Here is a 57671-nt window from a genome sequence, read left to right as displayed (position 1 = left end):
AGTCCCGTGACCACGCCCAGCGGCATTTCCTGACTGCCGCCAACTACGCGCGCGATGATGTCCACCCAGATGAGGAACAGCCCGCCCATGAGCGCAGCCACAGGCAGAACAACGCGATGCGTGGCGCCCACCAGGATGCGAGTCAGGTGCGGAATCACCAGCCCGACGAACCCGATGCCTCCCGAGACCGCAACAAGCGTGCCGACAAGTACCGCCTGCAGCACAAAAACCTGCGTGCGTAGCCGAGAAACATCAATACCCACGGCTGCTGCGGTACTCTCGCCGGTCGCCAATGCGTCCAGGTGACGTGCCTTGACCAGGAAAAATAGCAGCACTGCGATGAGGACGATGAGTGGGAAGAGCGTCTTCGCCCAGGTCGCGCCGGCCACGGAACCCAGCATCCAGAACATCACGGACTGCGCGGCCCTCGGGTCGGGGCCGGCGAAGACCATAAAACTACTCAGCGCGGAAAACGCAGCGGAAAGCACCACGCCAGACAGCACCAAGCGCAGCGGAGTCAGCCCACCACCTGCAGTAGCGAAGGCACCGACCGCGAGGGTGGCCATCACCGCTCCGATGAGTGCGCCGAATGTCAGTGGCGCGATGGGGCTGCCGGAGAAAGCGCCAAAGATAATCACAGCAGTTGCGCCGGCGCCGGCACCAGCGGAGATACCCAGCAGATACGGGTCTGCCAGTGGGTTGCGAACCAGCGTCTGCATAGCCACGCCGGAGACAGCTAAGCCCGCCCCTACAATGGCCGCGAGAACTCCCCGAGGAGCGCGGAGATCCCAAATGATTGTGTCTGAGCTGGCAGGAACGGAATCATCTAGCTCAGTGCCAAAAATGTGGTGAGAAATTACCTGTGTTGTGGTGGACCAGGTGATATCCGCAGAGCCGAAGACTACAGCCGCAACCAGACTGACCGCGATGGCAAGGACGATGACCAGCCCGTAAATCCACGGCATAAAACGGGGTAGCTTTTTAACTCTTACTCTTGCCATGGTTGCGTTCCTGCGCATATATGAAACTTCCCTTAAAACGGCGACAACCGCCGCTCCCCCACTTATGTGAGAAAACGGCGGTCGCTGAAGAACCGACTAACGCTTCTTGAGCACTTTTATGCAATCGGGCCACGTACCTTTTCGTAGGCAGCACCGACCTTGTACAGACGGTCGTCACCGTGGCGCGGGGCCATGATCTGCAGGCCCACCGGCAGACCGGTGTCTTCAGCCAGACCCGACGGCACCGACATGCCGCACATACCGGCCAGGTTTAGCGGCAGGGTGCACAGGTCGAACATGTACATGCTCAGCGGATCGTCGACCTTCTCGCCCAACTTGAACGCAGTGGTCGGAGTGGTCGGCGAAATCAGGACATCGACCTGTTCGAAGGCACGCTCGAAGTCCTGCTGAATCAGGGTACGGACGCGCTGTGCCTGAATGTAATAAGCGTCGTAGTAACCGACCGATAGCGCGTAAGTACCGATGATGATGCGACGCTTGACCTCATCGCCAAAACCAGCGGCGCGGGTCATAGCCATAACTTCATCGGCCGAGTGCGTACCGTCATCACCGACACGCTGGCCGTAACGCATGCCGTCGAAACGCGCCAGGTTGGAGCTGACCTCGCACGGCAGAATTAGGTAGTACGCGCTCAGTGCGTGGTCGAAATTCGGGCAATCAACCTCGACAACCTCAGCGCCAGCTTCCTTCAGCTTGTCGACGGCCTCGTGGAAGCTGTCCAGCACACCTGCCTGGTAGCCCTCGGTGCGGTCGAACTGCTTGACGACGCCGACCTTAACCCCCGTGAGGTCACCGGTAGCACCTTCCTTGGCGGCAGCAACCACGTCGGCAATCGGCTGATTCGTAGAGGTCGAATCATTCTCGTCGTGGCCGGCAATAATCTCGTGCAGCAGTGCGGTGTCCAGAACGGTCCGGGCAGTCGGGCCACCCTGGTCCAACGAGGAGGCACAAGCGACCAGGCCGTAGCGGGAGACCGTACCATACGTTGGCTTCACACCGACCGTTGCGGTCAGAGCTGCTGGCTGGCGAATGGAGCCACCGGTGTCAGTACCGATAGCCAGCGGAGCCATACCGGAGGCCAGTGCGGCCGAGGAGCCACCGCCGGAGCCACCTGCGGTGCGCTCAACATCCCACGGGTTGTGAGTCGGGCCGTAGGCGGAGTTCTCAGTCGACGAGCCCATTGCGAACTCATCCATGTTGGTCTTACCCAGAATTGGGATGCCAGCTGCACGAAGCTTGGCGGTAACCGTCGCGTCGTAGGGACTCATGTAGCCCTCGAGCATCTTGGAAGCGCAAGTGGTCGGCGCGTCAGTGGTGGTAAAGACATCCTTCAGCGCAAGCGGAACACCGGCCAGTGCGGAGGCCGGCTCTTCGCCAGCGTCCAACGACTCGTCGACGTTGCGGGCTGCGGCCAGCGCCTCTTCGGCACCGATGTGCAGGAACGCGTGAATGTCCTCATCAATTGCCGCGATGCGGTCGAGGAACGCCTGGGTGACCTCCACCGAGGTCAGTTCACGAGCGTGAATCTTCTGTGCGAGCTCGAAAGCGCTCAGCCCCAGAATTGGGTCCTCGGCAACAGCGGCATGCAGGTTCGGGTTAGCTGCAGTCATTTCTTCTACGTACTCCTACTCGCCGAGAATCTGGGGAACTTCGAAGCGCTGGCGATCCTGCGACGGCGCCTGATCCAGCGCCTGCTTCGCAGTCAGCGTCGGCTTGACGACGTCCTCGCGCATCACACCGGACAGCGAAGAGGGGTGACTCATCGGTTCAACATCATCCGCAGCCACCTTTTGAACGGCCTGGACGTGGTTAATAATGCCGTCAATCTGACCGGCGAACTCGTCGAGTTCCTCGTCGGTCAGAGCCAGACGGGACAATCGCGCTAGGTGGGCGACCTCATCGCGTGAGATAGCTGGCACGCTAGTACCCCTTTCATTTCTTCGTACGAAGCTAGTGCACAGAAGTTTAGTTGAAACTGAATTTAAACCGCGCTAGCGGGCTGTACTTGCCAACAGTAGTCGTTCCCGTAAAGCAGTTGTCCGCAGGGTCTTACATTTCAAAGGTTTACCCTGTAGCCTAAATCACTACTTCTATAGTTACGTCGTAAGAATCACTATTGATTATTCGAAAGGTTGTGTACACAGCCATGAGTTATCTCCTTCGCATCCAGCTTCCCGACGAGCCAGGCTCGCTTGGCTACGTCGCGGCGGCCCTGGGCGAAGTAGAAGGTGATATTCGAAGTGTCGATGTCGTGCATCACGGCACCGATGGTGTCGTTGTCGACGACATTGTGGTGGATCTGCCCATGGGGTTGCTGCCAGACACACTGATTACAGCGGCTCAGTCCATTAGCGGAGTGGAAGTCGATTCGATTCGACCTTTTTCCGGTTCGGTCGACCGCCGTGGACAGATTGCGCTGTTGGCCAAGTTCTCACAGCACACAAAAAACTTGGATCGCGCCCTCGGAGATGTCGTCGATGGTCTGCCTCAGACGATGACCGCTGGCTGGGCCATTGTCCTCGGCGAACGAGGCGACGGGCAATGGGTTCGTCGTGCTTCCTCTGTCGCCGCACCAGAGGATAACGGCCGGACCTTGTCTGAGGCCCCGATTGACTCGCCGCGAAACCTGGATCCAGAAGAGGAAACGTGGTTGCCGGAGGACTGGACGGTCATGGACTCATCCATTGCCGCTACCCCTATGGGCAAGGGCCTCGTTCTCATCATCGGCCGCCCCGGCGGGCCGGACTTCCTGCTAAGTGAAGTGGAACATCTGGGCCGTATTGGCACGATTGTCGGGGCGATTATCGACTAACAGTGGCTAATGGCACCTAAGCGGTACCTAGTCTCGCCTGATTCCTTGACGAAGGCTCCTACCCTACGTAGCGCGGTAATCCGCGCTTGCCGGTAAAGTCTGGAAGCGATACCAGTCAATAAGGAGCTTCTTTGATGTCGAACTTGAGTGACCTCGTTGGGTCCCATATTCGCGCCGAGTCCGGCCGCGTTCCCCAGTCCTCCACCGAGATGGAATTCTGGTCCGGTCTGTCACGGGTTGTTGTCGATGACCTGGCTGACAATTGGCAGCGCACCACGGAGGCATACGCAGCTACCCGCCAGCAGCACTACTTCTCCGCCGAGTTCCTCATGGGTCGCGCCCTGCTGAATAACCTACTCAATGCGGGCTTGGTGGATGAGGCCTCTGCCGCAGTGGAAAAGTACGGCAAGAACCTGTCCGATGTACTCGAAGCTGAGCACGATGCCGCTCTCGGCAACGGTGGCCTGGGGCGCCTGGCAGCCTGTTTCTTGGACTCCTGTGCCACGCAGAATCTGCCGGTAACCGGCTACGGCATCCTCTACCGCTACGGCCTGTTCAAGCAGACCTTCGAAAACGGTTTCCAGGATGAGCACCCGGATCCGTGGATGGAAGAGGGCTACCCCTTCGTCATTCGCCGCGAAGAACTGTCCAAGATTGTCGCTTTTGATGATCTGGTCGTTCGCGCAGTTCCGTATGACATGCCAATTACCGGCTACGGCACCGATAACGTCGGCACGCTGCGCCTGTGGCACTCGGAGCCGATGCGCGAATTCGACTATGACGCCTTCAACTCCCAGCGTTTCACCGATGCCATCGTCGAGCGTGAGCGCGTCCACGACCTGTGCCGTGTGCTTTACCCGAATGACTCGACCTATGACGGCAAGGTCCTGCGCGTGCGCCAGCAGTACTTCTTCGTCTCCGCTTCGCTGCAGACGATGATTGATTCTTACATCGAGAATCACGGCGAGGACCTGCGTGACTTCCACAAGTACAACTCCATTCAGCTCAATGACACCCACCCGGTGCTCGCTATCCCAGAGCTGATGCGCTTGCTCCTGGATGAGCACGACATGAGCTGGGATGACGCCTGGAACGTCGTGTCCAATACCTTCGCGTACACCAACCACACCGTGCTGGCAGAGGCTCTGGAGACTTGGGAGTACTCCATCTTCGATCGCCTCTTTGGTCGTGTCCTGGAAATCACCCGCGAGATCGACCGCCGCTTCCGCGAAGACCTGGCAGAGCGCGGCTTCGACCAGGGCAAGATCGACTACATGGCGCCGATTTCCAACGGCCGCATCCACATGGCATGGATTGCTTGCTACGCCGCTTACTCCATCAACGGTGTTGCTGCTCTGCACACGGAGATTATTAAGCGCGAAACGTTGAAGGACTGGCACGAGATTTGGCCAGAGCGTTTCAACAACAAGACCAATGGCGTCACCCCGCGCCGCTGGCTCAATCAGTGCAACCCGCGTCTGTCCGCACTGCTGACTCGGCTGTCGGGTTCGGACGCTTGGGTCACCGACCTGGACAAGCTCACTGAGCTCGAAAAGTTCGCGGACGACGAGGCCGTGCTGCGTGAGATTCTCGACATCAAGCACGAGAACAAGAAGGACTTCGCCACCTGGCTGGAGCACCGCCAGGGCATTTCGGTGAACCCGGACGCAATCTTCGATACCCAAATCAAGCGTCTGCACGAGTACAAGCGCCAGCTTCTCAACGCGCTCTACATCCTCGATCTCTACTACCGCATCAAGGAAAACCCCGCGCTGGACGTGCCACCGCGCGTGTTTATCTTCGGCGCCAAGGCCGCTCCGGGCTACGTTCGTGCGAAGGCGATTATTAAGTTCATCAACGCTATCGCGGACAAGGTCAACAACGATCCGGATATGGACGGCCGCCTGCAGGTCGCCTTCGTTGAGAACTACAACGTCACCCCGGCAGAGCACATCATCCCGGCCACCGACATCTCCGAGCAGATCTCCACTGCTGGTAAGGAGGCTTCCGGTACCTCGAACATGAAGTTCATGATGAACGGTGCGCTGACGCTGGGCACCATGGACGGCGCAAACGTCGAGATTGTCGACGCCGCTGGCGAAGAGAATGCCTATATCTTCGGCGCGCTGGAAGAGGAACTGCCGGAGCTGCGCCACGCATACAGCCCACGTGGCACCTACGAAACGGTGCCGGGTCTCAAGCGCGCTGTCGATTCGCTTGTCGACGGCACTTTTGATGACGGTGGCAGCGGAATGTTCCACGACCTGCACTTCTCGCTGCTGGAGTCCAACGGTTACGAGCCGGCCGACGTTTACTACGTCCTCGGCGACTTCGCCGACTACCGCGAAACCCGCGACCGCATGGCCGAGGACTACCGCGACGAGTTGGCATGGGCCAAGAAGTGCTTCCTGAACATCATCCGTTCGGGCCGCTTCTCCTCCGACCGCACCATCCGCGACTACGCCAACGAGGTCTGGAAGCTGGAAGAGACCAAGATTTAGGCCCCGGCTGGGTTAAGCCCCAGCTAAGCCTGACCAGTTTCCAGCAACCGCTTGAACCCATCCTCATCGAGGATGGGCAAGCCCAGTTCCTCGGCCTTCGTGGCCTTAGAACCGGCGTTTTCGCCAACCACCACATAGTCGGTCTTCTTCGACACCGACCCCGCAGCCTTACCGCCTCGGGAAATAATGGCCTCCTTCGCGCTATCGCGAGTGAAGTCTTCCAACGAGCCCGTGACCACTACGGTGAGCCCCTCTAGCACCTGCTCCGGTCGGTCGGTGACTTCATCAGCCATACGCACACCCGCGGCTTCCCAGCGCTCGACAACCTCGCGGTGCCAGTCCACCTCGAACCAATCGGCTACGGAATCGCCAATAATCTCACCGATGCCGTCAATGGCCGAAATCTCCTCGCGGCTCGCAGCCCGCAGCGCCTCCATCGAACCAAACTTCTGCGCCAAAGTCCGCGCCACCGTCGGGCCCACATGACGAATGGACAGGCTGACCAACACACGCCACAGCTCTTTATCCTTGGCTGCCTCAATATTGGCCAGCAGCTTCTTACCATTGGCATTTAGCGACTTGCGCGAAGCCGTGGTGTAGACCTCAGTGCCGAGCAAATCATCCTCGGTGAGGTCGAAGAGCCGGGACTCGTCGTCAAGCACGCCGCGATGAATCAAGTCGGCAGCACCCCTCTCCCCCAGGTTTTCAATATCAAACCCGGAGCGAGAGGCGAGGAATTCAATACGACGACGCAGCTGACCTGGGCAGTAACGGGTATTGGGGCAACGCCAATCGGCATCGCTGTCCTTTGCCGGCGCTAGACGAGTGCCGCACTCGGGGCACAGAGTCGGATAGATGTACTTGCGTTCGCTCCCGTCGCGGAGATCGGCCACGGGACCGAGCACCTCGGGAATCACGTCGCCGGCCTTGCGGATAGTCACGCGGTCCCCAATGAGCACGCCCTTTCGATGCACCTCTGACGGGTTATGCAGCGTCGCCATCTCCACCGTCGAGCCCGCCACAAAGACTGGCTTCATGACGGCATACGGCGTCGCACGACCGGTTCGACCGATGGAAACTCGAATATCCAGCAGATCAGTCGTGACCTCTTCCGGCGGATACTTATACGCAATTGCCCACCGCGGCGCACGCGAGGTCGCGCCCAGCGCGCGCTGCTCGGAAAGGGAATCCACCTTGACCACAAGACCGTCCATCTCGTGGAGAGCGTCGTGACGGTGCTCGCCCCAATACTGCATCTGCTTGACGACGTCATCTGCGGAATGAACCTGCTTTGTATACGGCGACACATGGAAGCCCCACTCGTCCAACGCACGGTAAGCCTCGTGTTGGGACTGCGGACGCCATCCCTCAATATGGCCAATTCCATGGCAAATCATGGACAAACGGCGCTTTGCCACTTCTGCAACGTCCTTTTGCCGCAGTGAACCCGCAGCTGCGTTACGCGGGTTTGCGAACGGCTTCTGGCCTGCGTCGACGCGGTCGGCATTGATGCGTTCGAACTCTTCCAGCGAGATAAAGACTTCTCCACGCACTTCGAGCACGTCCGGGATATTCTCGCCACTGATTTCGCGCGGAATATCTTCGATGGTGCGGGCATTGGCGGTAACGTTTTCCCCCACGCGACCATCTCCACGGGTGGCGGCTCGAACAAGGCGGCCCTTCTCGTAGACCAGGTCGATTGACAGGCCATCGATCTTCAGCTCAGTCAGGTATGTGCTGGCCGGAGTGCGGGCCAACCAGTCGCGCAGTTCCTGCTCATCAAAAACATTGTCCAAGCTGTAGAGGCGTTCGAGATGCTCAACGGGCTCGAACACTTCGCCGTCGGCAGGCGTGTCGACCTGCGCACCGACCTGCTGCGTGGGGCTGTCCGGCACCACCAGATCGGGCCACCGCTCCTCTAACCGCTGCAGTTGACGGAACATCTCGTCGTACTCAGCATCAGAGATAACCGGCTGCGCGGTGTAGTACAACGCGGCGTTTTCACGGATGCGAGTTGCTAAATCTTGCCACTTCTCGCGGACGTCCGCCGGCGCCGGTTGCGAGGCAGGGGCGCTGGAAAACGAAGACAAACCGGAGGTTGACAGGTCGGAGTTCTCATCGGTCGAGGAAGTCACGTCGCTCATTCTATGTCATTGCCCGGACGCGTCGGCCGAACTGAAACACTCTTGTCCCGTCAGCGAATCCGCGCTCTCCGCTACAGTTGAGACATGCATAATTTCGATCCGCGACGGATGCTCACGTTTGATCTGGAGACTACCGGCACGGACCCTCGTACCTGCAAAATTGTCACTTCCGCGCTGGTCCGGCTGACTGAGCAAGGAAAAGATTCCACCATCATGCTCGCCGATCCCGGTGTCGAAATTCCGCAAGCTGCGTCTGATGTGCACGGCATCACCACTGAAAAAGCTCGCGCGGAGGGGCGTCCGCATGATGAAGTTTTGGCGGATACCATTGCGGGTCTTCGAGCTGCCTGGCGCGATGGGCTGACTGTCGTGGCCTACAACGCGGCCTATGATTTGACCGTACTTCGCTCGCAAGACCCCAGTTTTACTGTTGACGGGCTCGTGGTCGATCCTTTTGTGCTGGACAATTACTTCGATCCTGATCGCCGTGAAAAACGCACTCTAACTGATGTCTCCCGCCACTATCAGGTGCGGCTAGACGGGGCACATGATGCCACCGAGGATGCTCTCGCCGCCGCGCGCATCGCTTGGGTAATGGCGCGTCACTACCGTGAATTGACCGAAAAATCGGGAGACGAACTCATGGAGCTGCAGGCCGTCGCGTACTACCAGTACAAGAAGAACCTGCAGCGTTGGCTGGCGGACAAAGGCCGCGACGTATCTAACTTCACTTTCGGGTGGCCGACCGACGTTACTGACGCTTAAGGTCGGCTCACCGTACTTGCACAAGGACGGGCTTGTTAGCCACTGCCCACTAGTGTTCGGCTGACACTATTTCTGCCTGCGGCTGTTCCTTTGATTCGGCGAGCAACTTGCTCGGCTTTGTCGGCCACAGTGCATTGTCACCAATCAGTCGGACGATTGCCGGAACAATGAAGGGGCGGACCACGAAGGTATCCAGCAAAATACCAAGGGCCAGGCCCAGACCGAACTGGTAGAGCTCACGGATTGGCTGAGTCATCAGCACTGCGAAGGTAGCTGCCAGAATCAGACCTGCCGATGAAACCACGCCACCAGTTCGGGCAACGGCAATCTTCATTGCGTCACGTACATCGTGGTGCTTCAGCTCCTGCCGCAGTCTACTCATCACAAAGATGGTGTAGTCCACCCCCAGCGCAATCAAGAACACCAGAATGTAGGCAGTCACGCGGTTACCAATGCCCTCATCTCCCTGAATATTCAGTGCAATTAGGACGGTTAGCCCCATCGTGGCGGCGAACGACAGTAGCAGTGTCGCTGCCAAGTACAGCGGCGCCAGTAGGGATTTGAGTAGCACTGCCAACACAATTGCCACGATGACAATCATCACTGGCACCAGCATCTTGATATCGCGATCGAGGTCAGCGCGGACGTCGCTAAGCTCAGCGGTTTCGCCCGTGGCAGTCACTGTCGTGTCTGCGGAAGCACCAGCCGTCTTCAGTGCATCGCGCACATCATTGCTGATGGGGTCCAGAGCTTCCATGGATTCTGTGATGTATGGATCCTGATTGAACACAACAGTCATGCGTGCCGTCTCACCGTCATCGGTGACATCACGGGCAGTGACACTAATTCGGGCGATATCCGCAGAATCCTTCTTTGCCACCTCTTCAGCGGCCTGCTGCAGCTGCGGCAAGTCGAGATTCTTCCCTTCGATAAGCAAGGTAGTAGGGGCAATTTCGCCCGCACCAATATCGCGGGCGGCAATCTCCTGCCCAGCCGCCGAGTCGGTATCCACGCGGAAGCCAGTGAGGAAGTTGAAAGACTCCTTGTAATTCAAGGTCCCCAGCGACATCACAATCAGCAGCGCCAGGCCTGCGGCCAGAACAGCCTTTGGCTTCTTGTCGACGGTATTGGCGACCTTCGTCCACATCTTCGAGTCGACCCGCTTGAGTGCCTTGTCATAGCCGCCTGGCCAGAATGCGGCCTTCCCCACCGCAATGAACAATGCAGGCAGGAACACAGCAGCAACGATTGCCATTGAAGCGACACCGATAGCGAGATACGGGCCGAAGCCTTGCAACGCGGGCGACTTGGTGAATAGCAGCGCCATCATTGCCAGGATGATGGTGCCTGCGGAGCTAGCGAGGACCTCGCCAGTACGCCCCATTGCATCCACCATTGCAGCATTACGGTCCAGCTCTTGCCCCATTTCTCGCTGAGCAGCCAGTGCTTCTCGGTAGCGAGCATTGATAATCAGCGCATAGTCAGTACCGACGCCGAATAGCAGCACTGTCATAATCGACGCAGTCTGCGAGCTAATCTCAATGGCACCGGCATCCGCCAGGAGCGCGCCGACGCTCTGTGCCAGCTGCATTGCCACACCAACGGCTAACAACGGCAGGATTGCAAGTACAGGCGAGCGATAGACCAGCAGCAAAATAACAAGAACCAAGAGGATGGTTCCAAGCATGAGCACCCGGTCACCAGAGGAAAAGACCTTCACGGTATCGGTGACGATGCCCGCTGGGCCGGTGAGGTGAGTTTCCACATTGCCGGATTTGTCAGCCTTATCTGCAATGGCGGAGATATCCTCGCGCAGTGCATCAATGTCATCGCGGTAGGACTTCTCAGTAGCATCGCCCACCGTGGGGACAACGATGGTTACGGTCTTTCCATCCTCGCTGCGGGTTCCTTCCGGTGAACCCGGGATACACTTGCCTTCACGAAGCACCTGGCTTCCCAAGCTGGTACACACGGGGCTAATCGGCGCCCGAGTAAAACCACCGTCCCGCTCAGCTAAATCAGCGAGAACGTCGTGTGCGGCTTTCTCAGTGGTCTTTGCCGAGTCTGAGGTCAACACTACGACGGCAGGCAGAAGATTTGGCTCGGTGGGAAATGCCTCATGGAGACGCTTCTTCGCTTCCATTGACTGCGCAGTTTCCGACGGGCCTTCGCCAGAATTCGTCTTTACGTCCTCCACAGAGGGCGCTACTGCTGACAGAAGCCCCACTACCAGCAACGACACGACGATGGTGAGCCACATGCGTCGTTTAGTGCCAAATAAAGCGGCGTTGAATCGCCGATACATGACGCGGGTGTCCTTTCTAGGTGATTATCTGCATTTTCTTGTGGATTGTCTCCAGTTCCTGAGATTATGAGAACACCGTGACTTATAAAATCAGGGGAACGAACGCTCCATTTCTTCTCAGAATCCGAGGATTTCGCCATGCCTAGAATTTCTGCGGCCACCGTTGTCGAACACCGTCGACAAGTCAATGAAAAGCTGATGGATGCCGCTAGCAGCCTGCTGGCAAAACAAACACTTAGCGACATCGAGGCACCCCTTAAGGTGGGTGAGATTGCAAAGGAGGCCGGAATTGCTCGGTCCAGTTTTTATCGCTACTACAACACTGTCGATGATCTGGTCGCAGCGTTGGTCCTACGCGACTTCCCCGAATGGAAAGCCACCGTCGCCACTTCCGTGAAAGAGGCAAAGGACCCTATTTCCGCAGCTCGCGCATTCGTCCGCGCCAACATCAGTATGGCCAGCGACTCAAAGCACGCGTGGCGCACCGCTGTCTTTTCCTACCACTTTCACCAAGATGCACAGCGCGAAATCGGTGCGATTCACTCGGAACTGCATGACATTCTCGTCGTGGCAATCACTAAGCTCGACAGCCTCGCCGAATCTCAGGGCTATCTCGTAGCACGCACAATCCAAAACATTGTCAACTCAGCCGTCACCGCCGTAGAGTCACTTTCGCTTAACGACGAGCAGTTGGATACCTACATTGCGTGGCATGAAGAGGCCGTGGAAGCGATTTTGGTCTCCGCTACCGCGCGGGCTACAAATCCCCCGCAGCGCGACGCATCAACTCAGCTGTCTCCCAACCCGCACGAAGCTGAGCAATAGTTTCATCAACGTCGCTGTGCGCAAACCCTGACACTGGGGCAATAGAAAGCTTGCTTGCGCGGTTCCGGTGGGAATACCCCAATTCCTCCCACAACCGTGCAGCCTGCTCAGCTACTCCACGCGGAGAGCTACCGATGGCTGCTCCGGTAAATTCATCGCGCTCCGCTACATGCACAGGAACGATGCCAAGCTGCAGCTCTATTCCCTTATCGACCGCCGCAGCAACAAAGTCCAGGTTTGCATTCGTCGAGAGTTCAGTATGCGGAATCCACAGGCCGGTGGCACCTGAGTCTGCGATTGCGCTGAGCTCCACACCGTCAATTTTCTCTACGGCGATTGCGGTCTCGATTCCGTCGTCATGCAGTTCGGTTGTAAGACGTCGATACTCTTCGGCGATCTCGCGCGATCCGACAGCTGGAAGGTAACCGTTAACGCCAAGCATCATTGAAGGGGCGCGTACTGTCCCGCTGGCCACTGCACTGAGCATCGGCTCAACGAGAAGGACTTCCACGGTGCAATCAAAGCGACGTCGCACATCGGCAGCCTGGTCGATGAGGCCAGCAGCCAGAGATTCGGCGAAGTAGGAAACTGCGCCAGGGTCTGTTGCCACTAACCTGCCACCGGCAGTTTCCACGGAAGCTGCCATAGTCCAGGGGCCAGCTGCTACCAGGCGAACCAACTGAGGCGTTGTTGCCCACAGTTCTTCGCAGGAATCAATGTCTCGAGCGAGAAAATCACGGGCCCAGGATTGAAGTCGGCCGACTCTGTCAGCTATCTTCCAGCTGCGCGCTCCCCTATCCACGTTCAGGTCGGCCATGAGTACAGCCGTGCGGCCAATCAAATCAGCACCGAGGCCGCGCGCAGGAAGTAGTGGCAGCGCTACATGCCCATCCAAGCATTCACCAATAATGATCTCTGCTGCTGCACGGGGATCGGTACCCGGCATGGGGCCTAAGCCGACAAAAGATGTCACGGAAAACGCGCTCTCCTGAATGAGAAATTAACAAGTAGCAATAATCGTGCCAGAACCGAGCACGTAGTCTCCGGCAGAATCGCTGCGGTAAAGTACTGCCGCTTGGCCAGGAGCGATTCCGCGCAGTGGCTCAGCGAGCTTTAGCTCAAAAGCACCACCTCGGCCGGTGAGTGCATCCTCTGGACCAGCCTTAACGTCGATAGTGCAGTCCACAGGCTGACCGTGGGCACGTACCTGCACCTGTAGTTTTCCTGCATCTGCCGCTGCCACGACCTCAGAAGGTTCTACCAACCAGATGGCACGGTCGGCCTGCAGTACATTGACGTTCAGGTCATCGGCGGTGCCAATAGTCACCGTTGCGGTATCCGCATCAATTCCCGTCACATAGCGAGGCTTTCCGTCGGCCATGGGGCCGGGCAAGCCGATGCCCTTACGCTGACCGATAGTGAACCCATAGACGCCGTCGTGCTCGGCAACGGTGTCGCCAGTCTCCTTATCGACGATAAGGCCAGGGCGACGCCCAATCTTAGCACCCAGAAAAGCCTGGGTATTCCCGTCCGGAATGAAACAAATATCGTAAGAATCTGGCTTATTTGCCGTGCCCAGCCCCATATCCCGAGCTTCTTCTCGGATCTCGGGCTTCTCGGTATCTCCGACCGGAAAAAGGGAGTGCTTAAGCTGCTCGCGGTCGAGCACCCCAAGGACGTACGATTGGTCCTTTTTCCTATCGCGGCCACGGCGCAACAGGCCATCGTCGCCAAGCAAAGCGTAGTGACCAGTTACCACCGCGTCGAAGCCGAGCGCCAGACCGCGTTCCAGCAGAGCTGCAAACTTAATCCTTTCGTTGCAGCGCAGGCAGGGATTGGGGGTTTCACCACGTTCGTACGAGTCGTAGAAGTCGTCCATGACCTCTTCTTTGAATCGCTCGGAGAAGTCCCATACATAGAATGGAATCCCCAATTCGTCGCATACCCGTCGCGCGTCGCCGGAGTCTTCCAGAGAACAGCAACCCCGGGAGCCAGCGCGGACGGACTGCGGATCCTTCGACAGGGCTAAGTGCACACCCACAACCTCGTGTCCTGCTGCCAATGCGCGAGCAGCTGCGACCGAAGAATCGACGCCACCGCTCATAGCCGCCAAAACACGCATAGTGAATCCTTCCTGTGATTTGTACACCTAGTTTTGCCACTGTTGGAAAGCTCGTGTCACCGTACCATCGTTGAGCGGACCTGTAGTGATCCGCCGTAGTGGCCCGCGCCCGTGAGACCAAACAACTACTACGCCATGCCGGCCTTGCGTGCTCGCATCACTGTTTCGGGCAGTGCTGCGATAACGGCATCGACATCGTCCTGCGTCGATGTCCACCCCAGTGTAAAGCGGATGGCAGAACGCGCCTCGGGCTCACTCACGCCCATGGCTGAGAGCACATGAGAAGGACGATTAACGCCTGCACTACATGCCGAACCGGTCGAGCAATCGATACCGGCAGCGTCGAAAAGCATAATGAGACTATCCGCTTCTGCACCGGGAAAACTGGCATATACGTGACCAGCTAATGTCGGCTGAGTTGTGTGCACAATTGCGCCGTCAATGCCGGTAATCGCATGAGTCAGCTGTTCAGTGAGATTCTTAACCCGGTCATGTTCGGCTTGCATGTCAGAGACCGCCGCGAGCAAACCGGCCGCCATCCCCGCTGCCGATGCAACATCCTGGGTACCGGAACGCAATCCGCGCTCCTGGCCACCACCGTTGTTGTGGGGACATAGCGTTACATCCCGACGCACTAATAACGCTCCGATGCCGCGGGGTCCGCCAAACTTATGGGCTGAGATTGCCATGGTCGCGGCACCCGAGGAATGAAAATCGATAGGCACATGACCAGCGGCCTGCACAGCGTCAATGTGGAAAGGAACCCGCGCTTTTCTAGCGAGCGCTGAAATCTCACTGATCGGTTGTACAGCCCCTGTTTCGTTATTGGCCCACATACAAGTCACCAGTGCAGTGGAGTTTCTGTCCAGCGTGGGAAAGGCCTCTAAATCCACTCTGCCAGAGGCATCCACCGGGGCTGGGACAATTCGCGCCCAGTGTTCCTTCTCCAAATGACGACAGGTCTTCAACACTGCGTCATGTTCAATTGGGGGAACCACGATGTCAGAACCGGCCGCCTTAAAGTACAGGCCAGAAACTGCTAGGTTGTCCGCCTCCGTGCCTCCAGAGGTAAAAACTACCTCAATAGGGTCGGCACCAAGCAGCTCCGCAATCTCTTCGCGGGACTCCTCCAGAACTTTCTTAGCAACGCGGGCGGTAGCGTACTGTCCCGATGGGTTGGCCAAACCCAAGTTATCGACCATTGCCGTGCGTGCTTCTGGGCGCAGTGGTGTGGTGGCGGCATGATCCACAAAGTGGCGCGTCTTCGCAGAAGAATTCACGTCACTCTTTTTACGCGGAGAGGCAACATTGCGGTCATTAAGCATGCAGGCAGTATAACGCCGGATAAACCCAAAACTCACTATCCGCCAGCGCTGAAGTTCACTATCCGTGCGGACAAAGAAATCAGTGGCGAATAACTAGAGTTCCAATAAATAAAAATACTCGGGGTGGAAACAGACATGATGTCTCTTCCCACCCCGAGCAGGTAGTTGCTAACCGAGTTGACTCCCGGCTAGCAGCCTTACGGCCTTGCAACAGGTGCGTATTACTTCAGGTTCTCGATAGCCTGTGGAACAACGTCGAACAGGTCACCGACGACACCGAAGTCAGCAATTTCGAACAGCGGAGCCTCTTCGTCCTTGTTGACCACAACGATGGTCTTGGAGGTCTGCATACCAGCCTTGTGCTGAATTGCACCGGAGATACCGAGAGCAACGTAGAGGTCCGGGGAAACGGTCTTACCGGTCTGGCCGACCTGGAACTGGCCCGGGTAGTAGCCAGCGTCAACAGCGGCACGGGAAGCACCAACAGCAGCGCCGAGAACGTCTGCCAGCGGCTCCACAACGTTCTTGAAGCCATCCTCGGATGCGACACCGCGGCCACCGGAAACAACCAGCTTAGCCTCGGTCAGCTCCGGACGGTCGCCGCCCTCAGCCGGTGCGAAGGAAACAATCTCGACAGCGTTGTTGCCGATCTCCGGGAATGCAATCTCAGTGACGTCAGCGGAACCGGACTTCTCCTCCGGGTCAACGGAACCCGGGCGCAGAGCGTAGACCGGGGATGCGCCGTAGCCGACACCGTCGACGATGTACTCGCCACCGAAGATGGAGTACTTAACGGAAGCGTCGTCGTTGATGGCAACAACGTCGGACAGCAGACCGGAACCGGTCAGTGCTGCAACGCGGCCAGCGATTTCCTTGCCGGTTGCGGAAGCGGAAACCAGCACCGGAACCTCACGCTCGGAGGCCAGGCCGACGAGAACGTCAACCTCAGGGGTGATCAGGTACTTAGCGGCATCGTCCGACTCAGCAGCGAGAATCTCGCCAGCGCCGTAGGAAGCCAGGGTCTCTGCAAAGCCAGCAGCGGTGCCCGGGGTGCCCACGACAACTGCAGCCGGGGTGCCGAATGCGGAAGCAGCAGTCAGCAGTTCAGCGGTGGTGTTCTTCAGCTCGCCATTTGCGTGCTCGACGAGAACGAGGACGTCGGTCATAGTGATCTTTCTCCTACTTGTATCTCTATTAGTCTTCTATTCGCGTCAAGCGCCTTAGATGAACTTCTGGGCCTTGAGGTACTCGGCCAGCTTGGCGCCGCCGTCACCCTCATCGTTAATGCGCTCACCAGCGGTCTTAGCCGGCTTCGGAGTGGAGCCAGTGACGCCGGTAGCAGCGTTCTCGAGACCAACCTGCTCCGCCTCAGCAGCAACATCGTCCAGGGTCAGCTCGGTGACCGGCTTCTTCTTAGCGGCCATGATGCCCTTGAAGGATGCGAAGCGCGGGCTGTTTGCCTTCTCAGTGACGGAGACGACTGCCGGCAGGGATGCCTTGAGCTGGTAGATGCCGTCTTCAACCTCGCGCTCACCGGTGATGGAGTCACCCTCGATAGCCACAGAGCGCAGGTGAGTCAGAACCGGGAGGTCGCGGTAGACACCGAGGACAGCCGGGACGGAACCGGTGCCGCCGTCAGTGGAGGCGTTACCGGTGATGATGAGGTCAACATCCTCGAGGGTGTCAATGATGTTGGACAGAGCCCATGCAGTCTGGACTGCGTCGGAGCCCTCAAGTGCGTCGTCCGAGAGAATGACGGCGTCGTCAGCACCCATGGACAGAGCCTTGCGCAGTGCCTCGATAGCACGATCCGGACCAACAGTTGCGACGGTAACGTTACCGCCGTGCTCTTCCTTCAGCTGCAGGGCAGCCTCAACTGCGTTCTCATTAATTTCGTCGAGAACTGCGTCTGCAGACTCACGATCGAGGACAAACTTGTCGTCGGTGAGCTTACGCTCGGACCAGGTGTCCGGAACCTGCTTGACCAGAACCACAATGTTCGGCATTTTTCTGTCGTCCTTACTGGTTGATTACTGGTGAACGTTTATCTGACCTTACTTCGCAAACCACTCCACAAGAAAGTGAACCAGGCCACGCTTTAGGTCGTCTGTGTTGAAGATAACAGAACCTGTCGCCAATGCGAAGGTGATCCAGATAACAATGTCGTTATTTTTTTAAATTTTTTCTCACGCCACGAGCCCACCCCACCCGCTAACATGCCATTTCCGCATGTCAGCGGTTAATAATACGCAACCGATCGCAGTTGTCTCCGCGGTATTCGCCAACAGCAAACACCGATCCCCAACAGGCTACCCCCACCAATTTTCCGTCGTAAAGCGGTCCTTAACCGACCTCTCGAGACTCACAGATAAACGCCGTCGCGCTCCGCCCAATACGCGTGATCACCACCGCCAATGCCCTGGCACCTTTCAGCTTCCACTGCTTGCGCAACACGTCAGGGTTCACGTCCACACCGCGCACGAGAATCTCCGCCGACCCGCAATCCAACGCCGCCAGCGCCTTGCGAACCTGCTTCAAACCCACTTGCTCAATAACTTCAAACCCGGCAATCCCCTGTGGCAACACATCACCGCTAAGATGCGCAATCCGTTCATCGAGCTGCCACAGCCCATGTGCCGCCGCAAAATGCCGCACCAGCCCGGCGCGCACGATTGCTCCGTCCGGGTCAATGATGTACCGACCGGCCGCCCGTACGTCGATGTCGTCAGGCATGGTGTCGTCGTATGTCTGCACGTGCGTTGCCGACAGTTCCAACGGCCTGTGCTTATCGACGGTCTGGATGACCATCGCCGACCGCGTTACTGGCCGCCCATCGATAACTCCGCCCAGCCCCGGCGTATATAGACATGCCTCTTTGACTGCACCATCTACCGAAGTGATTGTCACTTCCCCGCTCCACTCGCTGAAGTCGAGCCCCGGCGCGCATTTGATAGCTAATTCTTTGTCGGGCCAAGCGGCTATGAGCGCCGACAGTGGCGGAAGCAGGTCCTCCGGGTTGGTGATTCGGCGCCCACCGGAGCGGCGTGCTGGGTCAGCGACGATGACGGGCGCGTCAAAGGCCGGTTGCAAGGCATCTGCCTGAGCGAAGACGTCCTTGCCAACGTTATGCCGCGCCATAGCCACTCGTGTCGAATCGAGATCGGAGCCGACAACGGTCACACCCTCGCGGTCGATTGCTGCCACCTCGGTGCCGATGGAGCAGGTCACATCCGCTACTGCTTCCACACGCAATTGAGCGAGCCTACGGGCGCGAGCCGTCGCGACGACAAAGGGCGTGGCCTGTTGAGCTGCCTCGGAGGAGAAAATCCAGTCCCCGGGCAGTTTCGTAGCCGCTGAACGCCGGGCAGTAGCGACTTCAAGAACCGCGCGGCCAAACTCGCCACAGTGCTCGCGCAGGTGTGCGGAGTCTGCAATCAGAGACTTTTTGGTCAGCGCGAGTTGGTCGGCCTCATGTAGCCACTCTGGGTGTGCAGCAATGGCAGCCACCTCTACAGCGGACAGAGACACTCGTTATTTCCTTCCAGTTATGGGTTAGCCGGTAACGGCTCTGGCGGTAAGTGGTCTACCCCGTTAGCGATTCATGCCTTTTCGCAGGTGTCCCATGTGGGTGGCAACGGCGAAGTACTCGTCCATAAAAGGTTCCCCGAGGAAGTCACTGCTGGTACGTCGTACCGGCGTGGCTTTGGCCACGTCGAGGGCCGCAGCCACAGTGCTGACACCGTCCAGCCGACTGAGCTGTGCCCAGGTCGGAGGCATAAGGCCAAGCAGCCCCCGGCGCCATCCGTCCAAAATCGTGGCCGGCCGAAACCAGCCTGAAGATGATGCCTCGGAGGTGTCACCGTCGGCCCTTTGACCGTCGGGAAGCGCTGCGAGATAGAAATAGGTGTCGTAGCGAATCGGGTTGGACTCAGGCGTAACCCAGTTAGCCCAGGGGCTAACCAGTCCAGCGTCGAGCGTCAAATTTTCGCTGATGAGGAAATCCGTCAACGATAACTCGTGGGCTTCCAACTGTCGTCGCTGGCGGTGGAAACGGTGGCCATCCGCGACAATCTCACCGCTAGCATCGCGAGCCAACAGAGTTCCCGTTTCCTCAAAGGTCTCACGCACGGCCGCACAGGTGAGCGCATGTGCCCGAGCGCGGTCGACATTAAATAACTGTGCAATTCGCGCCTCGGGGTCAGCGTCCGGCTTCTCGCCCGCGGTCACGACTTCATTCGCGCCAGCGGGGAAATCACGCCGGTCTACGCCACCGCCGGGAAACACGGTCATGTTCGCCGCAAACCGCATGGAGGACACGCGTTCTTGGACATAGACCTCGAGTCCGCAGGGGGTGTCGCGAAGCAGTAGCACCGTCGCGGCCAGCTTCGGCGGCGCGGGCGTGTCAGGTGTCTCGGGTGTCGGAACCGCCATGAGCGCCTACTTCATCCGATGCTTCCCAGCAGGCCGCGCCCGGCGCGCAAAGTAGCGACCATCGATACGGTCGACGGCGATTTGCTGGTGGAAGGCCTTAGTCAGGTTCTCTCCGGTCAGGACGTCATCGATAAGCCCCTGTGCGATGACCTTTCCCTCGTCGAGGAGCATCGCATGGGTGAAGCCGTACGGAATCTCCTCTGGGTGGTGCGTAATCATGACCATCGCCGGTGCATCCGGGTCGAGCGCGAGTTCTCCTAAGTAACCGACCAGGTCCTCGCGACCACCCAGGTCGAGCCCGGCTCCCGGCTCGTCGAGAAGCAGCAACTCGGGGTTGACCATCATGGCCCGTGCGATGAGCACGCGCTTGCGCTCGCCCTCACTGAGAGTTCCCCAGGTGCGGTCTGCAAGATGCTCAGCGCCCATGCGCTCGAGGATCACGGAGAGCTGTTCGAAATCCATCTCTTCATAGGTCTCACGCCAGCGGCCCAAGACGGAGTAACTGGCGGAGATTACAAGGTCCGCGACCTTTTCATCGTTGGGGATGCGGTGAGCAATCGACGATGACGTCAAACCAATCATGGTGCGCAAATCACGCATGTCGGTACGACCGATCTGCTCGCCCATCACATAGGCCACCCCTGAAGACGGGAATTCCTCCGCTGCAGCAATGCGCATCAGAGAAGTCTTGCCTGCTCCATTCGGCCCCATGATGACCCAGCGTTCATCGAGTTCTACTTGCCAATCCACCGGCCCGACCAGCGTACGGCCACCACGAACGAGGTTTACGTCACGAAAGTCGAGCAGCAAATCTTCGTTAAAGTCATCTTCCAATTCAGCCACACCTCCATGGTGCCTTAACTTTGCCCGAATGTGCGCTTGGGCATTCTCAACTATCCTCGGTAGAGAGCAAATCGAGTTCACTCGAGATGGCTTTTACTTCGATTTTTCACCCAGCTCGCCGAGAATTAGGAGAACGTCTTTTATGACTGGTCGAATCGGTATTGACGACATCCGTCCTCAAATCAACGGTGGTGCAACACCATCGAAGGCCGTAGTGGGTGAAGTCGTCCCAACCTTCGCCGTCATTTGGCGCGAGGGCCATGACGCGATGAACGCCACGCTCAACGTCAAGGGTCCGAAGGAATCAACTTTTGCTTCCCGCTCGCAGCGCATTCCAATGCACTTTTCTGACCATGATCCTAATCAGGTCAATGCCACCTTCGTCCCAGACGTTCCCGGGTTGTGGACCATCCGCATTGATGCCTGGTCGGACCCAATGGCAACGTGGCGCAACGCCATCACCAAGAAATTCGAAGCCGGTCAGAGCGAGGCTGAACTCTCTAATGACCTAGAAATTGGCGCCACTCTCTTCGACCGCGCCGCCGCTGGTGCCGCTGCTGTCCACCGCAACCACCTGCGTTCCATCGCCGCAGGCCTGCGCGGCGACGGCGATCTTCGCGCCCGCATTGCAGCCGCGCTTTCCGACGAGACCCGCGCCATCCTGCAGGCGCACCCGGTGCGCGACCTTTTGACCCGCGGCAAGACCCGCAAGATTAAGGTTGACCGCCGAGAAGCCCTCTACTCCTCTTGGTACGAGTTCTTCCCACGTTCTAACGGCGGTTTCGGCGAAAACGGCGAGCTGCTGCACGGCACGTTCAAGACCGCGGTTGCACAGCTGGATCGCGCACAGCGCATGGGCTTCGACACGGTCTATCTGCCACCGATTCACCCAATCGGTGAGATTAACCGAAAGGGTCGCAATAATACCCTGACCCCGGAGCCTGGCGATGTCGGATCTCCATGGGCTATCGGCTCCGCCGAAGGTGGCCACGACGCTATCAACCCGAGCCTCGGTGATGAGAAGGACTTCAAGGAGTTCATCAAGGCCGCTAAAAAGCGTGACCTGGAGGTCGCTATCGACCTAGCACTGCAGTGCGCACCCGATCACCCATGGGCAAAGGCTCACCCGGAGTGGTTCACCGTGCTGCCAGACGGCACCATTGCCTACGCCGAGAATCCGCCGAAGAAGTACCAGGACATCTACCCGTTGAACTTCGACAACGATGCCAAGGGCCTGTATGCAGAGGTTCTGCGTGTGGTGAAGTTTTGGATCAAGCGCGGTGTCAAGGTCTTCCGCGTGGATAACCCCCACACCAAGCCGGGCAACTTCTGGGAATGGCTCATTGAGACCGTCCACGAGACCAACCCGGAAGTCATCTTCCTCGCCGAAGCTTTCACCGCACCGGCACGCCTCTACGGCCTGGCCAAGGCTGGCTTCACTCAGTCCTACATCTACTTCCCGTGGAAGATTACGAAGGAAGAGCTGACCGAGTTCGGCGAGGAAATTACCCGCCACGCGGACATCGCTCGCCCATCCTTGTGGGTTAACACCCCAGATATTCTGCATGAGTTCCTGGTCAAGGGTGGCCGTGGCGCATTCGCCATCCGCGCCGCGTTGGCCTCGACTCTGTCTCCACTGTGGGGCATGTACTCCGGCTACGAGCTGTTTGAGAATATTCCGGTCAAGGAAGGCTCCGAGGAGTACCTGGACAGCGAGAAGTACCAGCTCCGCAGCCGCGATTACGATCAGGCACTGGCCACCGGCAACTCGCTCGAGCCGTTTATTGCCACGCTGAATAAAATTCGCCGGGAGCACCCGGCTCTGCAGCAGCTGCGCAACCTGCACTTCCACGACATCGACAATGACAACCTGATGGCTTACTCGAAGCTCGATCCGGTCACCGGCGATGCCATCCTGGTCGTTCTCAACCTAGATCCGTGGAATGCCCAGGAAGCCACCCTGCACCTGGACATGGATCACATTGGTCGCCGCAACCACGACCGCATGGATGTCACTGACCTGGTTACTGGTAACCAGTTCAACTGGGGCAAGGACAACTACGTACGTCTGGCACCGTGGGAAAACGTCGCGCACATCATCAAGCTGCCGGAGATTGATGTCGAGCTCCGTCACAAGTTAGCTTGGCGCAATGTCCCTGATTACGAGGGCTAGGACGCCTGTTGGGAACTTTCGGGGTTAGTGAGCCGCTGCCTTGACCACGGTCACAACGATTCGTCGTTAGGCTGGCGGTTGAGTTAGCAGCCCACTGTCCCCTACCTCCCTCTATTTCTTTAGAACTGAACTCAACAACCTCATATTCACTTACCTAGAAACGCTTCGGAAGGACCTTCCATGGGAGCCCACACAGATCCCCGCCTCGCAATTGATTCCGGTGATATGGATCGCCTGCGCTACTGCACCCATCACGATCCGCACAGCATCTACGGCGCACACGTCGTAGATGGTGACACGGTTATTCGCACGAGGGTCTTCGGTGCTCAGGCAGTTACTGTCGTCAGCACTCGCGGCGAGTTTGAAGCGGAGAACCTGGGCGACGGTTTCTTTACCGCCCTCGTCCCGGGCGGCGATGACTTCGACTACCGTCTGCGCATTACGTGGGACTCCGGGGAGACCGTAGAGCGTGCCGACGGCTACCGTTTCCTTCCCACCATTGGCGCTGGTGACCTGCACCTAATCGGTGAAGGACGCCATGAGGAACTGTGGAAGGTCCTCGGTGCGCACCTGCGTAGTTACGACACCGAACTGGGTACGGTCGAGGGAACCTCGTTTACTGTCTGGGCTCCGAATGCACGTGGCGTTGCCGTGGTCGGTGACTTCTGCATGTGGAACGGTGCGCAGTACCCGATGCGCTCTATGGGTGGCGCAGGTATCTGGGAACTGTTCATCCCGGGTGTTGGTGAGGGCGATGTCTACAAATTCGCCATCACGACGCCGGAGGGACAGCGCCGCGATAAGGCCGACCCGATGGCTCGTGCGGCTGAGCTGCCACCGGCGACCGGCTCGATTGTTACGACCTCCGACTACACCTGGGGCGACCAGGCGTGGATGGAAAGGCGCGCTAACACTGACTGGACCGAAGAGCCTATCTCTATTTACGAGGTCCACTTGGGTTCGTGGAAGCAGGGCCTGAGCTACGAGGTCATGGCGGAGAAGCTGGTGCGCTACGTGGTCGACATGGGCTACACCCACGTGGAGTTCATGCCAGTATGTGAGCACCCGTTCTCCGGCTCCTGGGGCTACCAGGTTTCCGGTTACTACGCTCCGACCAGCCGTTTCGGCAGCCCAGATCAGTTCCGTGGTCTGGTGGATGCCTTCCACGCTGTCGGCATCGGTGTCATCATGGACTGGGTTCCGGGTCACTTCCCGAAGGACGAGTTCGCACTTGCTCGCTTCGATGGCACGGCCTGCTACGAACACCCGGACTGGCGCCGCGGCGAGCAGCGCGACTGGGGAACTTACGTCTTCGACTTCGGCCGCAACGAGGTGCGCAACTTCCTCTATGCCAACGCGCTGTACTGGGCGGAAGAGTTCCACATCGACGGTCTGCGCGTCGACGCAGTGGCTTCCATGCTGTACCTGGACTACTCCCGCAATGAGGGCGAGTGGCTGCCGAACCAGTACGGTGGTCGAGAGAACCTCGATGCTGTTCAGTTCCTGCAGGAATTCAATGCCACTGTGCACAAGTACCACCCGGGCTTCCTCACCGTGGCCGAAGAATCCACCTCTTGGCCGGGCGTGACCGCACCGACCGAACACGGTGGTCTGGGCTTCTCCATGAAGTGGAACATGGGCTGGATGAACGACACGCTGGAGTACTTCAGCAAGGAACCAATTTACCGCTCCTACCACCACCATGAGCTGACCTTCGCTATGGTCTACGCCTACTCAGAGGAGTTCATTCTGCCGATTAGCCACGACGAGGTTGTGCACGGCAAGGGCTCTCTGTGGGAGCGCATGCCGGGCGGCGATTGGGATAAGGCTGCAGGTCTGCGCACCTTCCTGACCTTCATGTGGGCGCACCCAGGCAAGCAGCTGCTCTTCCAGGGTCAGGATCTGGGCCAGAACCACGAGTGGAACCACGATGAGTCCGTGGCCTGGGACAACCTCGAAGGTTGGGGTGGCGAATTCCACCGCGGAATTCAGCTGCTGGTCAAGGACATCAACGCCATTTATAAGGACAACCCGGCGTTCTACTCCCAGGATGATCGCCCAGAGGGCTTCCAGTGGATCAATGCGGATGACTCCGGAAACAATGTGGTGTCCTTCGTCCGCTACGGCACCGACGGTTCGGTAATCGCTTGCGTATATAACCTGTCGGGAAGCACACAGGAGGTCTACAAGATTGGCGTGCCGCGCGGTGGCCTGTGGACCGAAATCCTGAATACTAACGCATCGCGTTACGAGGGCTCTGGCTACGGCGAAAACGGCACTGTCACTGCGGTCGAGGAGGGCTGGAATGGCCAGGCTCACTCGGTGGACCTGGTACTACCAGCCAACACCGCCGTGTGGCTGAAGTGGCAAGGCTAGTCCCGAATACAGCCAAGTAATAGACAATTAAATAGAAATCGCCCGTGTTGCACGGTTTTTCAGTGGCCTGGGGCTAGGCCAGAAAAATCCTGCTACACGGGCGATTTCGATTTTAGGGAGCTTATCCAGGTCCTATCCTCGGAACGGATTAAACCAGTCAGGTTCCAAAGACTCGTTGTAATTCGAAGGATCTGAATCATCGGTATAACCGGAGCCATCTGTGCTGTCAGCTCCGATGCGATCCGGGATGCCGTCGCCATCCTCATCAGCGCTCCACGTCGCAGCCTGCTTCGCAGTCAGTGGCTTGCCGTCCTTACCAAGGCGGTTGTAATCCGGTAGAAGCGGGGTGATTTGGGAGCCCAGCTGGCCAAGCAGGCCGTCGGTAAGCTCATTGAGCGGCACTTCGAAGCGCGTCGTAATTGCGTAGGCGATGGGGCCGGCGGCGGTATACAAAATACCGTGGTCGTTAACTCCTTCGGCGGTGTCGCCGGTCTTCTGTACCGCGGAACCGACGTACATCACAAACTTCTGCGAACCGCCGTAAGTGAGGTACGTCAGTGCAGTTTGTGCCGTGTCCTTGGTGACGAAGTTCTGTGTTGAGGTGCCATCGGCCACTTCCTGGAGACGTGCCATGAACAACGCAGCCTGCGAAGGTGTAAACCACGAGCGATCACCGCTGGGATTAGGGATGTTGAACTTATTGCCCATGTGGTACCGCTTATTATCAACACCTGCTTCCTTGATGGTTTTATTGACCTCGTCGAAACCACCGACGGCGTCAATCAACCCATTGGCTGCGGTATTGTCCGAATACCGCATCACGTACTGCAACAGCCCGTCCAGCGTGTATTGGCCAGGACCAATCACACTTCCGCCAACACCGTTGTCCCAATCGACCGTCACGGTCTTGTCAAGATTGTCGCCGAATTTCTTCAGCACGGTAACCACCAACGCAGCCTTGATGGTCGAGGCGGAGTACTCCTTCTTATCCTCCCCGACTGACGCAGTGAGCCCCTTGTACGGACCGTCAATTACCCGCAAATAGACTCCCAAATCAATGCCATAGTTGTCGGAGAAATTCTTAGCCGCAGTATCGAGGATCTCCTGGGCATCAGACCACGCGACTTCCTCGGAGGCATCCCAACCATTATCGGGGGCCTTTGGCTTTGCGGTAGCAGTGGTGGCCTTGGAACCGGTGAAGTTTGGGCCGTCGATAGTGCACCCCGTCAACAGAGTCGAGGCCGAAAGCACAGCAATGACCGAGGCTGAAGTAGCGCGAAGGACATTGGGGCGAAGTCGCATGCAAAGCTCCTGGCTGCAAAATACTGAAGGCAAAAGGCACCTCACGCAGGATGAACTGCCTGAGGTGAACGGAGATGAAAGATAGTGGTAACTGCTGTAAACCACTATAAACTGTTGGAAGATTACCACCTTTCGGAAAACTTCGTTGCACCGAGTCGCAACTTTTGTGCGACAATGGATTAGATATCGACATAACCAAAAGCGTCAATGTCGAATGGTGCACTAAGGCAGTCGAGCTGCACATTTGATGCTTAGAGCTTCAGCGAGGTCTCGCTTGAGACCGCTGCAGGCAGTACTGCCCTGCACCTAAAACCGGAGGAAGTGAATCGCGATGGAGGAAAAGGTACATCGCTTGATGGACCGCATGCAGATTCGCCATGCCCATATGCGCAACACCTGGTATGGACCGGTGCTCTCCCCAGTTCTTCTCGTCGCAGGCTTCGCACTGCTCATAGTTGGCATTATTATTCTGCCGACTCCTGCCCCTGGATGGCTCTGTATCTTTGCGGCACTGGGAGTTCTCTCGTTGGTTCACCCTCCGACGCGTCGCCTGAACATCTGGCTGGCATCGAAATTAGATGCCTTTTACGCCTGGTATGCGGAGCGCCATGTGGCGATGAAAGCAACGCTTTTCTTGTTGCTGATGGCGTTCATGGCCACTGTCATGGGCAGCGTCTACTACTTCATGGCTCCAGATGACTGGCCGTACACTGACGCTTCTGGCTAGGAGCCTGTGTGCTTTCCACGGCCTCTAGTACAGCCCCCCCCCTAGTACAGCGCGCTAGTACAGTGCGCTAGCCATTCTCCGGCGCGCATCCAACGCCACGGGGTCCGCGGTATCGAATAGCGCAAGCAACTCTAAAAGACGCGTCTTAATGGCCTCACGTTTCTCGCCAAACACCTGCGGGAGCAAAGTCAACAAACGGTCCAGTGCCTTCGCGGGATCGTCGACAAGCATCGTGACATCCGCAGCATCGAGGGCGAGCGCGACATCCTTCGGCGCTGCGTCGGCCTTTGCAATTGGATCCGTGCTGCGATCAATCTTGGCAGCGCGGGCAAAGAAGGACACATTGGCGTGCGCGCGCTTTAGCCCCTGGTTCGCTGGTTCGGACCGCAGCATAGCGTCATATAGCTCCAGTGCCCCGTCGAAATCCCCCTCGGCGAGCAAATCTTCGGCCTGCTCCAAACGGGGGTCATCGGTGGGCACGGGATTGCCAAAGAAGTCAGTCGGCTCCGGCGCCTCCGGCGCGCTGTCATCTCCGGCCATACGAGTTCCCGCCGGCAGCCCCTTGAGTCGCCCCCGGGTGGCCTCCATAACCTGCGCCAGCCACTGCTCTAGCCAGTCCCGGGTCTTCTCTCCCACAAACATGCCAATAGGGCTGCCCATTGCCACAGCGGTGACCGTCGGCACCGCTTGCACACCGAATGCCTGCGCGAGCTGAGGGTGCTCCTCCGCATCTACCCACGCCAGAATCCAGTTCAAATTGGCCTCGCGAGCCATGCCTTCCAGCTCAGCGCGAAGACGCAGCGAATCAGCTGCTCCAGGCATACCGATTAAGACAATAACCGGCACCTGCTCCGAGCGCAGGACGACTTCTGCCTCAAGGTTCTGCGGGGTAATCCCAACTACAGGAGGAAGCCCCTCCCCCTGATCACTGGTTGCCCGCTCAATCTCATCCCGGCGCTTACGCTCAGCTTCAGCGCGCCGGTGGAGCTGCTCCAAATCGACTGTGCCGGGCGGTGGCGGCGGAGTCGAGCACTCGCGGTGCCCGTCTGCGCCATGGGAGTGACCGTGAGAATGGCCATGCGAGTGACCATGTCCAGCTGGCATCGTAAAGGGGTTCCTCTCCAGTGTCGTCGTCAAGCCTATGTAAAGACCTATGTAGAGCCTACGTACAGCCTACGTTTCCGAGCTGCGCGAACTATTAATCGGTGGCTTTGAGGGCATCCTCCACCGCATCGACCTTGGCGCGCAGCTGTCCCGTGTATCCATTACGAATGTCCGCCTTAATCACCAACGACGTCCGTGGGCTGACACGGCTGACTGCCTCCGTGGCTCGCTTAACGACGTCCATCACCTCATCCCACTCGCCTTCGACTAGCGTGAACATGGCATTGGTTTCGTTGGGCAAGCCAGATTCGCGCACAACACGCACAGCTTCAGCAACGGCCTCAGCCATTCCCTGCTCGGGGTCGGAGAAAGTGGGGGCGACAGAAAACGCGACAATCATGGCGACGATAATAGCGAGTATTCTGGGAACTATGAGTGAGACACAGATTCCCGTTCCCCATAAGTACGTAGTCGCTGTTGATCACGTCGGCGTCGCAGTTCCGGATTTCGACTCCGCAGTTGAGTGGTACCGCGCAAACCTTGGTTTCATCAACTACCACGATGAGGTCAATGAAGAGCAGGGTGTCCACGAGGCCATGCTCGGCCCGGCGGACAAAGTTGAGGGTGGCACTCTGGTTCAGATCCTCGCGCCACTGAATGACCAGTCCACAATTGCAAAGTACCTGGACAAGAAGGGGCCAGGAATCCAACAGTACGCAGTTCGCGTTACTGATCTGGAGGCCCTGATGGCACACCTGAAGGAGCAGGGCACCCGCGTACTCTACCCGGAGCCAAAGATTGGCACCGCAGGTTCGCGCATCAACTTCATCCACCCGAAGGATGCCGGTGGCGTTCTACTGGAGCTAGTTGAGCCGGCCAAGTAGGTCTATCCCCAGCGGCGCGTGATGGTGCGGTGAGCTCTGTTGCGCCAGCAGTTGGTGTGCCAATGGCGCCGATCATCGGCGCCTGCACCATAATCCTGTGGCCATGCCACAATGTGAGAGGTTCCCGGCGTAATTTCCTGATCACAGCCCGGGCAGCGATAAACCTTGTGGGACTGGCCAGCACTGATATTGCGCACCGCAAAGTCCACATCTTGCCAACCTGCCGGTCCGGACTCGGTGCGGGTGTTCTGGAAAGAACTGCCAAATGCCGGTAGGCTCCCACGGTTCTGGCCCCGGTTGTTACGACTGCCGCGTTGGCCGCCACGTTGATTGCCGCGCCGCTTGTGGTTTCTCCTCGGCATGGTTAGAACAACCGCAATTCATTGGATTCCAGGCCGCGCAGGGCATCGTAATCCACCGTCACACAGCGTATGCCACGATCTTCCGCGAGCGTCTTTGCCTGTGGCTTAATCTCCTGGGCAGCAAAAATACCCTCCACTGGAGCCAGCAACTCGTCGCGATTCAGCATCTCCAAGTAGCGGGTTAGCTGCTCAACACCGTCGATACCGCCCCGGCGCTTTACTTCTACTGCAACGGTGGCGCCGTTTTCGTCGCGGCCAAGCAAATCCACTGGCCCAATTGGGGTCGGGTATTCTCGCCTAATCAAGGTGTAGCCCTCGCCAAACGTTGTGAACTGATCTGCAAGTAGCTTCTGCAGGTGCGCTTCCACGCCATCCTTCTCCAGGCCGGGATCCTCTCCCAGCTCATACGTGCTATCCGCCAGCACCTTGGCGATAGTAATACGAAGCTGTTCGCCCTTCCTATTCTCAACGACCCAGAGCTTTTCACCAGTATCTTCGCCCGACTCGTCCAGAATATCCTTCTCCGTCAGCGTGCACGGCGGCGTCATCCAGTTCAAAGGCTTGTATGCACGGTCGTCGGCATGCACTGAAACGGACCCATCAGCTTTCACCAACAGCAAACGCGGGGCATGTGGCAGATGGGCATTCAGGCGACCGACGTAGTCGACGGTGCATTCAGCAATCACAAGGCGCATTCCCCTACCCTAACGTGACTGCCGCGCAGGAGGAAAAATACCCGTTGCAGCTCCGCAAAAATCCGTCATCTGGGTCTAGTGCTGGTTTCCGCGACCACGGTTGTAGGCCGAACGGAAACGACGCTCAATGTCTGTAGGAAACTCACGGGTCTGGCGTGACGACGGCTTCGACTCCACCCACGCCACCAGCGCGGTATCCGAGGATGAGTCCATGGCAAACTCCCATTCGACGTTCTCTGCGGATTTTATCCGTACTACCCGGAGCCCAGGCGCGAAAAAACCCGCCTCGATGTCAGTCGGATCTCGACGATCCACAATAGTGACATCATGACGGGCAAACTCGACATCACAGCCAGGACGCAGCGAACGTAGCTTGTACATCTTCAACGTCGACTCTGAATAAACCATGACCCCATGGCGCCAGTGACTGCCATCGCCTGCCGGAAGACGACGAGCGATAACAGGGGTACCTTTTGCATGCAGGCTGGCGAAACGCCACAGGGCAAGGGCCCCGCCGACGATCAACATCGCACCGATAATCATGAACATGATTGACATCATGGTTACGCTCGAAAACACTGTCTGCCAGCCTCGCATCCGGGTGATTAAACGACGAACCTTGGTTCAAAAGCGCATTAGAGGCTTTTTACAAACCTTACCCGATTGTTGCACGGACATGAAAAATAACTAAGAAAAACGGGGCGGGGAGCTGGCAAGATATCTCTTGCTAGCTCCCCGCCCCATCTAAAGAAGCAGGAAGAATACGGTCGTGCGACCGGATGTTCAGACGAACAGACTAGTTGTTGGAAGCGCGACGAGCCGCGCGAACCTCTGACTCAGCCTGTGCCTTTACTGCAGGGTCATCCGAAGTCAGGTTGGACTCGGCCTGGGAGATGTTAACCTCGTCAGCCCAGATTGCCTTATCCGCGAGGATCGAAACCTTCGAGGTAGACACGGAAATAAACCCACCCTGTACCGACGCGACAAGAACCTTGCCGTCTGCGGTCTTGATGGTCACCGTACCGTTGTTGACCAGCTGGCCAAGCAACGGCTGGTGTCCGGGCAGCACGCCGATCTCACCCTCAGTGGTCTGGGCAGAGACCAAAGTGGCCTTGCCCTTCCAGAGCGGTCGCTCGACAGCAACCAGTTCAGCGGTGATTTCAGCCATGAGGATGCCCCTTACTTCTTCTGCATTTCAGCGTACTTCTTCTCGACATCGTCGAGGCCGCCCAGGCCGTCGAAGGCCATCTCCGGGTAGTTGTCGAAGTCGCCCTTGCAGATGCGGTCGAAGGCAACGATGGTGTCCTTCAGCGGGACGTACGAACCAGGCAGACCCGTGAACTTCTCAGCAACGAAGAAGTTCTGACCCAAGAATCGCTGGATACGACGTGCACGCTGCACGGTCACCTTGTCCTCCTCAGACAGTTCGTCCATACCGAGGATGGCGATGATGTCCTGGAGTTCCTTGTTCTTCTGCAGGATGTTAATAACCTGCTGAGCAACGCGGTAGTGCTCCTCACCGACAATCGACGGCTCGAGAATACGAGAGGTCGAGGTCAGCGGGTTCACTGCCGGATAAATACCCTTGGACGCAATCGAGCGGTCGAGCTCGGTGGTTGCATCGAGGTGGGCGAAGGTCGTTGCCGGAGCCGGGTCGGTGTAGTCGTCGGCAGGCACGTAAACGGCCTGCAGAGAGGTAATCGAACGGCCCTTGGTGGACGTAATGCGCTCCTGCAGAACACCCATCTCGTCAGCCAGGGTCGGCTGGTAACCCACGGCGGAAGGCATACGACCCAGCAGGGTCGAAACCTCAGAACCGGCCTGGGTGAAACGGAAGATGTTGTCGATGAAGAGCAGCACGTCTTGGTGCTGAACGTCGCGGAAGTACTCCGCCATGGTCAGGCCCGACAGCGCGACGCGCATACGGACTCCCGGCGGCTCGTCCATCTGACCGAAGACGAGGGCGGTGTCCTGGAGAACGCCCATCTCTTCCATTTCCAGGAAGAGGTCGGTGCCCTCACGGGTACGCTCACCAACACCGGCGAAGACCGAAGTACCGGAGAACTCGCGTGCAATACGAGTAATCATCTCCTGAATCAGAACGGTCTTACCGACACCGGCACCACCGAACAGACCAATCTTGCCGCCCTTAACATACGGGGTCAGCAGGTCGATGACCTTAATACCGGTTTCCAGAATCTCGGTCTTACCCTCGAGCTGGTCGAAGGCCGGCGGCTCACGGTGGATGCCCCACTGCTCACCATCGCGACCCAGGCCCGGCTCATCCAGGCAGTCGCCCATTGCGTTAAAGACGTGACCCTTGACGATGTCACCAACCGGAACCGAAATCGGCTTACCGGTGTCCTTGACCTCTGCACCGCGGACCAGGCCGTCGGTCGGGGCCATAGCAATGGTACGAACCATGTTGTCACCGAGGTGCTGTGCAGTCTCGAGGACAATGGTCTTGGCGACCGAAGGAAGGGAAACTTCCACGGTCAGCGCGTTGTAAAGTGCCGGCAGTTCGTTACGCGGGAACTCCACGTCGACGACGGCACCGATGACACGCACAACACGGCCCACAGCCGTGGTGGTGTTCTGCTCACTTAGAGCTGTGCTCATATCTAGTCACTTTCTCCGCTGTCGTCGAGCGCACCGGCGCCACCGACGATTTCTGTGATTTCCTGGGTAATCTGTGCCTGACGTGCCTGGTTAGCAACGCGCGAGAGGTCCTTGACCAGCTCGGTAGCGTTGTCCGTCGCAGACTTCATAGCGTTACGACGGGCAGCTGACTCGGAGGCAGCGGCCTCGAGCATCACTGCAAACAGAGTGCGGGACACGTACTGAGGCAGCAGCTCTGCCAACAGGGTGTCTGCATCAGGCTCGAATTCGTAGTCCGGCTTGAGGTCATCAGACCCATCGGTCAACATGTCCTCACCCTGAGCGATCTCGACGTCCTCGTACACTGGCTCGATTGGGAGCATCTTGTGTGCACGCGGAATCTGAGAAAGCATGGACACGAATTCCGTGTAGACAACGTGGACCTGGTCAAAGCCCTTAACAGGCTCGCCGTTGGTGCCACGCAGGCCTTCGCGGTACTTGGCAGTGCCCTCGGCCGTAGCGTTGAAACCATCAATGAGGTGACGACGCACGTCGTGGGTTGCAGCGTAGTCCGGGTCCTGGGAAAAGCCCTCCCACGTACCGGCGAGCTCGACACCACGGAAGTCGTAGTAGTCGGTGCCCTTACGGCCAGTCACGTAGAGGACGACCTCATGCCCCTGCTCTTCCAGAGCGGTACGCAGCTCTGCAGCCTTCTTCAGGACGTTGTGGTTGTAGCCGCCACACATGCCACGGTCACTGGTGACAACCAGGACTGCAACACGCTGGTTACCCTCACGCTCTACGAGCATCGGGTGATCCAACGACGAAGCCGATGCGAGACGTCCGATGACCTTCTCGATTTCGTCGGCGTACGGCTGGGAGTCTGCCACGCGACGCTGCGCCTTGGTAATGCGCGAGGTTGCGATAAGCTCCTGGGCCTTGGTGATCTTCTTGGTCGAGTTTACCGACTTGATTCGGGCTCGAAGTTCACGAAGATTCGCCATGTCCTATTCCCTCCCTTCAATTGCGAAAACGGTCATTGAGTAGCTCAACCTGCCTAGTTCTGGGCAGACTTGCGCGAGACCGTAATCTGCTGCTTCTTGAGCTCGCCCTCGTCAAGTGCCTCGACCGGAGCCTCGGAAGCCAGCGGTGCGCCCTCGGAAGTCTGGAAGGACTTCTTGAAGTTAGCGGTAGCGGACTTCAGAGCAGCCTTGGACTCGTCAGAGAAGGCAACACCGCCGTCAATCTGCTCGAAGACTGCAGGCTGAGTATCCTGCAGGTGCTCCAGCAGCTCGGCCTCGAAGCGACGGACATCCTCAACCGGAACGTCATCGAATTCGCCCTCACCAGCGAGGTAGATGGAAGTCATCTGGTACTCGACCGGCTGCGGGTGGTTTTCCTTCTGCTTCAGCAGCTCAACGAGACGCTGACCGCGCTCCAGCTGACGCTTGGAGGCGTCGTCCAGGTCGGAAGCGAACATTGCGAATGCTTCCAGGTCGCGGTAGGACGCGAGGTCCAGACGCAGGTTACCGGAAACCTTCTTCATGCCCTTGGTCTGTGCAGCACCACCAACACGGGAAACCGACACACCGACGTTAATAGCCGGACGGACACCCTGGTTGAACAGGTCGGACTCGAGGAAGACCTGGCCGTCAGTAATGGAAATGACGTTGGTCGGAATGAAGGCCGACACGTCGTTTGCCTTGGTCTCGATGATCGGCAGTGCGGTCAGCGAGCCTGCACCCATATCGTCGGAGAGCTTTGCAGCACGCTCCAGCAGACGGGAGTGGAGGTAGAAGACGTCACCCGGGTAAGCTTCGCGTCCCGGCGGGCGACGCAGCAGCAGCGAGATGGCACGGTATGCCTCTGCCTGCTTAGTCAGATCATCGTAGATGACCAGAACGTGCTTGCCCTGATACATCCAGTGCTGACCCAGTGCGGCGCCTGCGAATGGTGCAAGCCACTTGAAGCCTGCGGCATCCGACGCCGGGGCAGCAACGATGGTGGTGTACTCGAGCGCGCCCTGCTCCTCGAGAGTCTGGCGCACACCAGCAATAGTAGAGCCCTTCTGACCGATAGCAACGTAGATGCATCGCACCTGCTTGCTCGGGTCTCCGGACTCCCAGTTAGCCTTCTGGTTCAAGATGGTGTCCAGGCAGACCGCGGTCTTACCGGTCTTACGGTCACCAATGATCAGCTGGCGCTGACCACGACCAATTGGGGTCATTGCGTCGATGGCCTTAATACCGGTAGCCATCGGCTCTTCAACCGGCTGACGCTGCAGCACGGTAGGTGCCTGCAGCTCGAGGACGCGGTCCTCTTCAGCCTCAATGTCGCCCAGGCCGTCAATCGGCTGGCCCAGGGGATTAATTACGCGACCGAGGAACTTATCCCCGACCGGAATCGAAAGGACGTCACCCGTCCGCTTTACCTCGTCACCCTCTTTAAGCGACACGAAGTTACCCAGCACCACGACGCCGACCTTGTCGGTGTCAAGGTTCTGAGCGACGCCAATAACGCCGCCTGGGAACTCCAGAAGCTCATTCGTCATGACCGACGGCATTCCCGAAACCTGGGCGATACCATCAGCTGCACTGATAACAACGCCAACCTCCTCGCGGGAGGCCTCCGGGGAGTAGCTCGAGGTGTAGTTCGCAATCGCGCTACGGATCTCGTCGGAGGAGATCGTCAGCTCCGCCATGTTCTTCCTGCTCTCGGTAATATTCTTCCAGTGATTAATCGTCTAAACCATCCGTCAGCCGAGGCCGACGCGCAGCTTCTCAAGTTTTGTTGAAAGGCTACCGTCGATGACCTCGTCGCCAACCCGGATGACCAGTCCACCGAGAATCGACTTATCGATCACGGTGTGGATGGACATCGCCTTGCCGTAGACTCGGCCGAGCTTGTCCGCCAGTGCTCGCTCTTGCTCGTCAGAGACGGCCGTGGCACTGGTCACGCGAGCGACGACGTGGTTCCGCAGGCCGGCGGCTAGCCGGGACAGGGAGTCAATGTCGTCCGCGGGGCGCTTGGATGGGCGGCCAACGGCCTGCAGTGCCAGGGTCTCAGTCACGGAGGTGACCTTGCCGTACAGCACAGAGGCGAGGAGCCCACGCTTGGCTTCGGGGGTTGCGGCCTTGTCGGCCAGCAGCTGTTCAAGCTGCGACTGCTCAGCCAGGATGTGTCCCAGTTGGAACAGCTCTGACTCAACGGTCTCAAGCTGTCCCTGGCCTTCGGCAGAGCGAAGAAGGGCGCGACGGCCCAGCTCTACCAAACCCTCACGCATTTCACGCGGGGTGGACCATACCTGCGCGGCAGCATCCACGACGAGGTTAAGAGTCGTCTCAGATACCTTGCCCGCGAACAGGCTCCGGACAAGGCCGGAACGCTGTTCCGCAGTCGCCGAGGTGTCGGCGACAGCGACACGCAGGCCGCGGTCGGAGTCCAGGACCTCGACGATGTCGAAAAGCTCGGAACCAGTCTGAGCAGCTTGAGCGACAGCGATATTGTCGCCGCCGATAGCGGCATCCAGTCGCTGGCTAAGCGCTGCCAGGGATTCGCGGCTTGCTGCGTGCATGTCGCCTACTTTCCGGCCGGGGCCACGGTGTCAAGGTTGGACAAGAAGCTATCAATCGTCGACGAGTTACGAACGTCGTCGGAAAGCTGCTCGCCCAGAAGGCGCTCAGCCAGATTGATGGAGTTCTGGCCCATTTCCTTGCGCAGCTCTGCGACTACCTGCTCACGCTGGGCGGCGAGCTGCTTTTCACCGGACTCGATGATTCGTGCGCTCTCGTCATTGGCCTTGGTCGTAGCGTCTGCAATGATGCGCTGCCCCTGTGCACGGGCTTCGTCGCGAATCTTTGCTGCTTCAGTACGGGCCTCTGCGAGCTGACTGTTGTACTTTTCCAGAGCGGCCTTCGCCTCGGCCTGTGCAGCCTCAGCGCGTTCAATGCCGCCCTCAATCCGGTCCTCCCGCTCGGTCAGGACCTCCTGGAACTTCGGAAGAATGAGCTTCCAGAAGAGAACCAGGATAACTACCAGCGGGACAACGGACCAGACGATGTCATAGGTCTTTGGCAGCAGCGGGTTGATGGACTCTCCCATCGGGAGGTCACCCGCAGCTAGCAAAAAGGTGAAATCTGTCATGGTTTACGTGTTCTCCGCTTGAAGGTCCGGACTTAGAAAACGAAGCCTGCGACCAGGCCGATCAGGGCGAGGGCCTCAGTGAAGGCGATACCCAGGAACATGGTGGTACGCAGCTGGCCGGCCATCTCTGGCTGGCGTGCCATACCCTCAACGGTCTTGCCGGCGACGATACCGATACCGAGGCCCGGGCCCAGGGTGGACAGACCGTAACCGATGGTCTTCAGGCCAGCGTTGGTGTCTACAGCCTGAGCGGAGTCCGCTGCGGAGAGGATGACGTCGTTCATTATGAACCGTTCCCTTTCTTAAAGGATGGCCCCGGAAAAACATTGCTTCTAGGTAGGACCGGGGCTTTGTGGGTCAAGTGGGTCTTGCTATTAAATTTGCGAGGCCTTGTTGCCGAATGTGCGGCCTCATTTGTTATGGGTTAGTGCTCGTCTGCGTGCAGCGACAGTTCGATGTAGACGGCGCTCAGCAGGGCAAAAATGTATGCCTGCAGGAAAATCACCAGCATCTCGAACAGCGTGAATGCTACCGCAGCGACAAGGGTCAACCCGGACAGGGCGGTCCAACCATTCAGCTGCCAGAAGAAGAAGTTCGTGGCACCGAACAGCAGGACTAGAACCATGTGGCCCGCCAGCATGTTGGCCATCAGACGGATGGTCAGCGTAACTGGGCGGAGAACGAAGTTGGAGAAAATCTCGATCGGCACCACGATGAGGTGGAGTACCGGTGGCAAGTTCGGAATAACGACTGCCGACTTCACAAACTTGAAGAAGCCCATCTTCTTCGAGCCCGCGTAAATGAAGGCAACGTATGCGAACAGGGCCAGAACCAGTGGCATACCGATTCGGGCGTTCGGCGAAATATTGAGGCCAGGAATAATAGCCGCAATATTCATCGAGATAACAAGGAAGAAGATGGTGGCCAGAACCGGAAGGAAACGACGCCCCTCCTTCTTACCCAGAATCTCCTCCGCGATGTGGATGCGGACGAAGTCCAGCATCAACTCCGCAACGTTCTGCAGACCAGTCGGCACGAGCTTCGGACGACGCATTGCGACGACGAAGAACACGGCGACGATCACGGCCATCAAAAGACGAACAACCATCAGGCGATCCATGGCGTACCAGTCGCCACTGCCACCTAAAATGAAGTCGCCAAGTTCACCCGGGAAATACTCCTCCTGCAAGTTGGGTGAGTGAAACTCACCCCGCATCTCGGCAAGTGTTGTAACGCTCAGCGTTCTCTCCCGTGATTGGGCCGCTAGAACTATTGTCAAGCGGTGCGAAGGACGTCATTTAACGTGTCGCGCCGCGGATTCCATTCGCTCATCAGCACGGCGCTCACGGGGACCGTACCTGTGGAAATGATAGTTATTCCGCAACAGGCCGTCTTACCCAAAGCTCAGGATAACAGTTCCGACTCATTTTCCCCACCCGATGCACCCCCGTGTTTCTGACCCCGAAACCAACAAAGAGGCCGACGCCCCCTGTGGGTTTCGGCCTCTATTCGTGGCGTTGCCTGCTACGACTTTTTAAAACGCCTTTAACCTGCAGTTTTATATATCGACTGCGCTCTCTGAGCAGGTCAACAGCTTATTACGAGCTATTCATCTTTCAGTGGCTGGACATAAGTGAGGTTAGATTGCGACATTCCCCACACTTCTGCACCAAGCGTCACCATCAGCGTAAGTACAACAGTGACGAAGAAGGTCATGTTGTCATAAAACTCAAGATTTCTAATAACAACCAAGACGCCGATCAGTACGACAATCTTCAACAACCAGCCGCCTAGTACAACGGCAAGCGTTATGGAAGGGGAAGTTCGGGCAGTAAAGAGGATGCCTAAAACAGTAAGCAGTACGAAGCTTCCACTGATAGCCGCGCCAAGGAGGACACCCCACACGCCGGGCATACCGTTTTTTCCACCCCAGACCAGCAGCGAAAGCACGGTAATCACAGCGAGCGCGATAGCACCCGAGCGAGCGGCAGCCAGCAGCGGTCGCCGCGAATCATCGTATTTGGACTCGGGCTCCGGAGTTGTTTTTTCAGTCACGGTCGAAGATTGTACCTTCTGCCTCCACGACGCCGTCTTCTAACCTGCCGACTACCACTTCCACTTCTAGGACGCGCGCCCCTAGAGCCCTCGTCGGCAAGCTCATTTCGGCGGCGGAGGGTGAAGATAACCGCGATGATGAGTAGGACCCCGAAGGTCAGAGCAACGAATTCGAAGGGGAAAACGGTGGTGGCAACGGCGGCGTACGCGACGACCGACACCCATAGGTAGAGCACCAGTACCACGCGGCGATGACTGTGTCCCATCGACAGTAGGCGGTGGTGAATATGCATTTTGTCCGGTGAGAAGGGTGACTTGCCCTGGCTAACGCGGCGAACAACAGCCAGGAGCAAGTCGAGCATTGGCACACTAATTGCGGCGATGACGACCACAATCGGCGAAATCAGAGCGATGACGTCGGCAGTGCCGTACATGGAGGGTGCGATGCGTCCTGATGCCGACACCGATGCCGCTGCGAGCAGCAGTCCAATCATCATGGCGCCGGAATCGCCCATAAAGATACGTGCGGGCTCGAAGTTGTGAGGTAGAAAGCCCAAGCAGGCTCCGAGCAGGCAGGCTGAAATCATCGCGGGCGGATAGGCGGAGACGGTGCCGCCCTGGTCGTGAAGCATGACCATCGAATAGACAAGGATCGCCGCCGCAGCAATCATGCCGAGCCCCGCCGCAAGTCCATCGATGCCGTCAACAAAGTTGAAGGCATTAATCAGCGCCACAGTAAAGAGAACAGTCAAGACTGTGGACATGATTGGGTCGAGAATAAGCGTGGCGCCGCCGCTAAACGGGATATAGAGCAAATACCAGTTGACGCCCATAAATGACATCAAAAGTGCCGCCGCAACCTGCCCTACAAGTTTAGTTATGGCATCGAGGTCAAAGAGGTCGTCCCAAATGCCGACAATCAGCAAGAGCGACGCGGCCGCCACGACTGCCCTCATATCCGGGGTCATGGGTGGAAAACCACGGTTGAGTGCCGGCATCACCGAGGCAAGAGCGATGGCTGCGACCACACCGGAGTACATCGCCACGCCACCGAGTCGGGGCTTTGGAATGTCGTGAACATCGCGGGAGCGTGGCGCATCCAGCCAACCGGAGCGCACAAGCACATAACGCACCACACCCGTGAGGAGATAGCTCACAGCGGTAGCAACTAATACGAGCATGGCAAGCTCGCGCATGGGCACACCTGCCCCGCCCGACTGGGCTGCCAATAAGCTCATGTCCGCCACTAGGTACTACTCACTACACATTCGCTGCACGTACTAAATAGGTAAGACTCTAAACAGAAAAGACTCTAGGTAGCTAAGACTACTGTCCCAGCAGTCGCTCGGGGGTTGTACTCAAAACCTCGGCAACCGCCGCAGCTGACACAGCACCTTCGCGCAGAATCCGCGGTACTGGAGTCGAAATATCCACAATCGTCGATGGTGTGCCAATCGTAGCTTCACCTCCGTCGACGTAGACAGCCGCTTCCCCACCGAGCATCTGCTTTGCCCGCACGGCATTGGTAGCCGGTGCCTGGCCGGAGATGTTCGCACTGGACACGGCCATCGGCCCGGTGCGGCGCAGAATCTCAATGGCGATTGGGTGCAGTGGCATGCGCAGCATGACTGTACCCGCGGTGTCACCGAGGTTCCACGGCAGGCTCGGTGCCTGATTCACAACCAACGACAGTCCGCCCGGCCAGAAGGCCTCCACCAGTGCGCGCGCTGCCGGCGAGTATTCGCGGACAAGCCCCTCAATCGTGGTCCAGGAACCGACCAGCACCGGCACCGGCATATCCGGGCCTCGGTGCTTGGCCCGCAACAGGGAGGCAACGGCCTGGTTATCAAAGGCATCGCAGCCAAGCCCGTAGACGGTATCGGTTGGCATAACTACCAGCCGTCCTGCCTTCACAGCGTCTACTGCTGCGGCAATTGTGCGCTCTCGGTTTTCATCTGTGCTGCAGTCCATGATCCTGCTCATCAGATTTTTGCTCCTGCTTCAAAGTTTTGCTTTAAGAATAATTTTTACGCCCCACCGTAAAACGATCACGGCCCGCAAAGTCCCGATGGACTTCTACATCAGCGTAATCCCAGGTGTCCTTCAGCAGTGAACTGACATCGCCACCTGAAGAGTCATCGTGCTCGATGCCGACGACTCCACCCGGCCGCGCCAGTGCATCTACCAGGTTCATCATAGGTCGAATGACATCTAGCCCATCGTCGCCACCAAAGACCGCCGAGTGCGGATCAGCCCTCACTTCGGGATCAACCTCGGTGTCTTCGGGCACATACGGAGGGTTGGACACAACAATGTCGGTCTCGCCTACCCAATCCGCTAGCGCAGCACCGTCGCTTATTAGCCGAACATCCGTGACATCGCCAGCAATCAGACGTACACGCCCATCGCCATAGGTCTCGATGTTCTTCGCAGCCCACGCCCGTGCCCGCTCAGAGAGCTCCACAGCCACCACTTCCGCTTCGGGTACAGCATCGGCAATCGCCAACGCCAACGCACCGGATCCGGTACACAGGTCGACGATTTTCGGCTTGACGACGTCACTTGCGACCAACTCACGGGCTCGGTCTATCGCCCACTGCGCAAGCAGTTCCGTCTCCGGGCGGGGCACGAAAACACCGGGTCCGACCTGCAGTTCCAGGCTCATCATCGGTGCCGTGCCAAGGATGTGTTGCAGTGGCTCACGAGCCGCTCTGCGGACTAGCATCTCTGCCAGCTGTGTGCGACCAGCCTCATCGGTGTACGGTTCGTCTCCGCGGAAGATGACATCCGCTGGCCCGGCATTAGTAGCGGCTGCAAATAGCGCTCGTGCGTCGGCATCCGGGGAGGCCAGCGCGGCGTCGTCAAGCGTGCGGCGCGCATAGCGCAACAGCTCGCCGAGAGTACGGACGGAATCCGGTAACGTCGGCGAACTATTTTCTGCGGGCGTGGGACTACTCGGCTTCAAGACGTTCAGCGCGCTCCGCATCGTGGAGAGCCTTGAGCAGGTCATCCATGTCGCCACCCAGCACCGAGTCCAGGTTGTGAGCCTTGTAGCCGATGCGGTGATCGGAAACGCGGTTCTCCGGGAAGTTGTAGGTGCGGATGCGCTCGGAACGATCCATGTTGCGAACCTGCGACTTACGCTGGTCGGAGGCGGCCTCGGCGATCTCATCTTCCTTCATCTGCTGGAGTCGAGCAGCAAGGACCTGCAGGGCGCGGGCCTTGTTCTGAATCTGCGAACGCTCCTTCTGACAGGTAACGACGAGGCCAGTTGGCAGGTGAGTTAGGCGTACCGCGGAGTCAGTGGTGTTAACACCCTGACCGCCCTTACCGGAGGAACGGTAGACGTCGACACGCAGATCCTTTTCGTCAATCTGGATGTCCTCGACCTCGTCGGGCTCCGGGTAGACCAGCACGCCAGCCGCGGAAGTCTGAATACGGCCCTGTGATTCGGTGACCGGCACGCGCTGCACGCGGTGGACGCCACCTTCGAACTTGAACACGCTCCACGCACCGTCGCGGGACGGAGTCTTGGCGCGGATGGACATGGTCATGTCCTTCACGCCGCCGAGATCCGACTCGGACAGGCCGAGGATTTCGGTGGTAAAGCCGTGCTTTTCGGCGTAGCGCTGATACATGCGAGCAAGCTCACCTGCGAAGAGGGCCGCTTCCTCACCGCCGGCACCAGACTTAATCTCCATAACGATGTCATCGCTGTCGTGCGGATCGCGCGGAGCCAGCAGGTCAGCGAGCTTCTCCTCGAGTTCCTCCGACTCAGCGGCGAGACGCTCAGCCTCAGCTGCAAACTCGGAGTCCTCGTAGGCCATCTCACGAGCTGCCTCCAGGTCATCCTGGACCTGCGTCAACTTCTTGTGAGTCTGAATGACCGGCTGCAACTCGTTGAAGCGCTTGCCGACTTTGCGGGCCGCCTTCGGATCGTTATGCAGTTCGGGGTCAGCCAGCTGTGCCTCGAGACCGTGGTACTCAGAGAGGATGTCGTCAACTGCGGAAACCTGATTAGCCATTGAATATTCCTTCAAGTTGTGATGGGTGAATGCTGGTCAGTGCTGAGGTTTTTTGGGAAAGCGCGGCGCTGTGTCACCGCTCCTTGTGGCTAACCCCAGCTAAAGCATGTCGTCCACATCAACATCGGCGGCCATTGGTGCAGAAGAAGCCACCTGCATCAGGAATTCCTTGTTGTTACGGGTCTTCTTCAACTGCTTAATCAACAGGTCGATAGCAGCCTGCGACTCCAGCGCGGAGAGGATGCGGCGCAGCTTGTGCATCACGCGAGCCTCCTCCGTGCTGAGCAGCAGCTCATCCTTACGGGTACCCGAGGGGTTGACATCCACTGCCGGGAACACGCGACGCTCGGAAATCTTGCGGTCGAGCTTGAGCTCGGCGTTGCCGGTGCCCTTGAACTCCTCGAAGATCACGGTATCGCCTGCCGAACCGGTCTCCACCATCGCGGTGGCGATAATGGTGAGGCTGCCGCCCTCTTCGATGTTTCGGGCAGCACCCAAGAAGCGCTTCGGTGGGTACAGAGCATTGGAATCCACACCACCGGAGAGGATTCGACCCGATGCCGGCGAAGAGTTGTTGTACGCGCGGCCAAGGCGGGTGATGGAGTCCAGCAGGACAACGACATCCTGCCCCTGTTCCACCAGGCGCTTTGCACGTTCAATCGCGAGCTCAGCCACTGCCGTGTGATCTGACGGCGGGCGGTCGAAGGTAGAAGCAATAACCTCGCCACGGACACTGCGCTGCATGTCGGTGACTTCCTCCGGGCGCTCGTCGACAAGCACGACCATCATGTAGCACTCGGGGTTGTTCGTCGCGATAGCGTTCGCGATGTTCTGCAGAATCGTGGTCTTACCGGCCTTCGGCGGCGAAACAATGAGTGCGCGCTGGCCCTTACCAATCGGCATAATCAAGTCGATGACGCGAGTGGTGAGAATCTTCTGCTCGGTCTCGAGACGCAGTCGGCGGTTCGGGTACAGCGGGGTGAGCTTAGCGAAGTTCGGACGCTGCTTTGCCTGCTCCGGATCGAGACCGTTAACAGTTTCGACCTTGACCAGCGGGTTGTACTTGCGGCGATTACGGCCGTTGCCATGAGTGATCTGGCCCGAACCATTCTCGCGAGGCATGCGTACCTGACCGGTGACAGCGTCGCCCTTGCGCAGGCCGTACTTACGAACCATCTGCGCAGAAACCAGCACATCGTTCGAGCCCGGTAGGTAGCCGGAGGTGCGCACGAATGCGGTCTTGTTATCTAGCACATCGACGATGCCAGCGACCGGCTGGAGAACGTCATCCTCGCGGATTTCATCCTGACCGCCGTGTCCCCCACCGTTGTTATCGCGTCCGCGACGGTCGCGGCGATTGCGACGGTTGCGGCGGTTACGGTTGCCACGGCCATCGTCGTCATGGTTGTTACGGTCATTATTTCGGTTGTTGCGGCCACGACGGTTGTTGCGGTTGCCACGGCCGTCATCATCGTTGTCACGGTCGTGATTGTTGCGATCGTTGCGGTTATTGCGGTCGTTGCGATCGTTACGATCACCGCGGTCGTTCCGGTCGTTGCGATTATTGCGCTCGCCCCGATTGTCGCGGTTGTCATCGCGATTATCGTTGCGATCATTGCGATCATTGCGGTCGTTGTGGTTACTGCGGTCGTTGCCGTTATCGGAATCGTCGCGGCTATCGCTGCTGCGATCGTCCTGATTCTCCTGCTCGCGCTGGCGAGCGCGGTTACGACGATTTCGACGCTGCTGTGAGCGAGACATCTCCTCGCGGCCGTCCGCGTTAGCGTCATCACGCTTATCGTTGCTCTTGTCGCTCTTGTCGGCGCTCTTGCTGGAATCGTTGTCCGCGCGTTCCGACGGCGATTCCTTGGCGTCCTTCGCCTTAGTGGCGGTATCCGCAGCTGGAGCCGCGGCCTTCTTCGCGCGGGTCTTCCGAGCGGGAGCGGAACCGGCAGCCGGGGCCCCATTCTTAATGGCCTCAATCAGCTCATGCTTGCGCATGGCGGAGATGCCGCGAATGCCCTTGCTAGAAGCGATTTCACGCAGTTCTGCCATTCGGAGGGCCGCAAGATTCTCTGGGCCGCCTGCCGTGGCAGTGGTGTCCGTATCGGTCACGGATGTCCTTTCATCGACCTTCCCTGCAGTCACTCTCTACAGGGGCTACGTCATTGACACTTTTTCGCTCTGACTGCCCGCCACCGCGTGTGCTCCGTCGTCGAACCTTTACCACGGGCGGAAAAGTATCCGCAGATGACGGGGAATTATCGAAAAAGCCAGGCAAAAGACCTCGACATTAAACTGAACCGAGGCATCTTGCCTACATTATTTCCGCATCTCAAACCCGAGCAGCCGGATTGAAGATGGTTAGGAAAACTTAGGTCCACAGCACCGCAAGACTATGTAGCCGCGCTACTGATCTATGTGTTTTCAATATCACGCTGCGCCATCACGTTGTGCGAGCAACGGCGAAGGTCAACTGAATGCGGAGTACATGAAGAGGTACGTATATAACCGCGTATTGAAAACGACCTATTGCCCAAGGATAGTCACCAAATAGTCAGGTAGCAACACTAGTTCTCAGCTGCGTTTCGCTAGGTCGCGGGGCTGCGAGTCGGTACTGTAGAGCTCATGCGCAGTACGATGCCTCTTATTCCTCTCAACATCGCTCAGATTGTGGAATACGGTCGCACCATTCATGGTCGGACTCCGGTGACCTCCTGGAACAGCGACGGTCCCGAGACCACCACCTTTGCCGCCATCGCAGCTCGTGCCAGCGCACTGGCGCATGCGCTTCGCGATGAACTCGGAATCGACGGCGACCAGCGCATCGGCACCCTGATGTACAACTGCGCCGAACATTTCGAGGTTTTTCTTGGCGTTGCCTCCATGGGCGCGGTATTCCAGCCGCTGAACAAGCAGCTCATGCCAGATCAGATTGTGCACATTATCAATCACGCCGATGACCAGATCATTATCGCGGACCCGACCGAGATTGAACTGCTTGCCGAAATTCTTCCCCACTGCCCGTGCGTCCGTGCTGTCGTCATCATCGGTGTTGGCGACCTCTCGGCCGTGGCTGAACCGCTGCCAGATGGCATCCCGTGGTACTCCTACGAGGCACTCATCGACGGCCGCCCCAGCCGCTTCGACTGGCCCGAACTCGACGAACACTCCGGTGCGGCCATGTGCTATTCGACGGGCACCGAGGGCGCACCAAAAGGTGTTGTCTACAGCCACCGTTCGCTGTACTTGCACAGCCTGAACATGCGCACGACGGATTCCTTTGCAATTTCGCATGGAAACCCGTGGCTATGTTGCGTGCCCATTTACCACGTCCTTTCCTGGGGCGTGCCGCTGGCTTCCTTCATGTGTGGGGCTTCGCTGATTTTCCCCGGCGCTGACCTGTCCGCACCGCGTCTTGCAGAAATCATCGAAACCTCGATGCCACGCGTGGCACAGGGCGTGCCGACGCTATGGATTAACCTCATGGCGCACTACCTCAGCAATCCGCCGAAGCGCATGAGTCTGCAGGAGATTTTCTCGGGCGGTTCCCCTGTCCCACCTGCACTGATTCGACTATGGGAAGAGCGCTACGGTGTCGATGTCATCCACTTCTGGGGCATGACCGAGACTTCGCCTATCGGTACTGTGGCCCGCCCTCCGTACGGCGCCTCCGGTGAGGCCCGCGAACGCTATCGAGTTAGCCAGGGACGCTTTCCGGACATCATGCAGTTCCGCATTGTTGACGACAAGGACCGCGTGCTCGACCTGCATGACCGCAACCAGGGTGAGCTGCAGGTACGCGGTAACACGGTCACCGGGCGCTACTACAGCTCTCCGGAGGCTGAAGATGGCGGCACCGCACACCTATTCCGAGGCGTTGAAGTCGACGAGGCCAACGAACAGTTCACCGAGGACGGATGGCTTCGCACAGGCGATGTCGGCTCGATTACCCATGACGGATACCTGACTATTCATGACCGCGCTCGTGATGTCATTCGCTCCGGCGGTGAGTGGATCTACTCTGCACAGCTGGAGAACTTTGTAATGGAAATCCCCCAGGTGCTCGAGTGCGCAATTATCGGTATGCCGGATAAGAAGTGGGGTGAGCGTCCGCTGGCGATTACTGTGCTGATGCCGGAAGTTGATCCGAGCAAGGAAACTGCTGAGCTGCTCCGCGATCAGCTGCGGCCAAAGCTGCCGAAGTGGATGCTGCCGGAGTACTGGGCCTTCGTGGACTCAATTGATAAGACCTCTGTGGGTAAGTTCGACAAGAAAGACCTGCGCTCGTACTTGAGCGCAGGTCAGTTCAGCATTGTGAAGTTGAAGGGGCCGGGCGAAAAATAGGTCGCTTCGCCGGCTCCGGCTCGGCCCCTGGCCGCAGGGACTGCCTAGCTGTCAACCACGACCTTGACCGGCTCGCCGATTCCCAACTCCATGACCTTGATGCCAGCCTCGCGGGCATCTTCCAGGATCTTCTCATCCACGGCGTTAGTTCCCAGCACCATACAGGTCGGGCCGGCACCCGAGAGGAATGCCGCATAGCCACGGTTGCGCAGGCGGTTTACCCACTCTGCGGTCACCGGCAGCACGTCGGAGCGGTACGGCTGGTGCAGGCGGTCTCGCGTGCCCTCCCACAGCAGTTCCGGGTGGGACTGCAGTGCTGCGGTCATAACCGCAGTGCGGGAGACATTGAAACGAGCGTCGACATGCGAAACGTCGCTCGGCAGAACCTGACGGACTGCATTCGTGGAAGCGTGGAATGCTGGTACGAGCGCAGTCGCCTGAATGGACTCGTGCACTGGAATGCTGACAGCTCGATACTGTGGCGCAGTGCGGCCGTCGACAGGCTTGTCAGTCCAGCTGACCACTGCCCCGCCGAGGACAGATGCGCCAGCGTTATCCGGGTGGCCTTCGAAGACTGAGGATTCCTGAATTACCTGGTCGTCAGTAAGCGGGAAGCCTGCCAGACCATTAGCGGCAGCCACACCGGCGACGGCGGCGGCTGCGGAGGATCCCAGACCGCGCGACTGCGGAATGGTGTTGTGGCAAACGACCTTCAGGCCCGGTGCTTCGACGCCTGCGGCGCGAAGACCCGCGCGAATCGCGCGTACAACCAGGTTAGATTCGTTGCGCGGCAAATCGACTTCGCCCTCGCCGTGAATTTCGACAACGACGCCGGACTCGATGACCTCGACCTCGACGATGTCGTAGAGCGCAACGGCAAGCCCCAGGGTGTCGAAGCCCGGACCCAAGTTCGCTGACGAACCTGCAACCGTGACAGTGACCTTCTGACCCGGGAAAAGCTCCTGTGCCATTTAGATATCCATTCCTTCGATACGAATGACGTTGTTGACGGCCATTACCGCGTCGTTGGTGCGCAGCTCGCCGACCGTTGCTTCCAAATCCTTCTCCAGTGCCTTGTGGGTCACGATGACCAGGCGAGCGCCGTTTGCGCCCTCCTCCTGGCGGACGGTGCGCAGGGAGATGTTGTGATCCGAGAAGGTGCGAGCGACATCGGCAAGCACTCCGACGCGATCATCGACGTGCAGATCGATGTGGTAGCGGGTGCGAACGTCGCCGAAGTCCAAAATCGGCAGATTGGCGTAGGTGGAATCTCCCGGTGCACGACCGCCGTGGACGATGTTACGAGCAGCGGCAACGAGGTCACCGAGCACTGCGGAAGCAGTTGGATTACCACCAGCACCGTTGCCGTAGAACATCAGGCGGCCCGCGGCCTCGGCCTCAATGAAGACGGCGTTGAAGGACTCACGCACAGTTGCCAACGGGTGGCGACGTGGAATCAGCGCCGGGTACACGCGGGCGGAGATGGACTCCTTGCCATCCTCGTCCTTGACACGCTCACAAGTAGCCAGCAGCTTAATGGTGCAGTCAGCGCTCTTGGCGGCTGCGATGTCGTCGGCAGTGATCTGGGTGATGCCCTCGCAGTGAACATCACCAGCAGTCACGCGGGTGTGGAATGCCAGGCTGGCCAGAATGGCAGCCTTGGAAGCGGCATCGTGGCCCTCGACATCTGCAGTCGGGTCGGCCTCTGCGTAGCCCAGGCGGGTGGCCTCTGCCAGCATCTCGTCGTAGTCCGCACCGGTGGAGTCCATCGCATCAAGGATGAAGTTGGTGGTGCCGTTGACAATGCCCATGACCTTATTGACAGTGTCACCGGCCAGCGAGCGGCGCAGCGGGCCGACGACCGGGATAGCTGCAGCCACAGCTGCCTCGAAGAAGAGGTCGACACCCGAGGAATCGGCAGCCTCAGAGAGCTCCTCGCCGTGAGCTGCAACAAGCGCCTTATTGGCGGTCACAACCGACTTGCCTGCACGCAGCGCCTCCAAAACAACGCGACGTGGGTAGTCAATACCGCCGATGACCTCGACTACCAGGTCAACGTCATCGCGCTGAACCAGCGAAAATGCATCGTCCGTGAGAAGATCCTGATCCACATTCGGGCGCGGCTTGGTCTTGTCGCTCACAGCAATGCCAACGACCTCAACCGGGCCGCCGATGCGGCGCTCGAAGTCCTCAGCCTTCTCGTTAAGCAGGCGGTAAACCTCAGTACCGACTGTGCCAAGACCTAAAATAGCGACACCAACCTTGTGGCCCTCGCCCTTTCCAGGATTATTCGTTGCGGCAGTCATAGTGGCGTTTCACACTCCAGGCTTAGTAAGTCTTGTACGGTTTCTCGTCTTAACAGTTGGGTCGCTCGACCATCACACACCGACACTACTGGTGGTCGCGTCAGCATGTTGTAGCGGCTGGCCATTGCGTAACAGTATGCCCCAGTAGCAGCCAGCGCGAACAGATCACCCTCGACAATGTCGTTCGGGTAGTTCGCGTCATTAATCAGAATGTCTCCCGATTCGCAGTGCTTTCCGACGACGCGGGTGGGAATCCTGGAACCTGACACTTCACGATTAACGATGCGACCATCATAGTTGGAGCCGTAAAGCGCCGGACGAATATTGTCGCTCATCCCGCCATCGACCGATACGTAACGACGGGTCATGCCGTCATCGATGGTCACATCCTTCAAAGTGCCCACTTCGTACACCGTGACCATGGACGGGCCCACGATGGCACGACCTGGCTCAACGGCCACAGTCGGAGTCGCAATGCCGATACGCTGCGCAAGCTTGTCGACGGCAGCGAGGATCTCGTCGGCAAGCGGAGCAACCTCGAGGGGCTGCTCGCCGGCGGTGTAGGCGATACCGAAACCGCCGCCGAGGTCGAGGGTGTTGAAGTGCTCGGAGATTTCAGTGCCGTGGCGTTCGACGAGCTTTTCCACCAGCGAGAACACGCGCTCAGCAGCGAGAATGAAACCGTCGGAGTCGACAATCTGGGATCCGATGTGGCAGTGCAAGCCAATCAGGCGCAGATTGTCGTCCTCTTCTACGAGGCTGGCTGCTTCCAGCGCCGAACCGGACGCGAGAGAGAAGCCGAACTTCTGATCCTCGTGCGCAGTAGCGATGAACTCGTGAGTGTGTGCCTCCACACCGGGCTTTACACGGACGAGCACGTCCTGCACCACACCGGCTTCAGCCGCGACCTGGGACAGGCGACGCAGCTCCGAACGGGAGTCCAGCACAATCTTGCCCACGCCAGCTGAAATAGCATCCTGCAGCTCTGCGGTGGACTTGTTGTTGCCGTGGAAGGTCATGTCCTTGGCTGGGAAACCCGCAGCTAGAGCAATAGCCATCTCATTGCCGGAGGCGACATCGAGATGCAACCCTTCCTCCATTACCCAGCGGGCAATGGTCTTCGACAGGAAAGCCTTGGATGCGTAGTGGACATTTTCCGCACCGCGGAAGGCCTTCGTCATCGCACGGCAACGAGAGCGGAAGTCCTGCTCATCGACGACAAAAACCGGGGTGCCAAACTCCTTGGCAATGTCGACCAAGCTCACGCCACCAACTTCCACCGAACCGGGATTCTCCTCGTCATCACCACGACGACGGGCGGTAGTTGGCCAGACATGCGCTGGTAGTTCATTAAATTGGGTAGAATCGGGGCGGGTGTAGCCGCCAAGCTCGAATCCATTGCCGTCGATAGGCACGAAACAGCTCTCTTTCTCCGTCACCCTGACGGGGCCACGGGGTGTGTAGTTTTTGCGGGCACTTTCGACTACATGCGCTCTGGTGCGGTAACACCGAGCAGCTGCAGAGCATTGGCCAGCGTCTGGCGGGTGGCCTCAGCCAGGCCGAGACGAGCGCGGTGCAGCTCGGATACCTCTTCGTCGGCCTTCGGCAGAATCTGGCAAGTGTCGTAGAAACGGTGGAAGACACCGGCAAGCTGCTCAGCGTAGCGGGCAACGCGGTGCGGTTCCCGCAGGTCAGCTGCAGATTTGATGATGGCCGGAAACTCGCCGATGGTGCGGATAAGCTCACCCTCGCGGTCTTCAACCAGCAGGGAGAAGTCGGCACCCTCACTGGTCACACCGGCTTCTTCGGCACGGCGACCGATTGAACACAGACGAGCGTGACCGTACTGGACGTAGTAGACCGGGTTATCGCTGGACTGTGAAGCCCACAGGCCCAAGTCAATATCCAGGCTGGAGTCCACGGAGGAACGAATCAGCGAGTAGCGAGCGGCATCGACGCCGATCGCCTCAACCAGGTCGTCCAAGGTCACTACTGTGCCTGCACGCTTGGACATCCGGACAGCCTTGCCGTCGCGAAGCAAATTGACCATCTGGCCGATGAGCACCTCGACGCCGTCGGCGTTGTAGCCCAGCGCGGCAGCGGCGGCGCGCAGACGTGCGATGTAGCCGTGGTGATCGGCACCCAGCATGTAAATGCACAGGTTGTGCCCGCGGTCGAACTTGTTCTTAACGTAGGCGATGTCACCCGCAATGTAGGCTGCATCGCCATCGGACTTGATGACCACGCGGTCCTTGTCGTCACCGTAATCGGTGGACTTCAGCCACCATGCGCCGTCAGCTTCGTAGAGCTTGCCGTTTTCCTTCAGGGAATTGACAGCTGCTTCCACCTGACCGGACTCGAACAGCGAGTTTTCGTGGAAGTAAACATCGAAATCGGTGCCGAACTCGTGCAGAGACTCCTTAATGTGCTCGAACATCATGTCCACACCGATAGCGCGGAAGTGCTCCTGAATTTCATCCTCAGAGCCCTCGAGCGCCTGCGGGTTCTTCTCCATCACAGCAGCAGCAATGTCCTGGATGTACGCTCCGCCGTAGCCATCCTCCGGGGTCGGCTGATTGCGAGCGGCGGCAACCAGGGAGTCGGAGAAGCGGTCAATCTGGCGACCGTGGTCATTGAAGTAGTACTCGCGGGTGACCTTGGCGCCCGTGGCGGACAGGACACGACCGAGAGCGTCACCGACTGCCGCCCACCGAGTACCGCCCAGGTGAATTGGGCCGGTCGGGTTTGCGGAAACGAACTCCAAGTTCACGTCGAGGTCGGAGTTGAAGTCGGCATGGCCCCACTTCTCCCCTGCTGCCAAGACGTCCTCGACGATCTTGCCCTGGGCATCGGAGGCCAGGCGGATGTTAATGAAGCCCGGGCCTGCAATGGTCGCTTCATCGATGCCCTCAGAAGCGCCGAGTGCTGCGGCAATTTCAGTTGCCAAGTCACGCGGCACCATGCCGACGCGCTTGCCCAGCTGCATGGCAATATTTGTTGCGTAGTCGCCGTGCTCAGGGTTACGCGGACGCTCGACAGTCGGGTTCTCCGGCACGATAGAGACATCGGCATCGTGGGACGTCAAAACCTCGACGGTGACTTTTCGGACTAGGACAGCAAGATCAGCAGGATTCACGATTGCCTATCCTATTAGGTCAATCGCAGTCGTGGAAACATCAGCCACCAAAAGATTCATTTGAGGGGCATCGGCAGGTCGTGGAGTCCGACTGCAACTAACCATTTTCACGATCCAGGCGAATTTGCGTTGAGAACAGATTTAATCCGAGCCTAGGCGTAGCATTCAGGTAGGAAAATATTGCCTTATCCTCAACCCATTTTGGAGCGACCGTGAAAGTAGCACTTTTCGCGACCTGCATCGGGGACATGATGTTTCCGGATGCAGTGAGTGCGACAGCCAGAGTCCTCACGCGGCTCGGATGTGATGTGGTCTTTCCGCCACAGCAAACCTGTTGCGGCCAGATGCACGTCAACACCGGGTACCAGAAGGAAATCCTTCCTCAGCTAGACACCTACGCTGATGCTTTTGCGGATTCCTCGATTGACTACGTTGTCGCCCCGTCCGGTTCCTGCGCCGGCGCCGTTCGCCACCAGCATCCGATGATCGCGGGCCGCTACGGTACCCGTGCCCAAACCCATGCGGCACAGGCCTGCGCGAACAAGACGCTGGATCTCTCCGAGTTCATCACCGATGTCGCTGGTGTGACCGACGTCGGTGCTTACTTCCCCCACTCAGTGACCTACCACTCCACCTGCCACAGCTTACGAGTGCTCAAGGTGGGCGACCGTCCGTGGCGGCTGCTCAGTGCAGTCGATGGAATCGATCTGCGCGAGCTGCCCGGCGCGGCGGAGTGCTGCGGTTTCGGCGGTACCTTCGCAGTGAAGAATGCGGAAACGTCCGCTGCAATGGTCGCTGATAAGACGGCGAATATTCGCGCTACGGAAGCAGAGTTCGTCACTGCGGGCGATGCCTCGTGCTTGCTCAATATCGGCGGCGCGCTGCGTCGCCAGGACTCGGGCGTGCACGCCATCCATATGGCCGAGATTTTGGCCTCCACCAACGATGATCCGTTTGATTTGCACAACCGCCAAGAGGCTTCCCTGCGAGGTGAGCAGTAATGGTCGCAATTAATGTCGGCATGCCTACCCTTCCTCCACGTGCGCCGCGCGGTGTCGGGCATCTGCGCGGTGAGCACGGGTTCACGGCCGCAGCGCACGATGAGCTCAAGAACACGCGCATGCGCGAAAATGTCGGTCATGCCACGCGTTCGATTCGTCAGAAGCGCGCGGACGTAGTGGCGGAGAAGAACGACTGGGAGCAGCTACGCCTTGCAGGCAGCCACATCAAGCGCGATGTCATGGCACGCCTACCAGAACTGCTGGAACAGTTCGAAGAGTCGGTCACAAATGCTGGTGGGCATGTGCATTGGGCCCGTGATGCCGCCGAGGCAAACCGCATCATTACTGGTCTGGTCAAGGAAACCGGCGAGGAAAATGTCGTCAAGATCAAGTCAATGGCCACGCAGGAAATCGGCTTGAACGAAGCGCTCGCCGACGTCGGCATCACCGCCCGCGAAACGGATCTGGCTGAACTCATCGTTCAGCTTGCCGACGATATGCCGAGCCACATCCTGGTTCCTGCTATCCACCGCAATCGCGAGGATATCCGCGAGATTTTCTTAAACGGAATCCCCGGAGTCGACCCGGATCTGGAAGCCAATCCAGCTGATTTGGCCGAGGCCTCCCGCAAGTTCCTGCGCAAGCAGTTTATGGAGGCCAAGGTTGCGATTTCCGGTGCCAACTTCGGTGTGGCCGAAACCGGTACTGTGGCCGTCGTCGAATCTGAGGGCAACGGCCGTATGTGTCTCACGCTGCCGGAGACACTGATTTCGGTGATGGGTATTGAGAAGCTGCTTCCCACCTTCCAGGACTTGGAAGTTTTCTTGCAGCTACTGCCGCGGTCGTCGACAGGCGAGCGCATGAACCCTTACACCTCCCTGTGGACGGGAACCACGGACGGCGACGGTCCGAAGAATTTCCATATTGTGCTGCTGGACAATGGGCGCTCGGCCACCCTAGCCGATCCGATTGGACGTGAGGCACTGAAGTGCATTCGCTGCTCGGCTTGCCTGAATATCTGCCCGGTATATGAGCACGTGGGTGGCCACGCTTACGGTTCGGTCTACCCGGGCCCGATTGGTGCGATTTTGTCTCCGCAGCTCACCGGCATGGATTCCTACGATGATCCGAATGCTTCGCTGCCCTATGCGTCCTCGCTGTGTGGGGCTTGCTTTGAGGTCTGCCCGGTGCGAATTGACATCCCTGCGGCGCTGCTGGAGCTGCGACACCGTAAGGTCACGGAGCACCGTCCGCCGGTGGAGGGCAAGCTCTTTGCCACGCTCGGGTTCATCATGGGCAATCAGAAGCTGTGGAACATGAGCACTAAGATAGCCTCCCTCGCCCGCGTACTCGGGCTGAAGGACGGGGAGATCCACTCGCTGCCACTCTTCCTCAGCGGGTGGTCGGATGTGCGCGATACCCCGATCCCGCCGAAGAAGCCGTTCCGCTCGCTGTGGGGCTCGCAGGACCTGTCCACGCAGCTCGCCCACGAATCCACTAACCAGGTTCCGACGAAGATTAATGGGCTGTCGGATTCCGAGCAATCTGACTCGTCCGATAAGGAGGCCTAGAGATGTCCCATTCCCCAGCATCCGCGAACATTGCCAAGAGCGAAATTCTCGAGCGTATCCGCAACGCTCAGAAGATCGCTTTTGCAGACCGCGACTTGGCCTCTGACGTAGGCATCATCACTGGCGAGCCCGGCACACATTTTGATGTCCCCCGCGATTACGAACGTTCCTCCAATCTGGCGACCGAAGAAATCATTTCGCTTGCCGACGAGCGCATTGCCGATTACAAAGCCGATGTGCGTCGCTGTGGCAGCGCGGCAACGGAGATTAATGAAGCGGTGAAAAAGGCAATTGCGGATGTCGGGGCCTCATTGATTGGTATTCCCGAAGGTCTTAACCGCGAGTGGGTTGCGGGCATGGGTGGCGCTGTTGAGGAGTCAGCTGCTGGTGATTCGTCGGTTGAGCTGCGGGTCGACACCGGTTTCAACGCCCAAGAGCTCGACGAACTCGATGCGATTGTCACTAGCTCTGCTGTCACCTGCGCCGAGACCGGCACCATTTTCCTGGACGGTTCGGCCACTTCTGGGCGCCGCGCGCTGACCTTGGTGCCGGATATTCATATCTGTGTTGTGCCAGCTTCTACGGTCGTCTACGGCATCCCGGAGGCGATTTCCCGCCTACGCGAGACCGACCCGACCGCTCCTATCACCATGATTTCGGGGCCTTCCGCGACCTCGGACATCGAGCTTGCCCGAGTCGAAGGTGTCCACGGTCCGCGCACGCTGATCGTAATTATTGCTGGGTAGCGGCGAATACTCTCCGTTAAGGACTAATCACCCGACCTTGTCGCGCTTTCCAGTCCCATTTTGAAAGCATTGCTTGCCCAGACAGCGGTTTCACCGAAGCTTCGCAATGTTAGTGTGTCAACATTGCGTTGTAGAAAATGAAACCGACTAATCAGCCAGTTAAAAGAAGTCTGTCATAAGCGCAATCATTCAAAAATTCTCCGCAGCCGATAATCCGCAGCTTCCTGGTACGGCCCCATTCCTGTTTGCGGTCCACCACTAGACCTATATCCACAGACCAAGGGCCAAACCATGACTCCCGATGCCTCACTTCTTGGCCGCAATACCGGGATGGACTTTTCCGGCAAGGACGGCTGGTCGATGTACCACGACACGACCGTCCCCGGCTTCCCCTCCCGCCCTCACCGCGGCTTTGAAACCATCTCGATTGTCGAGGAAGGCTTTGTTGACCACACTGATGCCGAGGGCGCACAGGCTCGTTACGGCGAGGGCGACACACAGTGGCTGACCCACCGGCGCCGACGGGTAAGCAGGCAAAGCCACACTTCCAGATGTTCTGGGCTGAAGACACTCCGCACGTCGGCGGCACTGATGACAATGGCCACGGCTACTCGGCGCATGGCCGTTTGATTCCAACGATCCGGCTGCGTCCTTTGAAGAGGGCCAGTTTGCCCGCTACGCCGATGACACGGTCAGTCGCCCAGCCAATTAACCGGAATCTCCGACGCGCTGCACATGTGAAACTGTTCGACTTTATGGCACTTTCAGGCCATTTTTCGGGTCATTTTTGCTATAAGCGCACTCACTAACTTGCATTGAGGTAAGTAGCAAATGGTGCCCATCCGACGGCACCCCGACCGGACACACTTTTGTCTATTACCCCCCACCCCGCCACCAGCTAAAACAAAAATCCCTCAAGCAATCAGGCGAATCTAATCAAACCTAACCGCTTAAGGGATAAATCGTGCCCCCGAGGTGTCTGGTTCGGTGACATCGTTCCGCATGTCTCATGAGATCGTTCCGGT

The 57671-nt window shown here is 58.5% G+C and carries 50 protein-coding genes (1 of these 50 running past the window's edge); 13 read left to right on the top strand and 37 right to left on the bottom strand.

Features of this window, described 5'->3' with window-relative positions:
* From ADA16_RS02395 to gatC, 3 genes are all read right to left on the bottom strand, one after another.
* Nucleotides 1-1001 carry the 5' portion of a FecCD family ABC transporter permease gene (locus ADA16_RS02395; RefSeq protein WP_414629639.1) on the bottom strand. It extends 67 nt beyond the left edge of the window, so only the first 1001 of its 1068 coding nucleotides appear in the window; the start codon lies at nt 999-1001; the stop codon falls past the left edge of the window.
* Nucleotides 1002-1117: 116 nt separating this feature from the next.
* Entirely contained in the window at nt 1118-2632 is a 1515-nt protein-coding gene (gatA, locus tag ADA16_RS02390) for an Asp-tRNA(Asn)/Glu-tRNA(Gln) amidotransferase subunit GatA (RefSeq protein ID WP_048758827.1), read from the bottom strand.
* 15 nt (nt 2633-2647) lie between these two features.
* Complete coding sequence (gene gatC, locus ADA16_RS02385; protein ID WP_048758825.1) at nt 2648-2941, bottom strand: Asp-tRNA(Asn)/Glu-tRNA(Gln) amidotransferase subunit GatC; 294 nt, start codon at nt 2939-2941, stop codon at nt 2648-2650.
* Between the two features lie 227 nt (nt 2942-3168).
* Here gatC and ADA16_RS02380 point away from each other — a divergent pair, with 227 nt between their 5' ends.
* Together ADA16_RS02380 and ADA16_RS02375 are read left to right on the top strand one after the other, a co-directional pair.
* Nucleotides 3169-3834 (top strand): amino acid-binding ACT domain protein, encoded by a 666-nt coding sequence (locus ADA16_RS02380; RefSeq protein ID WP_048758823.1) that lies wholly within the window; start codon nt 3169-3171, stop codon nt 3832-3834.
* A 134-nt stretch (nt 3835-3968) separates the two neighbouring features.
* Nucleotides 3969-6335, top strand: coding sequence for a glycogen/starch/alpha-glucan phosphorylase (locus tag ADA16_RS02375; protein ID WP_048758822.1), 2367 nt, complete (start codon nt 3969-3971; stop codon nt 6333-6335).
* A 23-nt stretch (nt 6336-6358) separates the two neighbouring features.
* On the opposite strand, the gene ligA is transcribed toward ADA16_RS02375, so the two are convergent.
* On the bottom strand, nt 6359-8479 hold the full coding sequence (ligA, locus tag ADA16_RS02370; RefSeq protein ID WP_152680712.1) for an NAD-dependent DNA ligase LigA: 2121 nt from the start codon (nt 8477-8479) through the stop codon (nt 6359-6361).
* Between the two features lie 84 nt (nt 8480-8563).
* Between ligA and ADA16_RS02365 the strand changes: the two genes are divergently transcribed.
* A complete protein-coding gene (locus ADA16_RS02365) occupies nt 8564-9244 on the top strand; it encodes a 3'-5' exonuclease (protein WP_048758820.1) in 681 nt (226 codons plus the stop codon).
* Nucleotides 9245-9293: 49 nt separating this feature from the next.
* Here the strand turns inward: ADA16_RS02365 and ADA16_RS02360 are convergent, their stop codons facing one another.
* A complete protein-coding gene (locus ADA16_RS02360; RefSeq protein WP_239659307.1) occupies nt 9294-11504 on the bottom strand; it encodes an MMPL family transporter in 2211 nt (736 codons plus the stop codon).
* A 183-nt stretch (nt 11505-11687) separates the two neighbouring features.
* Between ADA16_RS02360 and ADA16_RS02355 the strand changes: the two genes are divergently transcribed.
* Complete coding sequence (locus ADA16_RS02355) at nt 11688-12374, top strand: TetR/AcrR family transcriptional regulator (protein WP_082150633.1); 687 nt, start codon at nt 11688-11690, stop codon at nt 12372-12374.
* Here ADA16_RS02355 and ADA16_RS02350 read toward each other — a convergent pair.
* The 8 genes from ADA16_RS02350 to ADA16_RS02315 all read right to left on the bottom strand — a co-directional run bounded on the left by ADA16_RS02350 (nt 12307) and on the right by ADA16_RS02315 (nt 21095).
* Complete coding sequence (locus tag ADA16_RS02350) at nt 12307-13347, bottom strand: methionine synthase (protein WP_048758814.1); 1041 nt, start codon at nt 13345-13347, stop codon at nt 12307-12309. The two genes, ADA16_RS02355 and ADA16_RS02350, sit on opposite strands and share 68 nt — an antisense overlap.
* A gap of 27 nt (nt 13348-13374) precedes the next feature.
* Nucleotides 13375-14496, bottom strand: coding sequence for a tRNA 2-thiouridine(34) synthase MnmA (mnmA, locus tag ADA16_RS02345; protein WP_048758811.1), 1122 nt, complete (start codon nt 14494-14496; stop codon nt 13375-13377).
* Nucleotides 14497-14624: 128 nt separating this feature from the next.
* Nucleotides 14625-15821: a cysteine desulfurase family protein gene (locus tag ADA16_RS02340; protein ID WP_082150632.1), complete on the bottom strand. Its 1197-nt coding sequence runs from the start codon at nt 15819-15821 to the stop codon at nt 14625-14627.
* Nucleotides 15822-16042: 221 nt separating this feature from the next.
* On the bottom strand, nt 16043-16987 hold the full coding sequence (locus ADA16_RS02335; RefSeq protein WP_048758809.1) for an electron transfer flavoprotein subunit alpha/FixB family protein: 945 nt from the start codon (nt 16985-16987) through the stop codon (nt 16043-16045).
* A 54-nt stretch (nt 16988-17041) separates the two neighbouring features.
* The gene (locus tag ADA16_RS02330; RefSeq protein WP_038628514.1) at nt 17042-17827 is read right to left on the bottom strand and encodes an electron transfer flavoprotein subunit beta/FixA family protein; all 786 of its coding nucleotides are present in this window, start codon (nt 17825-17827) and stop codon (nt 17042-17044) included.
* 337 nt (nt 17828-18164) lie between these two features.
* Nucleotides 18165-19349 (bottom strand): THUMP-like domain-containing protein, encoded by a 1185-nt coding sequence (locus ADA16_RS02325; RefSeq protein ID WP_048758807.1) that lies wholly within the window; start codon nt 19347-19349, stop codon nt 18165-18167.
* Between the two features lie 63 nt (nt 19350-19412).
* Entirely contained in the window at nt 19413-20252 is an 840-nt protein-coding gene (locus ADA16_RS02320) for an NUDIX hydrolase (protein ID WP_048758805.1), read from the bottom strand.
* A gap of 6 nt (nt 20253-20258) precedes the next feature.
* The gene (locus tag ADA16_RS02315; protein ID WP_048758804.1) at nt 20259-21095 is read right to left on the bottom strand and encodes an ABC transporter ATP-binding protein; all 837 of its coding nucleotides are present in this window, start codon (nt 21093-21095) and stop codon (nt 20259-20261) included.
* A gap of 142 nt (nt 21096-21237) precedes the next feature.
* On the opposite strand from ADA16_RS02315, the gene ADA16_RS02310 reads away from it, so the two are divergent.
* A complete protein-coding gene (locus ADA16_RS02310) occupies nt 21238-23268 on the top strand; it encodes an alpha-1,4-glucan--maltose-1-phosphate maltosyltransferase (RefSeq protein ID WP_048758802.1) in 2031 nt (676 codons plus the stop codon).
* Between the two features lie 180 nt (nt 23269-23448).
* On the top strand, nt 23449-25644 hold the full coding sequence (gene glgB, locus ADA16_RS02305) for a 1,4-alpha-glucan branching protein GlgB (protein WP_048758800.1): 2196 nt from the start codon (nt 23449-23451) through the stop codon (nt 25642-25644).
* A gap of 132 nt (nt 25645-25776) precedes the next feature.
* Here glgB and ADA16_RS02300 read toward each other — a convergent pair whose 3' ends face one another.
* Nucleotides 25777-26946 carry a serine hydrolase gene (locus tag ADA16_RS02300; RefSeq protein WP_048758798.1) on the bottom strand — a complete coding sequence of 390 codons (1170 nt, stop codon included), beginning with the start codon at nt 26944-26946 and terminating at the stop codon, nt 25777-25779.
* Nucleotides 26947-27277: 331 nt separating this feature from the next.
* On the opposite strand from ADA16_RS02300, the gene ADA16_RS02295 reads away from it, so the two are divergent.
* Complete coding sequence (locus ADA16_RS02295; protein WP_048758796.1) at nt 27278-27673, top strand: TIGR02611 family protein; 396 nt, start codon at nt 27278-27280, stop codon at nt 27671-27673.
* A 54-nt stretch (nt 27674-27727) separates the two neighbouring features.
* On the opposite strand, the gene ADA16_RS02290 is transcribed toward ADA16_RS02295, so the two are convergent.
* Both ADA16_RS02290 and ADA16_RS02285 read right to left on the bottom strand, forming a co-directional pair.
* Nucleotides 27728-28777, bottom strand: coding sequence for a tetratricopeptide repeat protein (locus tag ADA16_RS02290; RefSeq protein ID WP_048758794.1), 1050 nt, complete (start codon nt 28775-28777; stop codon nt 27728-27730).
* 94 nt (nt 28778-28871) lie between these two features.
* Complete coding sequence (locus ADA16_RS02285; protein WP_038628488.1) at nt 28872-29177, bottom strand: thiamine-binding protein; 306 nt, start codon at nt 29175-29177, stop codon at nt 28872-28874.
* A gap of 31 nt (nt 29178-29208) precedes the next feature.
* On the opposite strand from ADA16_RS02285, the gene mce reads away from it, so the two are divergent.
* Nucleotides 29209-29661: a methylmalonyl-CoA epimerase gene (gene mce, locus ADA16_RS02280; RefSeq protein ID WP_048758791.1), complete on the top strand. Its 453-nt coding sequence runs from the start codon at nt 29209-29211 to the stop codon at nt 29659-29661.
* A gap of 2 nt (nt 29662-29663) precedes the next feature.
* Here mce and ADA16_RS10820 read toward each other — a convergent pair whose 3' ends face one another.
* From ADA16_RS10820 to rho, 17 genes are all read right to left on the bottom strand, one after another.
* Nucleotides 29664-30023, bottom strand: coding sequence for a hypothetical protein (locus tag ADA16_RS10820; protein WP_065421317.1), 360 nt, complete (start codon nt 30021-30023; stop codon nt 29664-29666).
* 2 nt (nt 30024-30025) lie between these two features.
* Complete coding sequence (gene nucS, locus ADA16_RS02270) at nt 30026-30718, bottom strand: endonuclease NucS (RefSeq protein WP_048758786.1); 693 nt, start codon at nt 30716-30718, stop codon at nt 30026-30028.
* A 75-nt stretch (nt 30719-30793) separates the two neighbouring features.
* Nucleotides 30794-31297 (bottom strand): DUF2550 domain-containing protein, encoded by a 504-nt coding sequence (locus ADA16_RS02265; RefSeq protein ID WP_048758783.1) that lies wholly within the window; start codon nt 31295-31297, stop codon nt 30794-30796.
* 217 nt (nt 31298-31514) lie between these two features.
* Complete coding sequence (locus ADA16_RS02260; RefSeq protein WP_048758780.1) at nt 31515-31886, bottom strand: F0F1 ATP synthase subunit epsilon; 372 nt, start codon at nt 31884-31886, stop codon at nt 31515-31517.
* Nucleotides 31887-31897: 11 nt separating this feature from the next.
* Complete coding sequence (gene atpD, locus ADA16_RS02255) at nt 31898-33337, bottom strand: F0F1 ATP synthase subunit beta (protein ID WP_048758778.1); 1440 nt, start codon at nt 33335-33337, stop codon at nt 31898-31900.
* 2 nt (nt 33338-33339) lie between these two features.
* The gene (locus tag ADA16_RS02250; RefSeq protein ID WP_048758776.1) at nt 33340-34320 is read right to left on the bottom strand and encodes a F0F1 ATP synthase subunit gamma; all 981 of its coding nucleotides are present in this window, start codon (nt 34318-34320) and stop codon (nt 33340-33342) included.
* 53 nt (nt 34321-34373) lie between these two features.
* Complete coding sequence (atpA, locus tag ADA16_RS02245; RefSeq protein WP_048758774.1) at nt 34374-36017, bottom strand: F0F1 ATP synthase subunit alpha; 1644 nt, start codon at nt 36015-36017, stop codon at nt 34374-34376.
* Nucleotides 36018-36071: 54 nt separating this feature from the next.
* Nucleotides 36072-36890, bottom strand: a complete 819-nt coding sequence (locus ADA16_RS02240) for a F0F1 ATP synthase subunit delta (RefSeq protein WP_048758772.1) — start codon at nt 36888-36890, stop codon at nt 36072-36074.
* Between the two features lie 5 nt (nt 36891-36895).
* Nucleotides 36896-37459 carry a F0F1 ATP synthase subunit B gene (locus ADA16_RS02235; RefSeq protein WP_048758769.1) on the bottom strand — a complete coding sequence of 188 codons (564 nt, stop codon included), beginning with the start codon at nt 37457-37459 and terminating at the stop codon, nt 36896-36898.
* Between the two features lie 32 nt (nt 37460-37491).
* The gene (locus tag ADA16_RS02230; protein WP_048758767.1) at nt 37492-37743 is read right to left on the bottom strand and encodes an ATP synthase F0 subunit C; all 252 of its coding nucleotides are present in this window, start codon (nt 37741-37743) and stop codon (nt 37492-37494) included.
* 140 nt (nt 37744-37883) lie between these two features.
* Entirely contained in the window at nt 37884-38675 is a 792-nt protein-coding gene (gene atpB, locus ADA16_RS02225) for a F0F1 ATP synthase subunit A (protein ID WP_048758764.1), read from the bottom strand.
* A 389-nt stretch (nt 38676-39064) separates the two neighbouring features.
* The gene (locus ADA16_RS02220) at nt 39065-39514 is read right to left on the bottom strand and encodes a hypothetical protein (RefSeq protein ID WP_048758762.1); all 450 of its coding nucleotides are present in this window, start codon (nt 39512-39514) and stop codon (nt 39065-39067) included.
* A complete protein-coding gene (locus ADA16_RS02215; protein WP_048758885.1) occupies nt 39511-40752 on the bottom strand; it encodes an MraY family glycosyltransferase in 1242 nt (413 codons plus the stop codon). The genes ADA16_RS02220 and ADA16_RS02215 overlap by 4 nt, the downstream gene beginning before the upstream one ends.
* Before the next feature lie 88 nt (nt 40753-40840).
* Nucleotides 40841-41497 carry an L-threonylcarbamoyladenylate synthase gene (locus ADA16_RS02210; RefSeq protein WP_048758761.1) on the bottom strand — a complete coding sequence of 219 codons (657 nt, stop codon included), beginning with the start codon at nt 41495-41497 and terminating at the stop codon, nt 40841-40843.
* Between the two features lie 31 nt (nt 41498-41528).
* Nucleotides 41529-42479 carry a peptide chain release factor N(5)-glutamine methyltransferase gene (gene prmC, locus ADA16_RS02205; protein WP_048758883.1) on the bottom strand — a complete coding sequence of 317 codons (951 nt, stop codon included), beginning with the start codon at nt 42477-42479 and terminating at the stop codon, nt 41529-41531.
* Nucleotides 42466-43539: a peptide chain release factor 1 gene (prfA, locus tag ADA16_RS02200; RefSeq protein WP_048758757.1), complete on the bottom strand. Its 1074-nt coding sequence runs from the start codon at nt 43537-43539 to the stop codon at nt 42466-42468. The genes prmC and prfA overlap by 14 nt, the downstream gene beginning before the upstream one ends.
* Before the next feature lie 99 nt (nt 43540-43638).
* The gene (gene rho / locus ADA16_RS02195; protein WP_048758755.1) at nt 43639-45654 is read right to left on the bottom strand and encodes a transcription termination factor Rho; all 2016 of its coding nucleotides are present in this window, start codon (nt 45652-45654) and stop codon (nt 43639-43641) included.
* 513 nt (nt 45655-46167) lie between these two features.
* On the opposite strand from rho, the gene ADA16_RS02190 reads away from it, so the two are divergent.
* Nucleotides 46168-47886: a long-chain fatty-acid--CoA ligase gene (locus ADA16_RS02190; RefSeq protein ID WP_048758752.1), complete on the top strand. Its 1719-nt coding sequence runs from the start codon at nt 46168-46170 to the stop codon at nt 47884-47886.
* A gap of 44 nt (nt 47887-47930) precedes the next feature.
* On the opposite strand, the gene thrB is transcribed toward ADA16_RS02190, so the two are convergent.
* The 4 genes from thrB to argS form a co-directional block, all read right to left on the bottom strand.
* Nucleotides 47931-48857: a homoserine kinase gene (gene thrB, locus ADA16_RS02185; RefSeq protein ID WP_048758750.1), complete on the bottom strand. Its 927-nt coding sequence runs from the start codon at nt 48855-48857 to the stop codon at nt 47931-47933.
* Complete coding sequence (locus tag ADA16_RS02180) at nt 48858-50192, bottom strand: homoserine dehydrogenase (RefSeq protein WP_048758749.1); 1335 nt, start codon at nt 50190-50192, stop codon at nt 48858-48860.
* A complete protein-coding gene (lysA, locus tag ADA16_RS02175; protein WP_048758747.1) occupies nt 50189-51607 on the bottom strand; it encodes a diaminopimelate decarboxylase in 1419 nt (472 codons plus the stop codon). Before lysA ends, ADA16_RS02180 begins: the two co-directional genes overlap by 4 nt.
* A gap of 68 nt (nt 51608-51675) precedes the next feature.
* Entirely contained in the window at nt 51676-53277 is a 1602-nt protein-coding gene (argS, locus tag ADA16_RS02170) for an arginine--tRNA ligase (RefSeq protein ID WP_414629640.1), read from the bottom strand.
* A 263-nt stretch (nt 53278-53540) separates the two neighbouring features.
* On the opposite strand from argS, the gene ADA16_RS02165 reads away from it, so the two are divergent.
* The 4 genes from ADA16_RS02165 (at nt 53541) to ADA16_RS10890 (ending at nt 57276) form a co-directional block, all read left to right on the top strand.
* Nucleotides 53541-54329 carry a (Fe-S)-binding protein gene (locus ADA16_RS02165; RefSeq protein WP_048758744.1) on the top strand — a complete coding sequence of 263 codons (789 nt, stop codon included), beginning with the start codon at nt 53541-53543 and terminating at the stop codon, nt 54327-54329.
* Complete coding sequence (locus ADA16_RS02160) at nt 54329-55900, top strand: LutB/LldF family L-lactate oxidation iron-sulfur protein (RefSeq protein ID WP_048758742.1); 1572 nt, start codon at nt 54329-54331, stop codon at nt 55898-55900. The genes ADA16_RS02165 and ADA16_RS02160 overlap by 1 nt, the downstream gene beginning before the upstream one ends.
* A 2-nt stretch (nt 55901-55902) precedes the next feature.
* Nucleotides 55903-56646 carry a LutC/YkgG family protein gene (locus tag ADA16_RS02155; protein WP_053084288.1) on the top strand — a complete coding sequence of 248 codons (744 nt, stop codon included), beginning with the start codon at nt 55903-55905 and terminating at the stop codon, nt 56644-56646.
* A 291-nt stretch (nt 56647-56937) separates the two neighbouring features.
* Complete coding sequence (locus tag ADA16_RS10890) at nt 56938-57276, top strand: pirin family protein (protein WP_414629638.1); 339 nt, start codon at nt 56938-56940, stop codon at nt 57274-57276.
* Nucleotides 57277-57671 lie beyond the last annotated feature (395 nt).

Origin of the sequence: Corynebacterium vitaeruminis (assembly GCF_001054325.1) — a bacterium.
Classification (GTDB): Bacteria; Actinomycetota; Actinomycetes; order Mycobacteriales; family Mycobacteriaceae; genus Corynebacterium; species Corynebacterium vitaeruminis_A.
The sequence above is the reverse complement of the archived record's forward strand: the minus strand, read 5'-3'. Positions and strand labels throughout refer to the sequence as shown.

Coding starts and splice junctions, on each gene's coding strand:
- gatA (WP_048758827.1), bottom strand. CDS start 2,632: ATGACTGCAGCTAACCCGAACCTGCATGCCGCTGTTGCCGAGGACCCA.
- ADA16_RS02380 (WP_048758823.1), top strand. CDS start 3,169: ATGAGTTATCTCCTTCGCATCCAGCTTCCCGACGAGCCAGGCTCGCTT.
- ADA16_RS02375 (WP_048758822.1), top strand. CDS start 3,969: ATGTCGAACTTGAGTGACCTCGTTGGGTCCCATATTCGCGCCGAGTCC.
- ligA (WP_152680712.1), bottom strand. CDS start 8,479: ATGAGCGACGTGACTTCCTCGACCGATGAGAACTCCGACCTGTCAACC.
- ADA16_RS02365 (WP_048758820.1), top strand. CDS start 8,564: ATGCATAATTTCGATCCGCGACGGATGCTCACGTTTGATCTGGAGACT.
- ADA16_RS02360 (WP_239659307.1), bottom strand. CDS start 11,504: ATGTGGCTCACCATCGTCGTGTCGTTGCTGGTAGTGGGGCTTCTGTCA.
- ADA16_RS02355 (WP_082150633.1), top strand. CDS start 11,688: ATGCCTAGAATTTCTGCGGCCACCGTTGTCGAACACCGTCGACAAGTC.
- mnmA (WP_048758811.1), bottom strand. CDS start 14,496: ATGCGTGTTTTGGCGGCTATGAGCGGTGGCGTCGATTCTTCGGTCGCA.
- ADA16_RS02340 (WP_082150632.1), bottom strand. CDS start 15,821: ATGCTTAATGACCGCAATGTTGCCTCTCCGCGTAAAAAGAGTGACGTG.
- ADA16_RS02335 (WP_048758809.1), bottom strand. CDS start 16,987: ATGACCGACGTCCTCGTTCTCGTCGAGCACGCAAATGGCGAGCTGAAG.
- ADA16_RS02330 (WP_038628514.1), bottom strand. CDS start 17,827: ATGCCGAACATTGTGGTTCTGGTCAAGCAGGTTCCGGACACCTGGTCC.
- ADA16_RS02320 (WP_048758805.1), bottom strand. CDS start 20,252: ATGGCGGTTCCGACACCCGAGACACCTGACACGCCCGCGCCGCCGAAG.
- ADA16_RS02310 (WP_048758802.1), top strand. CDS start 21,238: ATGACTGGTCGAATCGGTATTGACGACATCCGTCCTCAAATCAACGGT.
- glgB (WP_048758800.1), top strand. CDS start 23,449: ATGGGAGCCCACACAGATCCCCGCCTCGCAATTGATTCCGGTGATATG.
- ADA16_RS02300 (WP_048758798.1), bottom strand. CDS start 26,946: ATGCGACTTCGCCCCAATGTCCTTCGCGCTACTTCAGCCTCGGTCATT.
- ADA16_RS02295 (WP_048758796.1), top strand. CDS start 27,278: ATGGAGGAAAAGGTACATCGCTTGATGGACCGCATGCAGATTCGCCAT.
- ADA16_RS02290 (WP_048758794.1), bottom strand. CDS start 28,777: ATGCCAGCTGGACATGGTCACTCGCATGGCCATTCTCACGGTCACTCC.
- ADA16_RS02285 (WP_038628488.1), bottom strand. CDS start 29,177: ATGATTGTCGCGTTTTCTGTCGCCCCCACTTTCTCCGACCCCGAGCAG.
- mce (WP_048758791.1), top strand. CDS start 29,209: ATGAGTGAGACACAGATTCCCGTTCCCCATAAGTACGTAGTCGCTGTT.
- ADA16_RS10820 (WP_065421317.1), bottom strand. CDS start 30,023: ATGCCGAGGAGAAACCACAAGCGGCGCGGCAATCAACGTGGCGGCCAA.
- nucS (WP_048758786.1), bottom strand. CDS start 30,718: ATGCGCCTTGTGATTGCTGAATGCACCGTCGACTACGTCGGTCGCCTG.
- ADA16_RS02260 (WP_048758780.1), bottom strand. CDS start 31,886: ATGGCTGAAATCACCGCTGAACTGGTTGCTGTCGAGCGACCGCTCTGG.
- atpD (WP_048758778.1), bottom strand. CDS start 33,337: ATGAGCACAGCTCTAAGTGAGCAGAACACCACCACGGCTGTGGGCCGT.
- ADA16_RS02250 (WP_048758776.1), bottom strand. CDS start 34,320: ATGGCGAATCTTCGTGAACTTCGAGCCCGAATCAAGTCGGTAAACTCG.
- atpA (WP_048758774.1), bottom strand. CDS start 36,017: ATGGCGGAGCTGACGATCTCCTCCGACGAGATCCGTAGCGCGATTGCG.
- ADA16_RS02240 (WP_048758772.1), bottom strand. CDS start 36,890: ATGCACGCAGCAAGCCGCGAATCCCTGGCAGCGCTTAGCCAGCGACTG.
- ADA16_RS02235 (WP_048758769.1), bottom strand. CDS start 37,459: ATGACAGATTTCACCTTTTTGCTAGCTGCGGGTGACCTCCCGATGGGA.
- ADA16_RS02230 (WP_048758767.1), bottom strand. CDS start 37,743: ATGAACGACGTCATCCTCTCCGCAGCGGACTCCGCTCAGGCTGTAGAC.
- atpB (WP_048758764.1), bottom strand. CDS start 38,675: ATGCGGGGTGAGTTTCACTCACCCAACTTGCAGGAGGAGTATTTCCCG.
- ADA16_RS02215 (WP_048758885.1), bottom strand. CDS start 40,752: ATGAGCTTATTGGCAGCCCAGTCGGGCGGGGCAGGTGTGCCCATGCGC.
- ADA16_RS02210 (WP_048758761.1), bottom strand. CDS start 41,497: ATGAGCAGGATCATGGACTGCAGCACAGATGAAAACCGAGAGCGCACA.
- prfA (WP_048758757.1), bottom strand. CDS start 43,539: ATGGCTAATCAGGTTTCCGCAGTTGACGACATCCTCTCTGAGTACCAC.
- ADA16_RS02190 (WP_048758752.1), top strand. CDS start 46,168: ATGCGCAGTACGATGCCTCTTATTCCTCTCAACATCGCTCAGATTGTG.
- thrB (WP_048758750.1), bottom strand. CDS start 48,857: ATGGCACAGGAGCTTTTCCCGGGTCAGAAGGTCACTGTCACGGTTGCA.
- ADA16_RS02180 (WP_048758749.1), bottom strand. CDS start 50,192: ATGACTGCCGCAACGAATAATCCTGGAAAGGGCGAGGGCCACAAGGTT.
- ADA16_RS02160 (WP_048758742.1), top strand. CDS start 54,329: ATGGTCGCAATTAATGTCGGCATGCCTACCCTTCCTCCACGTGCGCCG.
- ADA16_RS02155 (WP_053084288.1), top strand. CDS start 55,903: ATGTCCCATTCCCCAGCATCCGCGAACATTGCCAAGAGCGAAATTCTC.
- ADA16_RS10890 (WP_414629638.1), top strand. CDS start 56,938: ATGACTCCCGATGCCTCACTTCTTGGCCGCAATACCGGGATGGACTTT.